This window comes from Streptococcus sp. ST14, from assembly GCF_046098195.1.
Lineage (GTDB): Bacteria > Bacillota > Bacilli > Lactobacillales > Streptococcaceae > Streptococcus.
The window spans coordinates 1-53,155 of record NZ_JBJUSF010000016.1; the positions used below are offsets into that span (position 1 = coordinate 1).

Sequence of the window (53,155 nt, forward strand, 5' to 3'; positions counted from 1 at the left end):
TATCATCATAACTCAATTTCATAATAAAACACCCCAAAAGTTAGATTTTTTCTGTCTAACTTTTGGGGTGCAGTACAATCTTGGGTATCTTTTTTCTTATATGCTTGTTTTATAACTCGGGTGAATTTCTTAGAAAATATCAAATAACAATTTCACATTGAGAATTGTTAAGATAATGGAAACGATATAGCCAAGGATGGTATTCCATTTGGCATTGGTAAATTCTCCCATCAGTGATTTCTTAGAAGTTAGATAAATCAGTGGGAAGATTGAAAATGGAAGAGCAATCGAAAGAAAGACTTGTGAATAAACCAATAACTGATCCAATGTTTTTTCCTGATGACCAAACAGAACCGCTACAATCATGACAGGCAACAAGGCAAAGAGACGAGTTGCCAAACGAATGAACCATTGAGGTAATCTCATATGCAAGAAACCTTCCATAACGATTTGTCCAGTCAAGGTACCCGTAATTGTCGAATTTTGACCACTGGCTAATAAAGCCAAGGCAAACAAGGTTGATAAGGTCGAGCTAGCTATAGCTCCTGCAATAGTAGAATCCTGCAAGGCATTATACATTTGAGAGAAGGCAGAAATCTCAGATGCATGGCCGAAAAAGAGAGCCGCCCCGAGAATTAATAGAAGGGAGTTAACCACAAAGGCCAAGGATAATTGGAGATTTGAATCCCAGGTCATAAAGCGCACGGCTTTTCGAACATCATTCTTGTCCTTGTGATTGATTTTCCGAGTTTGAGACAAGGAAGAATGCAAATAGAGGTTATGGGGCATAACCGTTGCTCCCACGATCCCTAGTGCCAAGGTTAATTGACTTTCATGCCCTGGCAAGGGACTTTCAAATAAGGTTGCATTCGGTAGATAACCCTCAACGATTCCTTGGAAGCTTGGATGTGACAAAGCTACCAGATAGGTAAAAATTGCTAGAATGGTTAAAATCAGTGTTGTCACAATAGCTTCAATCTTCTTAAAGCCAAATTTCATCAGAAGCAATAAGAGAAAAACATCCAACACGGTCAAGAGAATTGCTATCATAATCGGAATCTTAAAGAGAAGATTGAGAGCAATCGCTGAACCTAGAACTTCTGCCAGATCTGTCGCCATCAAGGCTAATTCTAAAATCACCCATAGACTATAACGAAGCCATTTAGGTGAATGATGAGCCGTTGCTTGAGCCAGGTCCATCTGGGTTACAATACCAAGCTTTCCTGCCATCTGCTGAAGTTGCATGGCAATGAGAGATGAAATCAAGATAACAAACAAGAGACTATACTTATAGGAAGCACCACCGACTACACTGGTAATCCAGTTTCCTGGATCCATATAACCAACTGCGACAAGAGCACCCGGACCTAAAAAGGCATTTAAATTTTGCCAGAAATGATTGTTATTTGGAGTATCGATAGATTGATTAATCTCAGAGAGTGACACTTTTTTATGAGAAGACATAGATACTTACCTCTTTCTAAACCTACTTTTTCATTATTTTCTATTAGAGAAAAATAAGATTGACTTTAAACTATTAAAACAATGAAAACTATATGAAAAACATTTAGTTTTTTCATTATTTTTCTTAAGGCACCTTAATTATAACAGAAAATATGATAAAAACTTAAGAAAATTCAGGACTTGATTTAATATTTAGGATACAACAAAATGTTGTATTCTTTTTTTGCAAAAGAATACCAAAGACAAAAATAAAAAACGTTGATTTAACAACGTTTTACCAAGGAATGCAAAATAATGCAAAGGAATAATGGAGCCGGTGGGAGTCGAACCCACGTCCAAACATCTGCTAACATATTTGTCTACAACCATAGGTTATGTATTCGTTTAACAGTCCCTCGACACATAACTCAAGCCTAGAAACCGCGAGTCTATCAATCTCTTATCAAGCCGCTAGACAAGGCTTGATCGTATCTCGCTAATAATAAGACCTGTCATTGAACACGAGCAATCCAAATCGGGTCACGCCTGCTGGTTTTTAGGCAGCTAGAGCGTAAGAAGTGTTATTTTTTGCAGTTATATTTAACTGAGCGTTTACGTCGCCACACGAGTCGCAAAATATGCCTCATAATGCCTGTCGAATCCGTAACGACCCCAAAAGACAATAAAACCATTATACCTTATCTAACTCAAAAATGCAAAAAGGAAAGCAATTAACTACAAAAGATAGTCTTTCAAAGATTTTGTCAAAACCTGATAACCGGGAACACTAAGGTGCAACCCATCAGTTGTATAATCTTTTTTGAGTTGGCCTGCCTGGTCTGTCAAACTATCAAAAACTGGCGCAAATTCTACCTGCATATAGGCAGAGGAAAGTTCTTTATAGGCTTGATTCCATTTCTGAATTTTTTCATTCGTGCGGATATAGACTGTCTGCTTGTACTCCTCGCCCTCATTGACTGGCAAAATGGAAAGCAATTTTATCTCTGTCAGTGGATAATCGCGAGCAATGGATTGTATGATAGATTCGAGATTATTGAGAGCCTCATTCACAGGCACATCTTTTCCGATATCGTTCGTCCCAATTAAAAGGACAATTTTATCTACCGCCCCACCGTACAGATGCGCATCCAGATTCTCTAATAACAGCCCTGTCTGATAACCTCGAATGCCTCGATTGACAATCGTCTTTGCAGTCCCAAATAGTTCCTGCAGAGGATAATATTCGACAATGGAATCCCCAATAAAAAGAATGTCTGGCTCTACAACAGAAACCTGATTTAAGTGACGATACTTGGTTTGGATTTTTTCTTGTTCCTTCAGTAACCAATTTTCTAATAACTGTACTGCCACTTCATTCTCCTTTTTCTAACCAATTTTCCAAGACTTGGTAAACTCCTCCTTGGCTGTTAGCTGGTGCTAGAGCAGTCGCCACAGCTTTGGCTTTCTCATCAGCATTTTCCATCGCATAGGCAATTCCAGCCATTTCAAGCATTTCAACATCATTTTCACTGTCACCAAAAGCCATGATTTGTTGGGAGTTCAAGTCCCAGCGCTTGAGTAATTCTTCCAAGCCCCATGCTTTATGAATTCCAGCTTGAAGGATATCAATGCAACCATAGCCACTCGATACAGCCCGAACACGGCCATCAAAGAGGTCATTGATTTCTTCCAAGACCGAACTCAAACGTTCCTCACCAACAACCATACTCATCTTGAGCACACCACCAAAGAGGTCAGAGGTTAATTCGTCCACAAATTGCATCCGTTGGTAGAATTTTTCAATCATTTCTGGAGTCATAAAACTTTCAAGGTCTGTAAAAATCGTACCTTCTTTGACGAAACCACCCTTCATAGACGTTACAACAAACTGATCCTGACACGCTCGACCCTTAAAATGAGCCAAAGCCTTATCGACAATGGCATCATCCCAAGTCTGAGCCTGAATCAGTTCATTGTTTTCAAAAATACGAGCACCGTTTGCAACAACCAGAACCACCCGATCGACCAAGTGCTCCAGTAGTTGCCTCATTCGATGAATTTCATTCCCAGTCGCAATGACAAAACGAATACCCCTTTGATCCAACTGATCTAAAATCTTTTCCAAGCGTGGAAGATCAAGCTGGCCTCTAGCATCCAGCAAGGTCCCATCCATATCTGTCGCAATTATTTTAATCGTCATTTACTTCCCTCTGGATTCAAACTAATCCCACTTCAATCCTACATGTTCGTTCATTTCTTTATAGGCTGTATCAATTCGCTCCTTAGTTGCTTCATCTAACTGGTCACGATGACTGCCACCCTCGATAAAATCTTCTAAGATATAGGTTTGATAATGATATAGGGGATATCCTTCTGGTGAAAAAGTTCCCTTTGGTGTTCTATTGACCCAAGTAGGATGAGCTTTAGCTGTTTCAATAGTTGTTTTTCCACTGTTTTTCTTGACAGTTACATCCATAAGAACACCACGCTCTGTCCACTTCGCATTGTCTACACCAGTCATTGTTTCAATACGTTGGTTAGAAATGAAGTTCCCCATTGAATAGATAATGAGTTTCTTGTCTCCATCTTTTTCAACAATCTCAGATGGTTCAACTACGTGTGGATGGCCTCCAAAGATAATATCCGCTCCCCATTCAATCATCTTGTGGTACAAAGCCTTTTGCTCTTCAGTCGGTTCTATGCGATACTCAACACCCATCTGAGGCATGATAACAGTAATATCCGCTTCCTTCTCTGCACGCTCAATTTCAGCCTTCATCTTATCTTCGTTTAGGTCTGAAAGATAGCGGTTATAATCTTCTTGAGAAATACTTTGCTCAATTCCATTAAATCCATAAGAATAAGCCAAAAGTGCAACCTTGATACCGTTCACTTCCTTGATAACGAGCGGAGCTTGATCACGTGACTCGTGCGTATAAACTCCAATAGGTGTCATTCCTGCCTTTTCAATTGCATCTGCCGTTGAAATAACTCCTTCAATTTGAGAATCTAAAACATGATTATGGGCTAAATCTAAAACATGATACCCAGCATCTTTAATAGCATCCATTACTTGACCAGGAGCATTAAATAAAGGATAGCCAGCTAGATAATGATCTTTATTAATGGTCCCTTCAAAATCACCTATTGCCAAATCTGCCTGCTTAAGCCAAGGAGTTACGTATTCAAAATTCTCATGAAAATCATAGCTGCCATCTTCCTTTTTAGCTGACATATAGATAATATCATGGTAAAGTAAATCTCCATGGGCCATAATACGAGCACTTGTTTCTTCTTCCTGATCTTTAGATTTTTGATTTGTCTTATTTGCTTCTTTAGAAATGGCATCCTTTTTTTGACTGGTCAAGGGGATTCCTTGGAAACTTTCAAACAGCAAGACCAAGCCCATTGATAAAGCAACTGCTAGCAAGAGTATCGCCACAAATCCCTTATTACTCCACTTGCGATAACTCCTAAAAAAGTTTACAAAGCCCCTCATAAAACGAAAAACTGGTCCACGTTTATGTCTATCTTGTCTTCTTTGCATCTTCATTCTCCCTACTTTCTAATGCAAGCCTTTTCTTTTTATTATATCACAGATAAGTAATTCTTTCACAATTGAATCGAACCTAGTAGGTATTTTCTATAAAAGCTAGATGCCGAAATGCTTTCATTCCTTATCATTTTGTGATATAATGTAGAGGTAATGAAAGGAGAGAAAATGTCTGCAATAGAACGTATTACAAAAGCTGCTCACTTAATTGATATGAACGATATTATCCGCGAAGGGAATCCTACTCTACGCGCAGTTGCTGAGGAAGTCACTTTCCCCCTATCTGATCAAGAAATCATTCTTGGCGAAAAGATGATGCAATTCCTCAAACATTCCCAAGATCCTGTCATGGCTGAAAAAATGGGGCTCCGAGGTGGTGTTGGACTTGCTGCTCCTCAATTAGATATCTCAAAACGTATTATCGCTGTTTTGGTACCAAACATTGTTGAAGAAGGTGAAACTCCGCAGGAAGCCTACGACTTACAAGCCATTATGTACAATCCAAAAATCGTCTCTCACTCTGTTCAAGACGCTGCTCTTGGCGAAGGAGAAGGTTGCCTGTCTGTTGACCGCAACGTGCCTGGCTATGTTGTTCGCCATGCTCGCGTTACTGTTGACTACTTTGACAAGGACGGCGAAAAACACCGTATCAAGCTCAAAGGCTACAACTCCATCGTTGTTCAGCATGAAATTGACCACATCAACGGAATCATGTTTTACGATCGTATCAATGAAAAAGACCCATTTGCAGTTAAAGATGGTTTACTGATTCTTGAATAAAGAAAATCCCGTTGCAAGACGGGGTTTTGTGTTATAATAGAGGCATGAAAACAAATGATATTGTCTATGGCGTCCACGCCGTTACCGAAGCCCTCCTTGCAAACACAGGGAACAAACTTTACCTCCAAGAAGATCTCCGAGGTAAGAATGTTGAGAAAGTCAAGGAACTGGCTACAGAAAAAAAAGTATCCATTTCTTGGACTTCAAAAAAATCCCTCTCTGAGATGACTGAAGGTGCTGTCCACCAAGGTTTCGTTCTACGAGTATCCGAATTTGCCTATAGCGAACTGGACCAAATCCTTGCCAAAACACGCCAAGAAGAAAATCCACTTCTATTGATTCTGGATGGGTTAACTGACCCTCATAATCTAGGTTCCATCTTGAGAACAGCTGATGCGACCAACGTTTCAGGTGTCATCATTCCCAAGCACCGTGCTGTCGGAGTTACTCCTGTCGTTGCCAAAACGGCCACAGGTGCTATTGAACACGTTCCAATTGCCCGTGTGACTAATCTGAGCCAAACTCTAGATAAACTCAAGGATGAAGGTTTCTGGACCTTTGGAACGGATATGAACGGTACTCCTTGCCACAAGTGGAATACAAAAGGGAAAATCGCCCTCATCATCGGAAATGAAGGAAAAGGCATCTCTAGCAACATTAAAAAACAAGTCGATGAAATGATTACCATTCCGATGAATGGACATGTTCAAAGTCTTAATGCCAGTGTTGCTGCAGCCATCCTCATGTACGAAGTTTTCCGAAATAGACTATAAAAAAGTTTCCAGTCATCTGATTGGAAACTTTTTTATGATTATACTCAATGAAAATCAAAGAGCAAACTAGGAAGCTAGCTTAAGACAGCTCAAAGCACTGCTTTGAGGTTGTGGATAGAACTGACGAAGTCAGTACCCATACCTACGGCAAGGCGAAGCTGACGTGGTTTGAAGAGATTTTCGAAGTGTATTAACTATGTTCTGTAATAAATTTGTAAGCTTCTTGACCAGCGATAGCCCCATCTCCAACTGCTGTTGTTACTTGGCGAAGGTCTTTCTGGCGAACATCTCCAACCGCAAAGATACCGTCAACGGCAGTTTTCATGTGGTTATCTGTCACAATCCAGCCAGCCTGATCTTGAATATTCAAATCTTTGACAAAATCGCTAACGGGATCCAAACCAACATAGATAAAGACACCACCAAAGGCTTGCTCTGTTATTTGACCTGTTTTTACATTTTCAAATACGACAGATTCTACTCGGTTTTCACCTTTGATTTCCTTGACGACAGAGTCCCAGATAAAGTTGACTTTCTCATTAGCAAAGGCACGGTCTTGCAACACCTTTTGGGCACGAAGTTGGTCGCGACGGTGAACAATGGTAACAGTCTTGGCAAAGCGAGTCAAGAAGAGGGCTTCTTCTACCGCTGAATCTCCACCACCGACTACGAGCAAGTCTTGGTCACGGAAGAAAGCTCCATCACAGACTGCACAGTAAGAAACACCACGACTGTTCAGTTCTTCTTCTCCGGGAACTCCCAAAAGACGGTGTTTTGACCCAGTTGCCACGATGACAGTACGGGTTTCGTAAACTTGATCATCAGTGATTACCTTCTTATAGTCACCCTTGTCTTCAATATTTTCAACATAGCCATAAAGATGCTCTACTCCAAGGTTTTCAAGTGGTTCAAACATCTTTTCAGCCAATTCAGGTCCACTGATATTGGCATAACCTGGATAGTTTTCGATATCAGATGTGTTATTCATTTGCCCGCCTGGCAGACCACCTTCAATCAAGCCTACTTTCAGATTGCTTCGAGCAGCATATAAGGCAGCGGTCATTCCCGCAGGTCCAGCACCGATAATAATCGTATCGTACATTTCGATTCCTTCTTTCTTGTTGTAACTATCTTTATTCTAACTTATTCTTGCTAGTCACGCAAGGATTATGCCTTGAAAACCAAGAGCAAACTCATGACGGCAAAGGATAACACCGGAACGACCAAAACTCCAATCATAATCATATCATAGAGATGAGCTTGACGAGCCTTGGCTGTCTTGTCCACACCAGACATGGCTCTCAATCCAATCCAAATCCCCAGAAAAATCACGACAAGGATGGTCGTTAAGATCAAACTCTCGAAATATAAAGAAAACAGTTGCAGCAGCATGATCTCTCTCGTTTCTATCTTTTTTAAAGAGTAAACTCAGCTAGTCCAACTAACTGAGTTTTCCTTTTTCTATTATATCAAATATAAGTCCGTTTGTAACTAGCGAAGAATTCTTTTGTCCGTTCTTCTTTCGGATGATTGATGATGTCATCCGGTGTGCCTGACTCGATGATTTTCCCTTTATCTAGGAACAAAATCTTATCTGCCACTTGGGCTACAAAAGACATATCGTGACTAACCAAGATCATGGTTTGACCAGACTTAGCGGCATCTGCAATAGATTTTTCCACTTCTCCGACCAATTCTGGATCAAGAGCTGATGTTGGTTCGTCCAAGAGCAAGACGTCTGGTTTCATAGCGAGGGCACGCGCTAGGGCAACCCGTTGCTTTTGCCCACCTGACAAATGGCGAGGGTAATGTTGCTCCTTATCAGAAAGACCAACCTTAGCCAACTCTTCCTTGGCGATTTTGGTTGCTTCCTCATCTGATAATTTCTTAACAACGACCAAGCCTTCCTTGACATTGTCAAGGGCTGTTCGGCGTTCAAATAAGTTGAACTGTTGGAAAACCATGGACAACTTGCGACGAAGGGTCAAAATCTCCTCTTGGCTAATCTGAGAAAAATCAACTGTAAAATTGTCAATCTGGATGGATCCGCTATCTGGTGTTTCAAGATAGTTGAGGCTACGCAAGAAAGTTGATTTCCCTGCTCCAGATGAACCAATCAAAGCTACAACTTCTCCCTTTTGGATATCCAAGTCCAGATGATGCAAGACAGTCTGACCTGAAAAGGATTTGCTTAAATTCGAAATCTTAATCATTAACGTAGGTCTCCTTTCACATCTGTAGTTACTGTATCCGGCGCTGAAATTTGCATTTTCTTCTCGATAAAGCGACCGAGGCTTTCGATTCCGATATTGACTACCCAGTAAACAAGGGCTACGGAGATGAATCGCTCAAAGTAACGATAATCGGCTCCACCCAAAATCTGAGCCTGGGCAAAAACTTCGACAACACCCGCACTAAAAGCTAGAGAAGTTCCCTTGGTCAAACCGATGAGGGAATTAATCAAGGTTGGAGTAGCTACCACCGCTGCATTAGGAATAATGACACGACGATAAACTTGCGCACGGGTCATACCCAGACTACGCGCCGCCTCAATCTCACCTGGATTAACAGAAAGGATAGCTGCACGAATCGTTTCACTTGCATAAGCCGCCTCATTAAAAGCAAAGGCCACAATCGCAAAAAATGCCGCTGGAATCGCATTGATATTGAGACCAGTTCCCCATTGTTGGTTGATAGCTTTCAGTGCCAAAGGAATTCCGTAGTAGGTCAACATAAGTTGAACTAGGATTGGGGTACCTTTTAAGAAGCTGATGAAAAAGGCTTGCAAGGGATATAAAATCCTAACACGATTGATCTTAACAATGGCAAAAATCAGGGCAAGCAGCAAACCAAAGAGTGCACCTCCAAGCGTCAACATCAAGGTTGTAGGCAATTGTTGGACAATCCTTGGAATTCCATCAAAGACCGAACGCAAACTAAAGAGCTTACCATCCGGAATGAGTTGCATCAAACTTTGGTACCAATCTGATGCTAAAAATGTTGTAACAGTCATAAAAACATCCTCTCCTGATAATGATTCATTCTACCATACTTCTGCTCGCAAGCAAATTATTTGCTACGGGCTACTCAGACTTTGTCTATCTTCTAGTTTATCACACTTTAAAACAGGGAGGCTATATATTTTACCTATCAAGGAGATAAATAAAAACTATCTCAAACCTAAGTCCTCATAGGGTTTTCTATAGCCGATTTGTTTAACAGCACCATTCTCCACCAAAATGGGACGTTTCAATAACATACCATCACTCGCTAGAAGCTTGGCTGCTTCTTGTTTTGACAAACTTCCCACCTTATCTTTCAAGCCCAGTTCACGGTATTTAATCCCGCTAGTATTGAAAAATTGTTTCACTTCAAAACCGGAAGTTTCCAACCAGTCCAAAATGACGTCTTCACTTGGTGTTTCTTCTACGATGTGGACAGCTTTATAGTTCACACCGAGTTGGTCTAGTTCATTTTTTGCTTTCTTACAAGTTGAACATTTTGGGTATTCGATAAATTCTAACATCTTCTTTTCTTTCTATTTTTTATTTTCTTGAAATGCTACACCTTCATGTTGCAAGAGCCAGGCTTTTTTTTCGACTCCAGATGCATAGCCTGTCAAGCGATTGCCTGATCCTAGCACCCGATGACAGGGTACGAGGATGGACCAAGGATTACGCCCCACTGCTCCGCCAATCGCTTGGGCAGAAGCCACTTGCAAGTCTTGAGCTATTTGTCCGTAAGTTACTGTTTGACCATAAGGAATGGCCTGTAAGTAAGCCCAGACCCGGTTTTCAAAATCCGTTCCAATGGGAGCCAAAGGTAAGTCAGATAGATCCTGAACACTGCCTTCGAAATAGGTATCTAAATAGGAAATAACTTGCTCTAATACAGGATGGCCAGCAACTTCTTCTATCGTTTCGTCTCCTAATCCCCTCTCAAAATGAGTTTGGTCCTGTACCCAAATTCCATACAGATATTGCTCGTCAGCAACTAAGGATAAGGTCCCAATTGGCGACGGGTAGAGCATTTTTGCGTACTTTTTCTGCTTCATTTTTTTAATTTCTGATAGGCCAAGCGTTCCCCATCAACTGGAACCTTACCGACCTGACTAAATCCAAGTTTTTCAAAGATATGCTGCATGGTCTTGTTTTCTGCATGTGTATCTGAACGAAAATCTAGGTAATCAAAACCTTCAATCAAGCCTTCTAGGAAAGTCTGCGCAACTCCTTGTCCTTGGACATCTGTTGCGACAGCGATACGGTGAAAGACCAGATATTCTGATTCTTCCCCCTGCCAACTTCCTTCATAAATGGCTTCATAGGCTTCCTCTGGGTTCTTGGTCACAGCAGCATAGGCTAACAGTTCTCCCTCTTCTAAGGCCACATAGGCTTGACCAGAGATGATATCATCAATAATGATTTCGGCATTTGGATAGCCATTTTGCCACTGGTCACTACCAGAATTGGCTAAACACTTTTTGGCATCCTCCATCACCTGCATAATCGCATCTACTTCGTTTGGAAAAGCTAAACGAATCTCCATCTCTTCCCCTCATTTCTAACTAGTTTCTCTCATCATAGCATAATTTAAAGCTTTCTACAAGCAGTTGAAACTTGACTTTTGTTTTTTATTATTTTATAATCTAGTTATTAAAACTAGATAAAAAGGAGTTGGAAATGAATTCTAACTTTTCCTACCCAAAATGGGAAGACATTCCAAACATTGACCTCTATCTGGATCAGGTTTTACTTTATGTCAATCAAGTCTGTGCTCCTATCTCTCCAGATAAAGACAAGGGGCTAACAGCATCCATGGTTAATAACTATGTCAAAAATGGTTACTTGACAAAGCCAGACAAGAAAAAATACCAACGCAAACAGATTGCTCGTTTGATTGCCATCACCACTCTCAAGTCTGTCTTTTCGATCCAAGAAATCGCTCAAACACTTAATACTTTACAAACTCAAGCGAACTCAGACCAGCTCTACGACGCTTTTGTAGACTACATGAACCATGGGATTGATCCAGAAAATCCTATTATCCAAACTAGCTGCCAAACGGTTAAACTCTATCATCAAACTCTAGACTTAATCCTTATCAAAGAAGAGGAGGAAATCCAATGAATACCAGTCTAAAACTCAGTAAAAAACTCAGTTTTGGAGAGGAAATTGCTAATAGCGTGACCCATGCTGTGGGTGCCGTTATCATGCTCATCTTGCTCCCTATTTCATCCACCTATAGTTATGAAGCACACGGATTTTTATCATCTTTTGGTGTTTCAATCTTTGTTATCAGTCTCTTTCTCATGTTCCTCTCGTCAACCATTTACCACTCTATGGCCTATGGTTCGACCCACAAATACGTCTTGCGAATCATCGACCATTCTATGATTTACGTGGCTATCGCAGGCTCATATACGCCGGTCGTATTGACTTTGATGAATAACTGGTTTGGCTATCTGATCATTGCCATTCAGTGGGGAACGACCATCTTTGGCATCCTCTATAAAATCTTTGCTAAAAAGGTCAATGAGAAATTCAGCCTTGCCCTTTACCTGATTATGGGCTGGTTGGTTCTGGCTATCATTCCTGCCATTATCAGTCAAACAACACCAATTTTCTGGAGTCTCATGGTAACTGGCGGACTCTGTTATACAGTTGGAGCTGGATTTTACGCTAAGAAAAAACCTTATTTCCACATGATTTGGCATCTCTTTATCCTAGCTGCGTCTGCACTCCAATATATTGCCATTGTTTATTACATGTAAAAAAGTTGAGAATCTTTTCTCAACTTTTTTCTTTACACATATTGATAAAGTACTGGTGCAAGCGAGCATCATCTGTCAATTCTGGATGAAAAGAGGTTACCAGCATATTCTGTTCTTGCGCAGCAACGATTTGATTATCAACTGTTGCTAGAATTTCTACACCCTCTCCAACACTACTGATAATCGGTCCACGGATAAAAGTCATGGGAATCTGACCGACTCCCTTACATTCTGCCTCTGTATAGAAGCTTCCTAGTTGGCGCCCATAAGCGTTGCGCTCAACCACTATATCCATGATTCCAAGATGACTTTCTTCCTGAGAAGTGATTTCCTTAGCCAGCAAAATCAAGCCCGCACAAGTACCAAAAACTGGAAGTCCAGATAAAATAGCTTCTCGGATTGGAATCAACATCTGCTGGTCACGCAAGAGTTTGCCCATGGTTGTAGATTCCCCACCAGGCAATATCAAACCGGACAAGTCACACTGATGCTGTTGAAAATCATCTAAATTTCTGATTTCAACACTAACAACACCTAAGTTTTCTAACACTTTTGCATGCTCTGCAAAGGCGCCTTGCAAGGCTAATATTCCGATTTTCATCTATTTTCCTCGCTCTGCCATGAGAATTTGAATTTCATTCTCATTGATACCAACCATGGCTTCCCCTAGGTCTTCAGAGATTTGAGCCAAAATTTGAGGATTTTGGTAGTTGGTTACGGCTTTGACAATAGCACTTGCTCGTTTAACAGGATCTCCTGACTTGAAAATACCTGAACCGACAAAGACGCCCTCTGCCCCCAATTGCATCATCAGCGCAGCATCTGCAGGTGTTGCCACACCTCCGGCTGCAAAGTTGACAACTGGTAATTTTCCGTGTTCATGGACGTATTGGACCAATTCTACAGGGACTTGCAAGTCCTTGGCAGCCACATAAAGTTCATCTTCGCGTAGATTTTGAATACGGCGTATTTCCTGATTCATCATGCGCATATGACGAACGGCTTGAACGATGTCTCCTGTACCCGGTTCTCCTTTTGTCCGAATCATGGAAGCTCCTTCAGCGATACGACGCAAGGCTTCACCCAAGTCCTTAGCTCCACAGACAAAAGGAACTTGGAATTCTTTCTTGTCCACATGAAAACGGTCGTCTGCTGGAGACAGCACTTCACTCTCATCGATATAGTCAATCTCAATAGCCTCTAAAATCTGAGCTTCAACAAAATGCCCGATTCTGACCTTGGCCATTACTGGAATGCTAACCGCTTCTTGGATTTCCTTAATCATCTTTGGATCACTCATGCGGGAAACCCCACCAGCCGCACGAATATCAGCCGGAATTCGTTCCAAGGCCATGACAGCAGCCGCACCAGCAGCCTCTGCAATACGAGCCTGTTCAGGGTTCTGAACGTCCATGATAACCCCACCTTTGAGCATCTGTGCCAAGTTTTTATTTAATTCATAACGATTTTCAGTCATTTGTTTTATCCTCATCATTTGTATTGGTAGCTACCATTTCATTTTAAGTTAGATTAGAATGAATCACAAGATAAAAAAAATGTAATTGTATGGGTACAGATCGATTAAAAAACTATCTGACCATAACTTAAGGCCAGATAGTTCATCAAATTTTATTTTTCAGCTGTAAGGGCAGCCATTGTGATGTAGTTGTATGGTTTGTTGAAGTGTGGCAAGAAGAAGAGATCTGTCAAGGCCAATTTATCAATTGTTACATGCTCTTGGATAGCAAGTGAGAACATGTGGATTCCCATGCTGATTGCAGAATCGCGTGAAACCATTTGGGCACCAAGAATTTCACGGCTATCTTTGTCAAAGACAATCTTGATGGCAACTTCATGGTTGTCATGTTTCATGAATTCTGGTTTTTGAAGATCGTTAAAGCCTGTTTCAGTTGCGTTGTAACCAGCAGCTTTAGCTTTTTCAAGAGTCAAACCAGTTGAAACCATGTGAAGACCATAGATTGAGATACCATTTGAACCTTGAACACCGATTCCTTTCAATTCATGTCCACAAGCGTTGTAAGCACCAACAATACCAGTACGAACAGCATTTGAAGCAAGGGCGATGTAGCTTGTGTCTTTACGAGCATTGTCATAAACAGTCGCACAGTCACCTACTGCATAAACTCCTGGAATTGATGTTTCTTGTTTCTTGTCTACAAGGAAGGCACCGTTGCGGAAGAGTTCAATCTTACCATCAGCAAGTGATGTGTTTGGACGGAAACCAACCGCAAGAACAACCATATCCACATCAAAGCTTTCTTTGTCAGTAATCAAGCGTTCAACTTTACCGTCACCTTCGATTGCTTTAACAGTTTGACCAAGCGCCAAGCGGATGTTGTGGTCTTCCAAGTTCTTCGCCATCATTTGAGTGAAGTCTTTGTCATAGTAACCGTTCAAAACAGTGTCTACAATATCAACAAGGACAACTTCTTTTCCAAGACGTTCAAAGGCTTCAGCAAGTTCAACACCGATGTAACCACCACCAACAACGGCGATACGGTCAAGGTGTTGGCTCTTATCAGCAAGTTTATTGATAACTTCTTCAGCATTTTGGTACAATTTCACGAATTGTACGTTTTCAAGAGTTGCTTTAAATTCGCGGTTTCCCTTAACAATTTCAACACCTTCGATTGGTGGCAAGATTGGTGTAGAACCTGTAGCGAAAATCAATTTCTCGTATGATTCTTTGTGCTCTTTTCCTTCAACTTCTGCTGTAACTACTTTGTTATCATAGTCGATTGAAAGAACTGGTGAGTTCATGTAAACTTTAGCACCTTTAGCTTCCAATTTTTCTTTATCAGAATAGAACAAGCCTTCAGCACCGTCAATTTGCTCACCAATCCATAGAGCCATTCCACATCCTAGGAAAGAGATGTTAGAGTTTTGGTCAAATACAACAATTTCGTTCTCATTTCCAAAATTATCCAACATGGTATTGATACATGCTGTACCAGCGTGGTTCGCACCGACTACAACGATTTTACTCATAAAAAATTTCCTGCCTTCATTCTAAATTTACCCTACTAGTATACCATTTACTGTTAGCGTTTACAAGTGGTTTACTATTATTTCAGCATTTTTTATCAAAAATAATTCCCCATTTGTCCTGTTTGCAAGCCTCATGAATTTTTGTGAGCATATTTCTTGACTTTTTCCAAATTTCATTTGTGAAAAGTCTAACTTTATGGTATTCTAATAACATGAAAATAAAATGTAAGGGCTTCAATTTAGATAATTATTTGATATTACAACTTATTTTCTATAAGAGAAAGGAGTTGGTAGCTTGCCTCTTCGTTCACATTCTGAACGCCTAATGGGAACCACTATCACTATTTCATTAGTAGATGAGCGAGCCGATAGCTTGCTCCAAAAATCCTTTGATTTACTCAGAGAGCTAGAATACCGCTTCAATGCCAATAGTCAGGAATCTGAGTTGATGGAAATCAATCATCAAGCTGGAATAGCTCCAGTCAAAGTTCATCCAGACCTGTTTGAACTGATTTCACTTGGGTTAGAGCATAGCCTAGCGCTCTCTAGCCACCTCAATATCAGCATTGGTCCCTTAATTCAAACCTGGCGTATCGGTTTTTCAGATGCCAAGGTCGCCCAGCCTCAAGAAATTGAATCGGTGCTGCCTCTAATCAATCCTCATGGTATCAAGTTAGATTCTTCTACTTCTACTGTGTTTTTAAAACAGAAAGGAATGAAGATCGATCTAGGTTGTTTAGCCAAAGGATACAGTGCGGATAAGGTTGCCCAATTTCTTAGGAAAGAGGGGGTGACTTCTGCCTTGATCAATCTGGGAGGGAATATCCTGACCATTGGAAAAAATCAGGCAAGAGGGGATAACCCATGGCAAATCGGGATTCAAGACCCAGCCAATCCTAGGGGAAATCATTTAATGACCATCCCTGTTGTCAATAAATCTGTCGTGACTTCAGGCATTTATGAACGTCACCTGACCGTCGATGGACAAGATTACCATCACATTTTTGACAGTCAAACAGGATATCCTGTTGAAACGGAACTAGCGAGTCTAACAATCATCTCTGATAAATCAGTCGATGGCGAAATCTGGACGACTCGACTCTTTGGAGAAAGACCTGCTTCTATCCTCTGGCAAGTCGAAAGTTTGGAGGGCATCGAAGTCATCCTCATCGATAAAGAAGGCCACCTAAGCTGTTCTTCAGGAATTCCTACTCTATAGAGACAACTGTTTCAATGGAATTTTAAAATTGTATTATGTAAAAAGAGAAAGGAAATCTCATGTTAAAACTTATTGCTATTGTTGGAACAAATTCAAAACGTTCTACAAACCGTCAATTGCTTCAATACATGCAAAAACACTTTACTGACAAAGCTGAAATTGAGCTTGTTGAAATCAAGGCCATTCCTGTCTTCAACAAACCAGCTGACAAGCAAGTACCTGCTGAAATATTGGAAATTGCTGCTAAAATCGAAGAGGCTGATGGCGTTATTATCGGTACTCCTGAGTATGATCACTCTATTCCAGCTGTTTTGATGAGCGCTCTTGCTTGGTTGTCTTATGGTATTTACCCACTTTTGAACAAACCAATCATGATTACAGGTGCTTCTTACGGTACGCTTGGTTCATCTCGTGCCCAATTGCAACTTCGTCAAATCTTGAATGCTCCTGAAATCAAGGCAAATGTTCTTCCAGATGAATTCTTGCTCTCACACTCTCTTCAAGCATTTAACCCAAGTGGTGACTTGGTTGACCTTGATGTCATCAAGAAATTGGATGCCATCTTTGATGACTTCCGTATCTTCGTGAAGATTACTGAGAAATTGCGCAATGCACAAGAATTGCTTCGCAAAGATGCAGAAGAATTTGACTGGGAAAATTTGTAAGATAGGAGACCGAAAGAATGAAATTTGTTGGACTTGTTGGATCAAACTACGATCAATCATATAACCGCAAACTCTTGGAATTTATCCGTCGCAATTTCAAATTCAAATTTGAATTAGAAGTCCTTGAAATCGACGAAGTTCCAATGTTTAACCAAGACGAAAAATGGGACGAAAGCTTCCAATTGCGTTTCTTGTATAACAAGATTACACGTGCTGATGGTGTCATTATCGCTACTCCTGAGCACAATCACACTATCTCAGCTTCTCTCAAATCTGTACTTGAATGGCTTTCATACGAAGTTCATCCATTTGAAAACAAGCCTGTTATGATTGTGGGTGCATCATACTATGACCAAGGAACATCACGTGCCCAAGTTCATCTTCGTAAAATCCTTGATGCTCCAGGTGTCAATGCCTACACGCTTCCAGGTAACGAATTCCTTCTTGGTAAAGCTAAGGAAGCTTTTGATAACAATGGAAACATCACCAACGAAGGAACTGTTAAATTCCTTGAAACTTGCTTAGATAACTTTGTAAAATACGTAGGAGTCGTTTCGAAATTGAAAAAACCAAAACCAATCGAACCAGAAGACTTGGATTGTGGAAAACCAATTGCTACAACCATTACAGAAGTTGATCCTGACGATCCAGAATGGGTAGAAAAAGTTGCAGCAATCACTGGTGCTGTTTCTGGTGATACCTATGTCAAATTGGACCACGGTATCTTGACAGTTAATCAAATTGATATGTTCTTGAAAGCTATGCCATTTGAATTGACATACGCTGACGACAACAACCAATTCCTCTACTACAACAACGCTCACCAAGATCCAGACACCATGTTTGCTAAACGTGTACCACCTCAATCAGGTAGCCGTATGTCGACTGTTCATGGTTCTCTTCCACCAGCACGTATGAAGAACGTAGAGTGGGTTATCGGAACACTTCGCAACGGAAACCAAGAATACGTTCGTACGATCGTTCCAGGTTCTCCTGCAGGTGTCATCAACACCCACAACTACCAAGCAATGTACTATCCTGATGGATCATACGCTGGTATCAATGAAATCGTCTTTAACTTCCAACCATGGCTTGACTGGTACCTAAAAGAGACTGGTCAACGTTTGGTGGGAGGTAGCGGACCATTTGCTCCTACTGCCGGAGGTCATGGAGACGCCGATGCTACTTCTGGCGCTTCTGATTCAGGGGATGCTGGAGGCCACGGTGGTGACGCAGACGCTACTTCTGGTGCAAGCAATTAAGAAACCAAAAAGGAGCCAAATGGCTCCTTTTTTTATTACAACAGAAAAGGGGCTTGTAAATCATCTACAAGCCCCTTTCATTTTATGAGTTAGGATCATCTATACTACGGCCGTGCAAACCTTTTTCACGTTGTACCTGACGTAGTTTTTCTGGTGTGACGTCATTGCCTTCCTCGTCCACAATTTTAATTCCCTCGATGTGGTGACGAACAGAACGACGATAGCCTTCGATGTACTCCTCACGAAGTTTAGCTTGTTCCACTTTTTCAGCAGAAGTTAAGCCTTCTGTTTTTTTCTTTTTGGCAAGCTCGTTGATACGAGCGATTTTTTTCGGATCCATTTCTTCTCCTTTGTGATAAGATACAGTCCGTTTGACTGAGTTTATTTAGTATTAATTTGGTTGAAACGTGCAAGTTTAGCTGCTTTTTTGGTTAATTGCGACAAGATAGCCAAGCGATTTTGTCGGACAGTCTGATCTTCAGCCATTACCATGGTATTTTCAAAGAAAGCATCAATAACTGGACTAAGCGCAAAGAGTTGTTCTAATTGCTGACTTGCTGTCCCTGTCAAAACGAGTGATTCTACTGCTTCCGCCAAGGCTTTCTCTTCTTCATTCTCAAAGAGAACAGGATCAACAGTATCAGTTCCTTCGGCTTTTTCAGCCAAGTTGAAAGCACGTGATAGGGATTCGACAGATGGTTTGAAGTCTTCTTTCTTGCTTGCTTCGACAAGAGCACTTGCTGCTTCTAGCATATCTGCCACAACAAAGTTTGAACTTGCAAGGACTGCTTCCTTAATGTCTTTTGGAGTTGAACCCATCATCTTATCAACACGAGCCTTAATAAAGTCCATAACCTCTGCTTTATTTTCATAAGTCAAGTTGTCGAATTTCAAAGCATAAAGGCTATCGATCAGCTCATCCATAGGAATGTGCCAACCAAAAGCATCCAAGATACGAACTACACCTTGCGTCGCACGACGAAGGGCATACGGGTCATTAGAACCTGATGGAATCAAGCCTACTGAGAAGAAACTCAAAATCGTATCCAATTTGTCTGCAATGGCTAGAATGGCTCCCACCTTGCTCTCTGGAAGTTCTCCTTCGGCTGATGTAGGCATGTAGTGTTCACGAATAGCAGCCGCAACTGCTGGAGTTTCCCCAGCAAGAAGGGCATATTTCTCACCCATAATTCCTTGAAGTTCATCAAACTCACCAACCATACCCGTCAACAAGTCAAACTTGTAAATAGCTGCTGCACGAGCTAGGTCAACTGTTTCATCCACTGACAAACCAGCTTTTTCTGCCAAGAGAATGGCAATCTGCCCCGTGCGAATCATGTGTTCACGAAGGGAACCAATCTTTTCGTGGAAGGTCACATGGTTCAATTTTTCGACAAGGTCAGAAATGACCAATTTTTGGTCTTCACGCCAGAAGAATTCACCGTCTTCCAAACGAGCAACTAAGACTTTTTCATTACCCTTGATAACATTTTCCAAATGCTCTGCGTTTCCGTTACGGACTGAAATGAAGTTTGGTAAGAGTTTACCGTCTTGATCACGAACAACAAAGTAACGTTGGTGCTCTTTCATCGAAGTTACCAAGACTTCTTCAGGCACTTCAAGGTATTTGGCATCAAAACTTCCCATAAAGGCAGTTGGGTATTCAACCAAGTTCAAGACTTCATTGAGCAAATCAGCATCAATTTCGATACGTACACCATGTTCAGCCTCGATTGCCTTGATTTGGTCAACAATCATTTGCTCACGTTCACGAGGATCCGCGATTACAAACTGCTTACGAAGGTCTTCTTCATAGCTCAATGCTGACTGAATCTTAGTTTCTTGTCCCAAGAAACGATGGCCACGGCTTACACGACCGCCCTTGATATCAAGGAAATCCGAATCAAATTCTTCTTCATCTAAAAGAACAGTTAAAGTGTGTACAGGGCGGATGTATTCAAAGGTGTTGTTAGCCCAGTGCATGCTGACAGGGAATGTCAGTGACTTCAAGACGTCTACTACACCTGGAACAATGGCTTCAACTGGTTGCCCCACTTCTTCCTTGATAACATAGACATATTCTTCACCCTTGATTTCACGGAATTCAATATCTTCAACTGTCAATCCTTTTCCACGGACAAATCCTTGAGCTGCTTTGGTGAAGTTTCCATCACTATCCAAGGCAATTTTCTTTGCTGGACCCTTGAAATCTTCTGTCAAATCAGACTGTTTGTCTGCAAGACCAGTCACACGAACAGCCAAACGACGTGGTGTTGAGAAGGTTTGAATGGCTTCAAAAGACAGGCGGTTTTCCTTGAGGAAGGCTGCCATTTTTTCACCTAGTTGTTTTTCGCTTGGAGTTACTACGTAGGCTGGTAACTCTTCAAGACCGAGTTCTACTAATAAGTTTTTTGTCATATTTTTTCTCCGAAAAGTATCTTTTTTGATATGCCCCTTAGGTACTGGGGACGTCGCTAACTAACTTTTGTGAGTCTGTAAGGAAATCTTATACCAAATAAACTAAGATTTCCAACAGTCTCATCAAAGTGGATTTAGCTGACTGATTTTTGAACCCAAGGTTTCAAAAATCCCCACATAACAGTACGGCGGTGCATATCCCTCTAGCAAGTCTTCGACTTGCCTTTAACGATTTTAGAGCACAGTATTACTTACTATTCTGCGTCTTCTGCTAGGAGTTTAGCTCGTGTTGCTTCATCCAAAAGTGGGTAGCCTAGGCGTTTGCGTTCTGCAACAAAGGTTTTGGCTACGACACGGGCTAAGTTACGGATACGGGCGATATAGCCTGCGCGCTCTGTTACAGATACGGCACCACGCGCATCAAGCAGATTAAAGGTGTGTGAACATTTGAGAACATAGTCATAGGCAGGGTGAACCAAGCCTTCTTCTAATGCACGACCAGCTTCCTTTTCAAACTTATCAAAGTTTTCCAGCAACATTTCTTGGTCCGAAATTTCAAATGAATATTTTGAATGCTCATACTCAGGCTGGATGAAGATTTCTCCGTATTTAACACCATCAGCCCACTCGATATCATAGACAGAATCAACTTCTTGAATGTAAGAAGCCAAGCGTTCTAAACCATAAGTAACTTCCGCAGTAACAGGACCAGTTGCCAATCCACCAACTTGTTGGAAATAAGTGAATTGAGTGATTTCCATCCCATCAAGCCAAACTTCCCATCCAAGACCAGCTGAACCAGTAGAAGGATTTTCCCAGTTATCTTCAACGAAGCGGATATCGTGTTCCAAAGGATTGATACCCAATTTTTCCAAAGACTCAAGGTAAAGCTCTTGGATATTTGATGGAGAAGGCTTCATAACCACTTGGAATTGGTGGTGTTGGTAGAGACGGTTAGGATTTTCTCCATAACGACCGTCAGCAGGACGACGTGATGGTTCTACATAAGCCGCATTCCATGGTTCAGGTCCGATAGCACGAAGGAAAGTGTAAGGGCTCATCGTCCCTGCACCTTTTTCATTGTCATAAGCCTGCATAAGCATACAACCTTGGTCATTCCAAAATTGTTGCAAAGTCAAAATAATTTCTTGAAATGTTAATTTCTTAGACATTGTTTACTCCTTTAATTTATATTATCTTTTTAGCTTTATTCATCAAGCAACCAAGAAAAAGCTGGGTCCTGAAAAATATGACGTTTGGGAACAGTTTGTAAATTCTGATCGCATTCGTCTATTGTACCTAATTTCAAAGCACAGACTTCCGGTATATTTTCTTGAGCAGTGAAAATTTGACTATGACAGTTCTGACAGTAATAGCGTTGTTTTCCTGGAGATGAACTATAGATAACCAACTGTTCTTTTCCATGCAATACTAGGTTTTTACTGCTAACTTTGGCATTCACTGTATAGGCAGACGCAGTTGCTTTCCGACAGAATGAGCAGTGGCAAAAAACTAATTCCGACAATTCCTCATCTAAAGTGTAGGTCACTGCTTTGCATAAACAAGATCCTTTAAGCATTATGCTCCTTTCTACTTAGGCATTAGACGAAATTCAAAAAGAACCGAATTTCAACACCCAAGCCTTGCGACTAGGGGCGTCTGAAACGCGGTTCCACCCTAATTTATTACTTCATTGTTTTTAAAAATACGACAGAAAGCGCCAGTTTCTTACCTTGTCCTACTTGGCTCCCACTATCCCAAGCTCGCTTGAAGAACGCCATAAGACTTTCTTTCCTAGCTAGTATTATAGCAGATTTTCTAGCTAGTGTAAACCAAAAATGAGTCTGAAAACAAAGTTCCAGACTCATTTAATAGTAAAGCTTCAGAAAGTCCTGTTTAAGGATGTCTTTTCGCTTTTGGTTTTTTGCCATGCAGATTTCTCTTGGCTTGTTTCAATGCTGTAATGGCATCTTTAACATCTTCTTGGCTCGCTCCTGGATCTTTAAGGAGTTCCTGTGCCTCTTTAAAAGTTAAAAGATAAGCTGCTTTTTCTTTCTTGTCTGCATAGATAAATCTCGCGTTCTTTTCTTGGAAAAGGCGTTCATCTTTGACCAGTTTCTTCAGACTAGAGAAGTCAGTAGCTTTGCCATTTAATTTGCTTTTAGCCGTCGCTAGGGCAATGAGAGATTGGTCAATTTGATCCTGTTTGACTTTAGGATCTACAGCTAGTAAGGCGATTTCTTGGAAGGCACGATCATAAGCTCGACGTACTTTTTCCTTGGCATTAGCATATCGTCCAGTTTTAGTCGTTGCATAGTAAGCTTTCATAGCTTCTTTCAAGGCTGTAACGTTCGAATCTTTTCCATCCAAAGCTTTACCAGCAGCCTCAAGACTAGAGAGAACGCCATCAATCAATTCTTGTTTCAACTTGCTTGACAAGGCTGACTGCGCAACTTGGAAAGCTTGGTCATAAGTTTTTCTCTTATCTGCACTACTATTAAAGTAGCGAGACGTTTCTACCAGTTCTTTTTGTTGATTTACCGCAGCAATCAAGGCCAACTTAGACACAACAGATAGACGCAAAGCATTATTTCGACCTGGCTTCACGAGCAAGGAAACGAGATCTTCAAGGAGTTCATATCCAGTTGGCAAGGTGACTTCTACAGTATAACGACCTGTAGCAACTTTCTTACCAAAGGCGTATTGACCGTATTTTTCAGCAGGAAGAGTGATACTTGTCCCATCTTCTCCTTTCAAAACTACTGTAGTCGTCTTTGGAACTGCTTGGTTGAAGGAAACAGACACTGGTGCATATTCTAGGAGATTTGCTAGGAAGGTAATGGTTTGGAAACTATTTTCTTCCGTCAAGTCGAACTCTTGGGACAAGGCACTGATAAATTTCAATTCTGTTCGGTCATAACTGAAAATTTCTGCTGTATAATGACCAAATTGTAAGAAATGAATCGCTTTTGTCTTGTCAACATCAACATATTGTCCCTTGCTATTTTTGATTCGATAGACGTAGAGGGTATCAATATCCTGATTTGTTTTTGCATCCTTCAAGTCAATTTTAACTCGACCACTATTTTGATCGCGGACAAGTTCAGCAAGTGAGATATAATCTACATTTCCTGCATAATCCTCTACAAGATAGTAAATATTAGCCTTGTCAACATTCTTAGGAAGTGTATAACTACCGTCAGCATTGGCCTTAATCAGATGGGTGTTCTCAAGCGCACGAGTTCCAGACTGGTCTTTCCCAGTTAAAACCATGGTCCCTTTCTGGTCAAATGGTGTGATATAGAAGACTTTTTCTGAAAGGATACCACCTTGACCCACATCTTTTGGTTTGCGAGCTACAAATTCTTGATTTCCATCTTTAAAGCGAATATAACCACTTGTGATGACAGGTTTTTGAGTATCAATCTGAATTTTAAAGGTCGTGTATTGTTCTTTAGCTCCTGGAACGTCTGGTGTATAACTGATAACATAGTCATATAAACCATCTGCAACAGTATTCCCATCAAAATCCTGGCCTCTCCAAGCAGTATTATCTAGAATATAGCTTTTCAGATTTCTACTGTCTCCATCAAAATAATTCTTACGAAGATCCTTTGCATCGCCCTCCCAAATAGGATGTTCATGCTTAGTATCCGTAGCCGCATAAACTGTTGCCCGAAGATTTACCAGATTTCTCAAAGCAACCGTTTTGTATTCAACTAGGTCTTTGTTTCCGTCATCATTTGGAGAAATGGCAATACGGACATTCCCTTTTTCGTCCAACTGAAGAACATGCTTACCTTCAGCATTTTGTTCGATTCCAAGAACGGTAATTCGGCGTCCTTGGCGTTGACCTTTAGACACTAGAAGGTCATTTTGCAAGGTAGCTAGATAGGTAGCATCATTAGAGTAGTTAACTGCAGGATTTTCCTTGTCTACTTCCGTGTAAAATCCATTTTTCCCTTCTCGGACAAGATTGTAAATTGGTTTTTCAACAGCAGGGAGATTTTGGAATTCTCCTCGGAAGCCCATAAATGCAAGACTCACAACATCCCCATCATCTGCTGGATCTACAAATCGAACAAACCCTTCAAGGAAATAGCCATTTGGCATTTGTTTGCTGAGTTCAGCAGCAAATTTTCGAGCATCCACTTTAACAGTGACTGTTTGACTGCTGTGGGCTTTGACCGTCACTTCAGGCCAGACTGTCTCCGTTAGTTTTCGAGGTCGAAGGGTGAATTTTCCATCTTGGACCTCGTCTGTATTGGTATTCACTACCATCTTGAGAGTACGGTCAGTATCTGAAATATTGTGTACAGTGACCTTAAAAGTAAATTGGTCTCCAACATTTCCTAAAGTCACGCTTGGATAACCATTTTCACCCGTTACATAGAGGTCTGTTGACACTGCAGCAGCTGTATCCACAATACCAGAACCTTGCTGACGAGGAGAGGTATAAGTGCCTGTGTCCTTATTAACATGTGGTTTTGCAGTTGACATGATCAAGGCCTTGACAGTCTCTGATACTTGCTCAGGAGTCAATTCTGGATGGTGTTTTTGAAGGTATTCCTTAACCAGAACTGCAACACCCGTAACGTGAGGAGCCGCCATACTGGTTCCGCTAATACTACCGTAGGTATTGTCATTAAAGGATGAGTAGATATTGCCGCCAGGAGCTGTCACATCTGGTTTCAATTGTCCATCGGTAGTCACTCCCCAACTTGAAAAGTCAGATAGCTGATTGGCTACATCGGAAGGGCGATTATCCATCTTACCATTAAAAACAATCTTGTAGTTTCCTGATTTTAAGGCTTCACCATACTGTTTAGAAATAAATACAGAAGGAATTTTCTTTGCTTCATCATCAATAGCCATATTGATGTTTGCACCTTCTACATTATTGTAGATCAATGCACCAACTGCACCGTGTTTTCGTGCATTTTTGATCTTCTCTGAAAAATTCATAGCTCCACGCTGAATGAGGGCAAGTTTCCCAGTTAAATCCAACTTCGCAAAGTCTTCTTCACGACCTAACCCTGCTTCGACGTATTCATACTCTTTTCCCTTTTCAAAATCCTTATCTGACTCAGGTTGATTATAATCAAATTTTCCGTTATGAAGGCCGGCATTTTCCTCTAGACCTTTGACTTCAAAAACCGCTGTTGTCAATGTTTTGTTGTTGACAGAAGCAACTGAAATTGAGTCTTCAACAGTGGATGGATTTCCAACCAAGCCATAGTCTGGGTTTTCGGCTAGCGGTTTTGAATAGCCATTTCCGAATGTATTGCTATTTCCTGCTGAGATAAGAACAGAAACTCCCTTGGCACGAGCCCGTTTGATGGCATCCACAATATCAGAACCAGCATCGACCATAGAACCAGTGCTAGATCCCAAACTCATATTAATAGCATCTGCTCCCAAGGCAACTGCATCATCAATCGCCTTTACATAAAGAGCCGAACTTGTCGTCTTTTGGCGATCTGAAAAGACACGCATAAACATGACTTGGGCTTCTGGCGCCACACCATAAACTTTTTCGCCATTCGGTGCTTCTTTATCAGGGTTTCCAGCAGCAATCCCTGTTACGTGCATCCCATGAGAAGTTCTTTCTGCTTCTTTGATCTTATCTGTTCCGTCAAAGTAGTCATAGGCATAGACAACCTTATCGCTATACCATTTACCGTAGTCGATTCCAGCAGCCTTTTTAGCTGCTTCGATGGCTTCCTTGTTTTTAAATTTTGCTTTTGACGGATCCGAAATTCGAAGTACCTCATGATTCAAATCAAGTCCAGAGTCAATAATGGCAACAACGGTCCCCGTCCCCTTGTAACCAGCCTTCCAAGTTTTTGGTACTGTGATGATATCATTACTTGAAAGACTATTGGGTTTTGCAGACTCAGCTTTTTCTTGTTCTTTTTCAGTAGTTGCCGTTTCTCCAGTAGTTTTAGGAGCTGTCGTTGCTTGAGTCTCTTTTTTCTCTATTGTAGAAGCCTTCTCAGTAGCAGGCGCTGGACTGGTAGCGACTGTTGTTTCTTTTTGGACGACACCTTGGTCTACTTCTTTTGCAACTGCGCTATCTTTTCCTGATTCTTGGGCTTCAGCAGTTTTATCAACCGGAGCATCTACCTTAGCATCTTGTTTACTAGCATCCTCTTTAGAAGTTTCAACTTCTTGTTTCTCTCCAACTACTGGTGCTATCCCATTAGTATTGGTTTGGTCAGTCGCAGAGTTTGAGTGTTTATCGTCTTTTAGCTCTGTCTTAATTTCCTGAGTTTGAGCTTGATTTTCACCTGTACTCTGCTCATTGGCACTGACTTGACTTGCTCCAAAAACCAATGCAGTTCCCAATAAAACTGAAGCAAGACCAAATTTGTATTTCCGTAATGAAAAACGTTGTCGTCTATTCATAAATAATCTCCTTTTTCTTTAAAGTATACCTATTATAACGCAAATAATCATAAATTTTCATAAAAATCTGAATTGTCACAAAAATGTAATATTTACGTATATATTTCGCTTATTTAATTTTATCATTCGTGTTATTTGCTCCATCAAACCAATGCTTTCTAAATTCGTTCCTCTATTTCAATCCATAAAATTATTTCATTATACAAATAATTTAGATTTTTTATACACAAAAAGACTAGGATTTAAAATTCCTAGTCTTTGTTATTTTGGTATAAATAGATTTCACAAACTAAAAATCCATCTCATCCACACGAGGTGCGCCCGAAGTCACTAAAATTGTCTTTAAGACTTCTCGATCGTCTTTGCTGAGTTCAATTCCAAAACAATCAAGATTGCTCTGGATGCGAGAGGCTGTCACTGACTTAGGTAGGGGTAAAAATCCTTCTGCCAAACTCCAAGCCAAGGCGATTTGAGCCACTGATTTCCCATGCTTAGCAGCAATTTCTTGGACTTCTTTCTGTTCAAACAACTCTCCTTGGCCAAAAGGTCCCCATGCCTCTAGAAGAATGCCTTTCTCTCTACAGTAGTCAACCACTTCCTCTTGATAAACTCCTGGTGCCAAGCGTACCTGATTGACCGCCGGGATGATTCTGGCTGTCTCAAGCAAGGCATCCAAATGATGGGGAAGGAAATTACTAACGCCGATAGCATGGATTTTTCCTTCTTGGTAAAGGTCCTCCATCGCTCTCCAGACTTCAGCATTGCGAGTTTTCCATGCCTCATTTTCTCTTAAAGGTTTTGGATTTGGCCAATGGATAAGGTACAAATCTAGATAATCCAATCCCAGTTTTTCCATTGATTCTTCAAATGCTTGGCGAGCTTCATCATAGCTGTGACTGGTATTCCAGAGTTTGGTCGTTACAAAGATTTCTTGTCGTGGAAAACCGCTATCTCGAATAGCACGACCAACACTTTCCTCATTTTTATAGATAGCTGCAGTATCGATATGACGATATCCAGCCTTTAAGGCTCCTAAAACGGCTTGGTAGGCTACCTCTCCATTTTCAGCTTTCCATGTTCCAAATCCTAGTACAGGAATTGAAACTCCATTATTAAGGGTGTAAGATTTCATCGTTTTTCCTTTCTATGTGAAGAAAATCTAAAGAAACAAAATCCTGATTATCAGAACACTTGCCCCTTTAGATTTTAACAATTATTGATCACGATCATAATAGATCTCGTGAGCCTTCAAGCGAGAATTGAGCAATTCAGGAACGGTCACAAATGTATACCCTTCACCCTTTAAATACTCAATAACACTTGGTAGAGAATTAACAGAAGGACCATGAATATCATGCATGAGGATGATAGAACCATTGCGAACCTGACGTTGAATCTCTGTCAAAATGGCTGTCTCATTTTTACTCTTCCAGTCCAAACTATCCACATCCCACATAATGAAGCTTAAATCAAGGCCATTTCGAATATCATCAGTGATAGCCCCATAAGGTGGGCGCATGAGTTTAGAACTCGAACCTAGAACTTGGGTTAACAAATCTTCTGTATCAGTGATTTGCTTTTTAGCATCTTCGAGCGAAAGTTGTGAAAGAACGGGATGACTCCAGCTGTGGTTTCCTACAACATGACCTTCTGATTTCATTCGTTTTAGAAGATTTTCATTACCTGCAATGTTTTTACCAAGTACAAAGAAGGTTGCTTTTACACCATATTTAGCTAAAGTATCCAAAGCCTGCGTGGTTGTAGTTGGATTTGGACCATCGTCAAAGGTCAGGGCTACAACTTTTTTATTTTTCTTAGAAAAGTATGCTTGGTAGAGTTCAGCATCCTTTTCTAATAGATAAGAAGACTCAATGACATCAAAGAAACTAGATATTGGCAAAGCAATTTCCTCAACAGTCTCTCCAGCATTAGCAGGATAAAGGATGATTTGACTATCCTTATAATCAAAGCTCCAAGATGTCAATTCTTGGTCTGTGAAGCTCTTTATTACTTGATCAATTTTTGCCTGGTCAAGTTTCTTATCTTCTAGGGTTGATTTGATTTGAGTCAGTAAGAGTTCCTTAGCCTTGCTTGCATCTTTGAAGAGTTTGCCGAGGTCAAAATCTTTCCCATCTTCAGTCAAGAAAATTTTCCCTAAAGAAGTCTTTTCTTTTTCTTCAACCTTTGATGCAGACAAATCGTAGACTTGCTTACTGATACTACGAGCAACAACTCCCTTTAAGACTGGGTCCAACTGCTCACTATAATAAAAGACCAAATCCTCTTTATCTTCCAGCTTTTCTTTGATATCCTGGTTGATTTTTTCTCTACCCTCTGCAATGACTTCCTCTCCTTGCAGAGGGTAGTAGGCAATCACCTCAGCTTGACCTTTTCGGAAATGGTCCTTCTGACTACCTGAGTTGAATTGCTGGTTCTTTTCGCTTTTTAGCGCTTCAATTTTTTGTTCGTAAGATTGCTTTTGTAGTAGCTTATAACCAATAGCACTCCCTAATAGAATCGTAGCAATTCCTAAGATTCCAACAAAGGAAAGCAATAGCCTTCTCGTTTTATCGTGAGAAACACGTTTCGCTCTATTTTTTTTCATATTTCCATCATATCAAATCGAGGCTATTATTTCAATGATAAACAGGGATTCTGTCTTTTTTTAGGAAAAGAAAAAAGCTTAGAAATCTTCTAAGCTTCTATTTTTAAAAACGAATCGCTTCACGTGTTTTCTCATATGAAGTTACAAAACGGTTTGTAACTCCTGGTTCAGCAACTTCCAAGGCTTGTGAAATTTTTTCAAATGATGCCTGATAGTCAAACTCTTTTTCAAAAATTTCAAGCGCTTCGTTGAAGGCCTCTTGGATACGCTCATCAAATGAACGGTAACGATTTGAGTATTGCAAGAGTTGCTCTGTCAAGGTTGCATATTGAACGATATCATAGGTTTCTGTTTCAAGTGCTTCCATATCATTTGTTGCAATTTCAAGAACGCGTTTAACCGATTCAATATTCACTTGCAGTTGTTCTAACTCTGCCATCAAATCTTCTGTGTTATGACTTGCAGTAAAGAAAAGTTTCAAGAAACTTTGAGGAATACCTGGCAAGTTTCTCTTCTCCATGTAACGTTTGATAGTATGCAAACGGTTCACATAGACATTTGCTTTTTGGCGAGCATTGAGGTCGTCTTTTTCAATTTGCGCAAGTCGTTCGCTAACAGAGATTTGCTCATCCTCTATATCCTTGAGGTTGCTTTGAAGCATTTCCAACTGTTCTTCAAGAGCAGAGTAGGCTTGTGTTGACTCACCTTGATCCTCTGTCACTTCCATGATTGCTGTATCAAGTGCAGCCAATTCTGCTTGAAGACGACGAACATGATTGCCATCGCTTTCAGGAAGAAGGTAGGTTTTAGTCAAGCGTTCAAGATCTTGAACAAGCACCTGATTATTTTCTTTTAAGTGGTTGAGATAAGTTGGTAATGTCGAAAGAAGACTTTCAACCACTTTTTGAGCTGCAATTTCACGAGTGAAGATATCATAAAGTGCGTTGATTTCTTCTTGGATGCGATTATTTTCATACTCTGCATTGTCCAATTCCAACTGACGGATGTTTTCTTGATTATTTTTCAGAGATTCATGCAAAAGTTGGAAACGAGACTCAATATCTGTTTCTGTAAAGTGGTAGTTGGCATCCAACAGCTTGCGATAGCCTTCTTCCAAATCTGCCAATTGTTCTGGCAGTTCTTTTGTCAAGATTTCAACAAGAGCTGGAATTCGCTCAACGATGTGTGTCAAAGCGAGAATATGATTTTCAGTTGAATCAAGAATTGCTGCGGCTTCAACCGGGTCACCTGATGAATTTAGGGTAACAAATTGAGAGAATTCAGATTGGATGTTTTCCAATTGTTTCTCAATCTCAGGAAGGGCCTTCCCATATTTCTCCGAGTCTTCTGCAACGGTATGTTGAAGGGATTCAAACAAGTCCAAGGCATGAAGGACACGGCCACTATTCTTAGATTCTTGCTTTTCAAGTTCAGAAAGGGCATTGCGAATAGCTGCAATATCTTCTTCAATCAAGCCGATTTGGCTTTCAATTTGATCAATCTTGTGAGCAGCTTTGAAAAAACGGAAAGAATTATTGTAGCTTTCAGCTTCAAAGAGGTGATTTTCGATATCAGCAAATGAGTTCAGAGATAAATCAACCCATTTTTGGTTCCATTCACGGAAGGTCACCTGACTTTGACCAATCAAGTGCATGTTTTTAACGGCTTCAACCTCATCATTTACAGGAAGGTTGTAGAGTTCTTCTTTTCTTTCTTCAAGGGCCGTTAATCTGCTTACATTACGCTTACGTAAAAAAATGGCTGTTACATAAGCTAAGATCAGAATGACTGCAATCGCAACCATTAGATAAATTAGTTGTCCATTAGACATATCAAACTCCTTTTATACTAGAAACAATCGTAATGATTATATCATATTTTTTAAACCAAGGGAACTATTTCCCACATTTTTTAGACGTCAAGTGTACTGTAAACAGCGTTTTCTTCGATAAATTCGCGACGAGGTTCTACTCGATCCCCCATCAACATATCAAAGATTTTATCTGCTTCGGCAGCATCATCTACCGAAACACGCGCCATCAAGCGATGTTCAGGATCCATGGTTGTTTCCCACAATTGGTGGTCATCCATTTCTCCCAAGCCTTTATAACGTTGGATGGTTGGTTTTGAACGCCCTTCACTATGACGTGCTAAGGCTTCTTGGAGTTTAATTTCTTGATCTGCACCAGGTTGAATGTATTCTTTGATTTCACTTCCAACTTTAACCCCATAAATCGGTGGTTGGGCAATGTAGACATAACCAGCCTCTAAGATTGGTTTCATATAGCGATAAATCAAGGTTAGCAAGAGAGTTCGAATGTGGGCTCCATCAACATCGGCATCGGTCATCAAAACGAGTTTTTGGTAACGAGCCTTAGTGACATCAAATTCTGCGCCAAATCCTGTTCCCATGGCTGTAAAAAGACTTCGAATTTCTTTGTTGGCAAGGATTTTATCCATGCTAGCTTTTTCAACGTTCAAGATCTTACCACGAATTGGAAGGATAGCCTGGAACTCACGGTTACGACCAGATTTGGCTGATCCACCAGCTGAGTCTCCTTCGACGATGAAGAGTTCGGTTTCAGCAGGGTTGTTAGAAGAACAGTCTGCTAGTTTTCCTGGCAAATTGGAAATTTCCAAGCCAGATTTCTTGCGTGTGACTTCACGCGCACGCTTGGCAGCTACACGAGCCTTGGCAGCCAAGATTCCTTTTTCCACGATACGCTTGGCGATCTGTGGATTTTCCATAAGGAAATCAGAGAAGGCATCGCTGAAGAGGCGATTGGTAATCTTGACTACTTCACTATTCCCCAGTTTGGTCTTGGTTTGTCCTTCAAACTGCGGGTTTGGATGCTTAACTGAGATAACTGCAGTCAAGCCTTCACGGACATCTTCCCCTGTTAGGTTATCTTCATTGTCTTTTAGTAATTTATTTTTGCGAGCATAATCATTGATAACACGTGTCAGCGCTGTACGGAAACCTTGCTCATGCGTACCACCTTCATGGGTGTGAATGTTATTGGCGAAACTCATGACGTTTTCGTGGTAACCGGTTGTGTACTGCATGGCTACTTCAACTGTGATATCATCCATCTCACCGTCTGTGTAGATTGGTGTATCAAAGATAACATCCTTGTTCTCGTTGATATATTCAACGTAGCTAGCAATCCCACCCTCATAGTGGTATTGTTTAGTCTGTTCGAGACCTTCACGCTTATCTGTGATGGAGATTCGAAGGCCTCGGTTCAAAAAGGCTAGTTCTTGAATACGTTTGTTTAATTTTTCAAAGTCAAAAGTTGTTGTTTCTGTAAAAATCTCTGGATCTGGTGTGAAGTGAACTGTTGTTCCCGTTTTATCCGTATCTCCAACCACCTCAAGATCAGCAACAACATGACCACGACGGTATTCTTGGTAATGAATCTTACCGTTTTTATGGACATGAACATCTAGTTGAGTTGAAAGAGCGTTTACTACTGATGAACCTACACCGTGCAATCCACCTGAAACCTTGTATCCGCCACCGCCGAATTTTCCTCCAGCGTGAAGAACTGTAAAGACGGTCTCAACAGCGGGACGTCCTGTTTTTTCCTGAATATCAACAGGAATTCCACGCCCATCATCTACAACGGTGATGGAGTTATCTGGCTCTATAAAGACTTGGATGTGACTGGCAAATCCTGCCAGGGCTTCGTCAATTGAGTTATCAACGATTTCCCATACTAGATGGTGAAGACCTTCTTTTGAAGTCGATCCAATATACATACCTGGACGCATACGAACAGCTTCAAGTCCCTCCAAAACTTGAATTTGACTGGCATCATAATCCTGTGCCTGTTGATTTTTGATTTCTTCTGTCATTTTTTCCCTTTTCTTACATGTCTATTGCTTGTCTCAATGTCGCAACGTTATTAAAAAGATAGGCATCTAAGCCAGCAGCTTTACCTGCTTCTACATCAATATTTCTGTCACCAATGACCAAACCAGATGTAATATGATATTTATCACGTAAATAAATCATGGACTCAGGATCTGGTTTCCGTTTAAAGCCAGAACTGGCAGTAACCACCTCGGTGAAGTAGTTCGCTATCTGGGTCTTAGCAAGAAGTTCTAGCACTTGGTCATTTCGATGAGAAACTAAGAAATGGCGACCACCCTTGTCCGAAATGTCTTTGAGTAATTCTGGAATTCCCTCAAACAAAACTGGATGCTCTAGCTCACGCGCTTCATTTTCTTTATAGTTCTCTAAAAACCCCTCGATATCTGGTGCAAACTTCTCGATGGCAAAAGCTGTCGAAACCTTCAAGGCTTCGTAGACGCGGTCGTGTTCTTGCTCTATTCCGTATTGGGCTAAGGTTTCTACAAAGGCTGCTGTAGAAGTCTCATAATTATCCAATAGGGTACCACCTAAATCCCATATATAGTCGTGATATTTCATACCCTTCATTATACCATTTTTTTATGAAAAAGGCGATGATTTCCTAGATTTTTCCAAGTAAAAAACGAGAGCCGAACTCTCGTCTTACTGTTGATTTCCAAAGACATCTCGATAGAGCATGCCGTCTCGTAAACTTTCAGCATCTCCTCCCAATTGCTCTACCAACTCATAGGCAAAGGCAAGTGCGGTTGACGGTCCTCGACTAGTTGTTAGATTGCCATCCACAACTACCGTTTCCTTTCGGTAAATTCCATCACTGATGTTCTCCTGAACACCGTCATAACAGGTGAAGTGCTTGTCTTTCAGGATACCTGCTTGATGGAGGGCGATTGGGGCTGCACAGATGGCAGCAATTTTCTTTCCTGCTTGGTCAAAGGCTTTAATCTGTGAAATGAGGGCTTGATTATCTCGTAGGTGAGCTGAGCCTGGCATACCTCCTGGAAGAACGACCAAGTCATAGTCAGACAAATCGCCATCAAAGATATGGTCGGCTTTTACCTGAATGCCATGTGACCCTGTCACCTGCTCTTCAAATCCTACCATATCACATGAAATGTTTGCTCGACGCAAGACATCGACTACTGTCAAGGCTTCGATTTCTTCAAAACCCTGGGCTAAAATAACTGCTACTTTTGCCATAGTGGCCTCCTTATTTGATTTGTTTTAGGACGACTTTCTTTCGTTTGAATGGAACTTTTCCACTTTTCTCCTCCGCTAGGTTTGTCTGGTAACTCATAGACAAAAGGAGACCAACACCAATGAGGTTACTAATAATTGCGGAGCCCCCTTGAGAAATGAAAGGCAGAGGAATCCCTGTCAAAGGAAGCAAGCCTGTCACGGCACCGATATTTTCAAAGATATGGAAGAGCAACATCATGATAAAACCAGTCGAAATGTAGGTGTAGAACTGGTTATTTGACCTGAGAGTAATCTTCAACATCCGATAGATGAGAAGTAAGTACAAGGCAACGACAAAAACCGAACCAATGAAGCCAAAATCCTCAGCAATCACCGTGAAAATCATATCACTCTCACGTACTGGAATGAGGAGATTGGACACATTGAAACCTTGCCCAAACAAGCCACCACTTCCAATCGCAATTTGTCCCTGCGCCTGTTGGTAAGTCGTTGTTTGCGCGAAGTCAAAGGGATTGAGCCAAGCCAAGATGCGGTTGATCTGGTAGGTTGGCATTCCAATCTGATGCAAGAAGGCACGTCCATCCTTGCTTATAAAGATGGCCATAAAACCTGCAACTGCAGTCACTCCTGTCGCAAAAACAGGAATGATAATCTTCCACGAAACACCTGAAAGGAGAACCATGCCTGCAAAAATAGCTACAAAGACCAAGGCAGTCCCTAAGTCACTTTGTAGGGCTAAGAGGATCAAGACTGGGATGGTAAAGGCAATCATCCAACCAATCAATAGGAAATCCAAGGGAATAGTCCGTCGCCATTCCTTGTGTTTTTGCGTGAATTGTACGATGACTCGAGCCAACATCAAGATATAGGAAATCTTCATGAACTCCGATGGCTGGAAAAGTGTCGTTCCACCAATTGATACCCAGTTTTTGGCACCTGTAGAAGCTACCAAACTCGGATTGTAGAAAACAAGAGGTAGGACCATCAAAGCTAGCCCTAGACCATAAAGATAGGGAGTCACCTTCCATAAAAACTCCGTATTGAAGAACATGACCACAAAACCAATGACAAGGCCCAAGGAAATCCAAGCGATTTGCTGGCCTAGTATTGGTAACACATTATTTGGATAGTCATGACTAACTGCTATATAAATGGCTACTACTCCAATCACCAGTAAACAAAACACTGGCAGGAGAAGGCTATAATCGACTCGAGAGTCGAAGGAACGTTTCATATTTTTTACCTTTTTTCTTTCATTCTATTGCGACGGGATTGGAGAAAATCAGCTACAGCAGGCTCTATCCGTTCTCTAGAAAGAACCTGAACAGCCCTTTCTTTTGACAAGGTCTGAGCGATTTGTTTGCCGTAACGCTTGCTGACAACACGACTGTCTAAGATTACAGCAACCGAACCTTGGTTGGGCCGTCTAACAGTACGACCCAGGGCTTGTTTTAGCCGAATGATAGTCATCGGCAACTGATAATCATAGAAAGGATTTTTTCCTTCTTGACGCAGTTCTTGGTTTAATTTTTTGGTTAAGGGTTCTTGGGGGTTTTGGAAAGGCAATCTCGGAATCACTTGAATCACGCAAGGATGGGTTGAAAAATCAACCCCTTCCCAGAAACTACCTGTTCCAAGCAAGATCTGACGTTCGCCTTTTTCAAAACGTTTTTTCAGTTGGCTTGGTTCCCCATTTTTATACTGAGCTAGATGCGGTTGGTCGAGCAGGTCTGAAACTGCCAGCAACATCTCTTTTGAGGTAAACAAGACCAGTATGGGTTTTTGAAAGGCTTGTAACCTTCGGATAACAGAAGCCACTTCACTAGCATAGTCAGCAGGCGAAACTTCTGTCACAAGAGGAAAATCATTGACTAGAAAGACTTCTTGTTGCTCCTGTTTTGCTACATCAAGCCTAACAAGTGGAGCATCCGGAAATCCCAATAAATCTGCTAAGGAAACCCGATTGCTGATTTCAAGAGTAGCCGATACTCCTAGGAGCCTGCAATCTTCTGGCAATAAGTCTGCTAGTATAAAGCGGCCTTTTTTACTTGAACAAATCAAGACATCCTTGCTCGATTTCTCTGCTGTAGCAAGCCAAAATTCACGGTCCGACATGAAAAAGTTTGCAATTTCTCGATACTCTGGTAGAGCTAACTCCGAGAAATGCTGGCGCAACTGTTCAAGAGAATCCAACCACTTTCCATTCTTAAGGCCTGACTGATAGTGCTCTATCAAGTATCGACATTCAAAGCCGATACTCTCAAGCAAGCGCTTCTGAACCAAATCTTCCTCTGTCTCCAAGGACTTATCAAGCTGGGTTACAAGTTCCTCAAGGCGATAAGCCTGCTGGGCTAGATTTTCAAGAGCTAGCAGCATTTTTTGAGCTTCATCCAAAATCACCAAACGGTTGTCAACAAACTCGGGATTGTCTTCCAAACGAGTGACCAGATAGGCATGATTGGTCAGAAGAACACGACTTGTCTTGGCCTTTTCCTGCCCTCGTTTCCAAAAATCCTCTGTAGCAAATAAACTTTTCTTTGAAAGCTTGCCATCGTGGAATAGTTCTGGCAGAAAATGCTGATAGCGATAAAGTTGCCCGATTTCGTCCAAGTCACCTGTCTCTGTCTCTGTTAGCCAGATAAGCAGTTGCATTTTAAATCGTGTGAAAAGGCGATTGGACTCTGATCGATAGAGAATTTGGTGAAAGGCATCCAATTTCAAGTAATTTTGAGGCCCCTTGAGACTATGAATTTCCAGATGGAAGACCTCTTTTAAGTGCTGACCTTCTTCTTGCATGATTTGATTTTGAAGAATTTTGGTCGGAACACTCACTAAGATACCTGCTTGACTCTCCAAGTTCAAAGCTGGGAGGAGATAACCATAAGTCTTGCCCAGTCCCGTTTGGGCTTGGATAAAGGAAGTCTGGTGTTCTTCCAATAATTGCTCAATCTTCTCCGCAAATTCCATCTGTTGCGGTCGCTCCTCCAGCCCCAATAAAGAAATGTTTTTAGCAAAGTCTTTGGATAACTTTCGTGGGACTAAGGCTTTGCTTTTCTTTCTGAGGAAAAGCCCATGAAGCTCCATCAAGTCTGGCGAAGATAAGAGAGATTGTTGCTGGTAAACCTCCTCAATCAACAGATAACTTTCATAGAGAAGGTTGTCTGCAAGGTCTAACAAGCTTTCTAAGAGCCCTTTAGGTAGCTCAAAAAGTTTTTGACGCATGTAAAGCAAGAGTTCAGCTGTTGCCTGAGCATCTGACAGGGCAGTGTGGGCATGTTCCAGCTCAATTCCCAACTCTTGACAAAGGATACCTAAGTTATACTTTTCAAACTGAGGATACAGAACCTGGGCAAGCTCAACTGTATCCACCCGCGGTGTGCGCAATTCATATCCTTCAAAAAAGAGAAATTCTGCAAGAAGGTTGGCATCAAACTGTACATTGTGCGCAACAAAAATACCGTCCTTAACCAATTCAAAAATTTTTCCAGCCACCTGAGAAAATTCTGGTGCCACAGCCAAACGTTGATCGGTCAGACCCGTTAATTCTTTGATATGAGAATCCAAGGGTTCGTGAGGATTGACATCAGTCGCATACTGATCAATAATTTCACCATTCTCAATCACCACAATGCCTACTTGAATAATTTTTGCCTTGCTTCCGGTGCTGGTCGCCTCTAAATCAACGACCACATACCGATCATTTCTCGCATTCATCATTAAAAATTATATCAAAAAAAGCATGATTTGACAACCCTCAACTTTGATAACAATCTAGCTTTACTTGCGAGCTTGATTAAAAATCAAGACCTTAAAAGTGAGAATTTCTTGTAAGTTCAGCAGTTGATTGCTGGTTCTGAGGTATTTGAAAACCTTATTAACAAAGCTACATCAACATAAAAAGACAACCAGGGTATTAGCTGCCTTTTTGAGATATTTTTTTCATTGCTTTCGGAAGTAGCTTGCTAATTTCTGTTGGCAAGACAAGATAGTTTTCTTGAGCTAGTTCTTGCGCGATAGCTGAATGAAGGTAAGCCGCTACCACCACTCTCTCATAGAGACTGACTTGATGAAACTGACCTGTAAATCCTGCAATCATCCCAGCAAGAGTATCTCCCATTCCACCAGTTGCTTGATAGGGGCCTCCAACCTGTAACCGATAATATTCGGACTGACCAGCTTGCCAGATACGAGTTGCTGGACCCTTCTCGACTAGAATCGTCCCTTGAGGAAAAGCTGAAAGAGCACTAGCAGTCGTCTCTGTATTTTGATGGTCAAGAACTATACCAGACAATCTTTCCCATTCCTTTTGGTGGGGAGTTAGGATGACCTGACTAGAAGGAAATGGTAACTGTCCTTTTGCTAAGATGCCCAAAGCACCGCCGTCTGCAATCAAAATCTGGTCTTTTCTAAGGCTCTCACAGACCCGTTTTACGAGTTCTTCTCCGAATGCATCCTCTCGCAAACCCGGACCTAACAAGATAACTTCAGCCTTTTCCAACTGTTCTTTTAACAATTGCTGGTCTTGAAGAGAAAAAGCCATGGCCTCAGGTAAGTGGCTGTGCAGGGCTGGAATATTCTCCTTATCCGTGCCAACAGTCACCAAACCTGCCCCACTTTTAACTGCTGCAATGGCGGACATGATGATAGCTCCCCCATAGGGATAGGTTCCTCCCAGCAAGAGCAGGCGACCGTAATCTCCCTTATGGCTGTGACGACAACGTTCAATAATAACTTTTTCTAATAAAGCTTGATCAATCACTTTCATCGTTTTTTCCCTCTCACTCTATTATACTACAAAAGGAGGGGCAAACCTCCTTCTATCTATTTTCCCTTAAATTCCGCAAAGGTCTGTAAGATTTTAGCTGCTACTGCTGGAGAAGGAGCTCCTTTTAGCTCTAACGTGTCATCTGCATATGGACTAAGACCAGCAAAATCTCCTATCTGGACAGAATAGAGAGACGTTTTAAATAGTTCAATATCGTTTTGGTCATTTCCAAAAGCGATGAAGTTCTCCCCACATAATTTTTCAACAGTTGTCGCCTTATGAGTATCCAAGGGGTTGACATAAAGGCACTTTTCATGGGCATGATAGGAGAGATGAGCCTGTCCTAGTCTTTCTAGCTGACCAAGCGCTGACTGAGTTCAGAACCTAATAAACCCAAACAATCCCGATAAGAGCGAGCTGAGGCAAACACAACCTCATGCCCGTAGTCTTCAGCCTTTAAAAGAACCTGCTGAATCTCCTCATCTATGGTCATGTAGTCAAAAGATAGTGTCCCATCCAGATCAAATACGAATTTCATCTTCCTAGTCCTTGTTTAGTGTTCGAAGCGCTGCCTGATAGGTTTGCTCCATCAGCATAGTAATGGTCATAGGACCAACTCCACCCGGTACAGGTGTGATGTGACTGGCAAGTGGTGCAACGGCATCATAATCAACATCTCCACAAAGCTTGCCGTTTTCATCTCGGTTCATCCCAACGTCAATGACAACCGCGCCAGGTTTGACAAAGTCTGGAGTCACAAACTTAGCGCGACCGATTGCAACCACAAGAATATCCGCCTTTGCAGCCACCTTGGCAAGATGATGGGTCCGTGAGTGGGTCAAGGTCACAGTCGCATTCTTGGCTAAAAGAAGCTGAGCCATCGGTTTTCCAACGATATTTGAACGACCGATAACAACCGCATTTTTACCTTCCAACTCAATCCCATACTCATGAAACATCTCCATAATTCCTGCTGGTGTTGAAGGAATCATAACTGGATGACCAGACCAGAGGCGACCCATGTTTAGAGGATGAAAACCATCCACGTCTTTTTCGGGGTCAATGGCTAATAAAACTGCCTCTTCATCAATATGTTTTGGCAAAGGTAACTGGACCAAAATCCCATGCCAAGCTGGATCTTGATTGTATTTGGAAATCAAGTTTAACAATTCCGCTTGGGTAATGGTCTCTGGAACTCGCACTACTTCACTACGGAAGCCAGCAGCAAGAGCTGACCGTTCCTTATTGCGAACGTAGACTTGGCTGGCAGGATTGTCCCCCACCAAAATCACTACCAACCCTGGAACTAGACCTGTTTCTTCTTTTAGTTTGGCCGTCTTTTCAGCCAACTGTCCTTGTAACTTAGCTGCAAGAGCCTTCCCATCAATAATCTGTGCCATATCTCTTCCCTTTTCTATCAGATATCTTCTATTATAGCAAAAAATACCTTGTCATTCTAACATTTCTTGACTAATAGACCTTATAGTCTGAAACTATAAGAAAAAGCCCTTATCGAGCTTTTATGCTTATTTATACTAAGTAAACTTGTCAGGCTTTCTTTTTGACTTTTGGAGCCGGTAAGACTTCATACATCTCCTTGATTAATCTCGTTAGACATGACTTATCTTCAATGTCTTCTATCAAAATCATCTCCTTAGCTCCTTCATAAGGACGTTCAAGCCTAGTCTGTCCCAGCTGATCCAAGACCAGCTTCACAGGCTTCAGTAACAGACGATTATCGTAGATTCCTCCAATAATCTTTCCACGATAATAAAGAATATACTCTCCCATCATTTGACGATAACTCATCTCCTCTAGCTCTGATAGCTGTTCGAGAATAAAATCTAAATATTCTTTACTGGAAGACATGATGCCTACTCCATTTCTTCTAAAAATGAGGTATTACAAAACCTTACTCAAAAATTCCTTGGTCCGTTGTTCTTTTGTTTGATCGAAAATCTCTTCTGGCGTACCATCTTCGACAACAACTCCATCCGCCATAAAGATGACACGGTCTGCTACCTCACGCGCAAAGCCCATTTCATGAGTCACAATCACCATGGTCATCCCTGATTTAGCGAGGTCTTGCATAACAGCTAGAACTTCTCCAACCATCTCAGGGTCTAGAGCTGAAGTTGGCTCATCAAAGAGCAAAACGTCTGGTTCCATAGCCAGTCCACGTGCAATAGCAATCCGTTGCTGCTGACCACCTGACAAACTCTGTGGATAGGCCGTTGCCTTATCTGGCAAGCCAACTTTTTCTAACAGTTCCTGTGCTCTTTTCTCCACAACTTCCTTGCTTTCACCTTTGGTTTTAATTGGTGACAAAGTGATATTTTCCATCACTGTCATATTGGGAAAGAGGTTGAATTGTTGGAATACCATGCCCATCTTTTCACGCATGGCAAAAAGGTCATTTTTCTTATCAGTGATATCAACTCCTTCAAAGATAACCTTACCTTTACTTGCTTCTTCAAGGAGATTCATCGAACGAAGGAGAGTTGACTTCCCACTCCCTGACGGACCGATAATGACCACAACTTCTCCTCGTTTAATCTCAAGGTTGATCCCTTTTAAAACTTCATTTTTCCCAAAAGACTTATGTAGTTCTTCAATTTTAATCAAGGTTTCTGTCATTATTTCTTGTCTCCTTGTCCAATATGTTTTTCAAATGCTTTCAACGCCACTGTCAAAACAGAGGTCATAATCAAATAGTAAAAGGCTGCAAATAAAAGGGGAGTCAACGGTAAATAAGTTGTTGTTGCTACTGTCGTTGCACCATTCCACAACTCCATCACCCCAATTGCAGACAAGAGGGAACTATCCTTGATAATGGTGATAAATTCATTTCCCAGAGCTGGAAGAATATTTTTGATAGCTTGTGGCAAAATAACATAACGCATGGCATTTTTCGGACGAATACCAAGAGAGTAAGCAGCCTCTAACTGACCTTTAGGAACCGCATTGATCCCTGCACGAACAGTTTCTGAAACGTAAGCTCCACTATTCATAGAAATAATCAGAATACCAGGAATCAAACGAGAAAGATCAACTCCTAAAATTCCCACTTGGATAGTCGGAGCATTGATATGCATAAGAGCAAAGGCAATCATAATCTGAACCATCATTGGCGTCCCACGGAAAATCCAAACATACACATTTGCAAACCAAACGAGCGGTTTGAAGCGTGAACGTTGGGCAAAGGCCAGTAACACACCTATAATAGTTCCTAAGCAGACAACAAGGATGGAAATCAATACGGTAATCAGAGCACCATAGTTAAAATATGGTAAATACTTTGGTAAAAAAGAAAAATTCATATTCAATCAACTTTCTATGTATTAGATTGTATGATTATAACATAAATTGAATTAAAATGCAATTCTTTTTCACCAATTTTAACAATTAACTTGATAGAATAGAGAAATAGAGAGAAATCACAGTTTTTTTCTAGTCAACTACCTCTTGTTTATGGTAAAATAGAAACGATAAGAAATGGAGGAGAATCATAATGGAATCACATTTGGTTAGAATCATCAACCGCCTAGAAGCAATGACAAAAGATGGTGGGAATCTAAAACGTAATTTTGAACGTGAAGGTGTTGTTGTCGCAGAAGTTGCATACAGCCACGACGAAGAAAACGGATCACTCTTCACCCTTCGCGATGTAGAAGCTCGTGAAACTTATACCTTTGATAGCATTGATTTGATTGCAATGGAGATCTACGAACTCCTTTACTAATATAAAAACAACGGGCAGTAAGGCCCGATGAATGAGAATCCTTTTTGTCACCACAAATGGGATTTTTTCTTACCTTCAATGTCGCTGGATTCTCCATAAATCCTTCTTTTAAAAACGACCACTTCCCAATCTTTTTACTTGCTTTACACCTTAATCATGCTATAATGAGAGTATAAAACTTTGACTATTCTTGACCTTTTTCTTAGGCCAAGTATACGAATGAAATGAGGTAGAGGTATGCTCTGTCAAAACTGTAAAATAAACGACTCAACAATTCATCTGTATACCAATATCAATGGACAGCAAAAGCAAATTGATCTTTGTCAAAACTGCTATAAAATTATCAAAACAGATCCAAATAATACCCTCTTTAAAGGAATGACTGACTTAAACAATCATGACTTTGATCCATTCGGCGACTTTTTCAATGACTTGAACAATTTCAAACCTTCTTCTAATAACGTCCCTCCAACTCAATCTGGTGGGGGATATGGAGGAAACGGTGGTTATGGACCTCAAAACCGCGGACCTGTTCAAACACCTCCTCCTAGCCAAGAAAGAGGACTCCTAGAGGAGTATGGTATCAACGTGACTGAAATAGCCCGTCGAGGAGATATTGACCCTGTTATCGGTCGAGATGAGGAGATTATCCGAGTTATCGAAATCCTCAACCGAAGAACCAAGAACAACCCTGTTCTTATCGGAGAACCTGGTGTCGGTAAAACAGCTGTTGTAGAAGGTCTAGCTCAGAAGATTGTCGATGGTGATGTTCCCCATAAACTCCAAGGCAAGCAGGTCATCCGTCTGGATGTGGTTAGCCTAGTTCAAGGAACAGGGATCCGAGGCCAATTTGAGGAACGTATGCAAAAACTCATGGAAGAAATTCGCAAACGCGAGGACATCATCCTCTTTATCGATGAAATCCATGAAATTGTTGGTGCAGGATCTGCTGGCGATGGCAATATGGATGCAGGAAATATCCTCAAACCTGCCCTTGCCCGTGGTGAATTGCAACTGGTCGGTGCCACTACTCTCAATGAATACCGTATCATTGAAAAAGACGCTGCCCTAGAGCGCCGTATGCAACCTGTCAAGGTAGATGAACCAACTGTCGAAGAAACCATTATCATCCTTAAAGGGGTTCAAAAGAAATACGAAGACTACCATCACGTAAAGTATACTGATGCTGCTATCGAAGCTGCTGCAAATCTTTCCAACCGCTATATCCAAGACCGTTTCTTGCCAGACAAGGCTATTGACCTATTGGACGAAGCTGGTTCTAAGATGAATCTGACACTGAACTTTGTTGATCCTAAAGTGATTGATCAGCGTTTAATTGAAGCTGAGAATCTCAAGGCTCAAGCTACTCGAGAGGAAGACTTTGAAAAGGCTGCCTATTTCCGCGATCAGATTGCCAAGTACAAGGAAATGCAGAAAAACAAGGTTACTGACCAAGATACTCCTATCATTAGCGAGAAAACCATTGAACATATCATTGAGCAGAAAACCAATATTCCTGTTGGAGAACTCAAAGAAAAAGAACAGTCTCAGCTTATCCATCTAGCAGACGACCTCAAAGCTCATGTCATTGGTCAAGATGAAGCTGTCGATAAGATTGCCAAAGCCATCCGTCGTAATCGTGTTGGACTTGGAACTCCTAACCGACCAATCGGAAGCTTCCTCTTTGTCGGACCAACTGGTGTCGGTAAAACAGAACTTTCCAAACAACTAGCCATTGAGCTCTTTGGTTCTGCTGACAGCATGATTCGCTTTGATATGAGTGAATACATGGAAAAACACAGTGTGGCTAAATTGGTCGGAGCCCCTCCAGGATATGTAGGCTATGATGAAGCTGGTCAACTGACTGAAAAGGTTCGTCGCAATCCTTACTCACTCATCCTTCTCGATGAAGTTGAAAAAGCCCACCCAGATGTGATGCACATGTTCCTTCAAGTCTTGGATGATGGTCGTTTGACAGATGGGCAAGGACGTACAGTTAGCTTTAAGGATGCCATCATTATCATGACCTCAAATGCGGGTACTGGTAAGGCCGAAGCCAGCGTTGGTTTTGGAGCTGCTCGTGAAGGACGTACCAACTCTGTTCTCGGTGAACTCGGTAACTTCTTTAGTCCAGAGTTTATGAACCGTTTTGACGGCATCATCGAATTTAAACCTCTCAGCAAGGACAATCTTCTCCAAATCGTCGAACTCATGCTAGCGGATGTCAACAAACGCCTCTCTAGCAACAATATCCACCTCGATGTGACAGACAAGGTCAAGGAAAAGTTGGTTGACTTAGGTTATGATCCAAAAATGGGGGCACGGCCACTCCGTCGCACCATTCAAGACCATATTGAGGATGCCATCACTGACTATTACCTTGAAAATCCTAGTGAAAAAGACCTCAAGGCAGTTATGACAAGCAATGGCAAGATTCAAATCAAATCTGCCAAAAAAACTGAAAAAACAGAAGAGATTGCTTCTGAAAAAGAAGAATAAATCTATCTAACAAGTGCAGAAAGTCTATCATTTTCTGCACCTTTTTTACTAAAATAAATGTAAAACCTTGACAGCTTGCCCCTCGTCCATTATGATAATAATAAAGATACTAGAGAATGAGGAAAATGCAATGGCAAACCCAACTTTTGGTGAAAAAAAAGAGAATGTGACCTACCAGCCCCGCTATGGTGTGTACGCAGTTATTCCGGATGCGGAGAAAAAACAAATTGTCCTAGTTCAAGCCCCCAATGGTGCTTGGTTCTTGCCAGGTGGAGAAATTGAAGCTGGCGAAGATCATCAAGAAGCACTGAAGAGAGAACTAATCGAAGAACTTGGCTTTACAGCTGAGATTGGAACCTATTATGGGCAAGCTGATGAGTATTTCTACTCTCGCCACCGTGATACCTACTACTACAATCCAGCTTATCTCTATGAAGCTACTTCTTTCCAAAAAGTACAAAAACCATTGGAAGATTTTAATCATATTGCTTGGTTCCCTATTGACGAGGCTATTGAAAACCTCAAACGTGGTAGCCATAAATGGGGAATTGAAGCTTGGAAAATCCAGCATGGAATTGGCTAAAATACACGATTTTATCCAAAAAGTGCTATAATAGAGTTAGAAAATCGGAGGAACTGTTATGAAGCTTATCAATACGACAAACTCACACTCGCAACTTGTTAAAAGCCAATTAGAAAGCACAGACGCAACTCTTGTCGAGGTCTATTCTGCTGGAAACACAGATGTAGTTTTCACACAAGCCCCGCTTCACTATGAAATCCTCATTTCCAACAAACACCGTGCTATTCGTGAACCTGAAATCGAAACCATCCAAGACTTCTTCTTGAAACGTAAAATCGACAAAGGAAGCATTGATGAAGCCAATATCAAGACGCTTTATTCAGATAAATTGATTGAGATTTCAATCCCTATAAAATAAGAAGACCAGCCAAAAGCTGGTTTTCTTTTGCAAAAAAGATTGGTAGTGCACAACTACCAATCTTTTAATTTTATTTCACTGCTTCTTTTAAAGCATCTACCTTGTCTAATCGTTCCCATGGAAGGTCAATATCTGTACGTCCCATGTGTCCATAAGCCGCTGTTTGACGGTAAATTGGGCGTTTGAGATCCAGCATTTGAATAATTCCTGCAGGGCGAAGGTCAAAGATTTGACGCGCTGCTTTTTCAAGCTTGCTTTCAGCTACTGTTCCTGTACCAAAAGTATCGATACGAACAGAAACAGGTTGCGCCACCCCGATAGCATAGGCCAATTGCACTTCTGCCTTCTTAGCAAGGCCTGCTGCAACGATGTTCTTGGCAATGTAGCGAGCTGCATAAGAGGCTGAACGGTCCACCTTAGTCGCATCCTTACCAGAGAAGGCACCACCACCATGGCGAGAGTAGCCACCATAGGTATCCACGATAATCTTACGACCAGTCAAACCTGAGTCTCCTTGAGGTCCACCGATTACAAAACGACCAGTTGGATTGATGAAGAATTTGGTTTGCTCATCCAAGTAAGATGCTGGAATAACTTCCTTGATAACCTTGCTAATCACATCATTGTGAATTTGTTCATTGCTAACTTCTGGGTCGTGCTGAGTTGAAATCACGACTGTATCCACACGTACTGGACGATCATTTTCATCATACTCAACCGTAACTTGTGATTTAGCATCTGGACGAAGATAGCTGATTTCACCAGACTTACGAAGTTCTGCCAAACGACGAACCAACTTGTGGCTAAGTGAGATTGGTAAAGGCATGAGTTCTTCTGTCTCATCCACTGCAAATCCAAACATAAGACCTTGGTCACCAGCACCAATCAAGTCCAGTGGATCTTGATCTGCATTTCCACGGACTTCCAAGGCTTCGTTAACACCTTGAGCGATATCCGGTGACTGCTCAACAAGTGACGGATGAACTCCCACCGTCTCCGCAGAAAAACCATACTCTGTATTGGTATAACCAATCTCTGCAATGGTATCACGAACCACACGGTTGATATCCACATAAGCATTTGTAGAAATTTCACCAAAAACATGGACCGAACCTGTGTATACAGCTGTCTCGGCAGCAACGTGCGCATCTGGATCCTTTGCTAAAATAGCATCCAAAATCGCATCTGAAATTTGGTCTGCAATCTTATCCGGATGCCCCTCAGATACAGATTCAGACGTGAATAATTTACGTTCTGACATAAAAATGTCCCCCCTTAAAAAATATTGTTATAGAGTTACAAAGTACTGATAGGAAAACTACTAGTAATGAATACCTACCACCTTATCGGGACTATATAACCTTATCATTATACCACTTTTTACTTTTTTTTGCAGTATTTTCTCTAAATAAAAACTCAGTAGAATCACCTGATTCTACTGAGTTTTTAAAATGTTTGGCGTTTTGCTTTACGCTCTGCACGCCCACGAGCACGATTTTCAGCACGCTTGGTTTTGCGACGTTTTTCATCCACTGCCCATTGAATCTTCTTCTTATAGCCTGGTTTGACTTTTTTCTTTTTCTTTTTGACCAAGCCAATCATTTCAATATCAAGCTTATCCTGCTTCTTTTCACGGTTGGCACGTCGATCACGATCATAGGTATCTTGAAACTCTCCGTCTTTGACCATCTTAGGAGTAAACTTGATCCCTAATTTCTCCAACTCACGGATATCCGAGTCATCACTAGGCTGGTAAAGGGTAATCGCTGTACCAGGCAGTCCGTTACGCCCAGTTCGTCCAACACGGTGAACAAAGAAAGACAAGTCTTGCGGAATGGCATCATTGATAACATGGCTGACACCTTCAATGTCAATTCCACGCGCTGCCAAGTCCGTTGCGACAATGTACTCAAAATCCAGATTTTTTACCTGATTCATGATCCGCTTGCGTTCACGAGGAGCAATATCTCCATGAATCTTAGCTACCTTCAATCCTTGAGCAGTCAAGTAGGCATGTAACTCATCAGCACGCGTTTTTGTGTTAACAAAAATCATTGCTAAATAAGGCTGCATCAACTGAGTCAGCTGGTAAATTTGAGCATTCTTGTCACAGCCCTTGGTCGAAATCAACCAATTATCGATCGTATCTGAGATAACTGTTTTAGTCTTGATTTTTTCCATGACAGGATTTGACAAGTATTTTTTCAAGAACGGTTGCAATTTTTGTGGAATAGTCGCTGAAAAAACCATGAATTGCAAGTCTTTTGGAAGGCTTCCTGCAATCTTATCAACGGTTTCCAAAAATCCCATATCCAAGGTCATATCGGCTTCATCAATTACAAAGGTCTTGGCCTTGTGAATAGCCAAATCACCAGATTTGACCAAGTCATAGATGCGACCTGGCGTTCCGATAACGATATGAGGCTGGTTGCTGGCAAGTTTTTCAATCTGACGCACCTTATCCGTACCACCCACATAATTAACCACACGAACTTCGACATCTGAGTGAGCTGCAATCTGACGAGCTGCTTGGTATATTTGAGTGGCCAACTCACGACTTGGTGCAGTAATGACCGCTTGCACACTATCGCTAGTTTCATCTAATTGCTGGAAAATGGGTAATAAGAAAGTATGAGTCTTTCCTGAACCAGTTTTCGACTCGCCCACCAAATCACGACCTGCCAGTACAATAGGGATTAATTTTTCTTGTACCTCTGTCGGAGTTGTAAATTTTAACTCCTCCAAGGCTTCTGCTATATAATTTTTAAATTGAAATTTCTTAAATGACATACTATCCTCGATTCTATCTTTTCAATTATACCATATTTTGTCCTATTGCAGTAGCCCCATTTGAGTCTCAGTCCTGTAGTAAAGATTCGAATAGATTAAAAGGTTGGAACTCTCTGGTTCCAACCTCTTTCATTATTTCCAGGTCAATACGGCATTCAAACCATAATGATCACTGACTTGTGGACTATTTTGGCCTTCAAAAACTACTTGTAAACTCTCTACTTCTAACTCTTTGGTCGTAAAGACGTAGTCGATTCGTAGTGGTTCAGTATTGCCTTTCCAACCATCAATTTCTGGTGGAACGGTATAGCTACCACTTCTTTCTTTCGCAACTTCAAACGCGTCTTGTAATCCTAATGGGCTAGCTAAAATCGCTTGATAGCCTTCCTGACCAGCTGGATTATTAAAATCACCTGCTAAAATCAGAGGTTTGTTCAACTCTTTTAGTACAGCCTCAAATCGTGCCCATTCTTCTTGGAAACCTTTATCCCACCAAGAGAGATGAACGCTTGCAAGAGCAAGTTCCTTACCTTCAACCTCTGTCTCAGCCAAGGCAACGCGACGAGTATGGTAGTCCGTTGGATCATCTACATCTGATACTAAAATCTCACGCGCCTTAATAGGTGTTTTGGATAAGATGGCTACGCCTTCATGGTAGCGGTCATAGCCAACATGATTGTAAGCCCAAGTCCAGTAGTAGTTTTTCCCTTTCTCAGCCAATTTTTCAACCAGAAGTCGGACATAGTGGTCCTGATGAATGGGTTCTGCTGATGGTAAAGCTTGATAGTGATTGTTAACCTCTCCCTCAGGCGAAGTTATTTCTTGATTGATTTCTTGGAAACAAATCAAATCATAATCCTTATCAAGAATGTCTTGGAGTAAGATTTGGAATTTTTCCTCTGCTTCCTTCTCCATCCAACTGTGGGTATTGAGTGTTAGAAATTTCATGCTTTTCTCCTAAAACAAGAGGTTGGAAAACAGCTTCCAACCCCAAGTATATTACAATTCTACTTTAGCAACTGCTGTTTTAGCTGCAAGAGAACCTGTTTGTTCTAATTTAACTGATTTGAGGACATCACCATTTGTGAAGACAACCACTGTTGATGTTTTACGTCCTGCTTCTCGAATAGCATCCAAGTCAGCTGTGACAAGAAGGTCACCAGCGGCCACTTTTTGTCCTTCAGAAACATGAACAGTAAATGGTTTTCCTTCAAGACTTACTGTATCCAAACCAATATGAACAAGCACTTCAAGACCTGAGTCAGTGACAAGACCAAGAGCGTGTTTTGTTGGGAAGATACTTGATACAGTACCAGTAACTGGTGATACAATGTTACCATTTGCTGGCTCTACTGCAAATCCATCACCCATCATTTTTTGAGCAAAAACTGGATCTTCCACTTGTTCCAAGGCAACAACTTGACCGTCAGCTACTGAGTAAACTTCCTCAGTTACACCTTTGAAATGGACAGTATTTTGTTGAGTTTCTGTCATTTGACTTGGAAGAGTTTCAGGAATTACTTCACCTGAGTCAAGGATATCTTGGATATCAGATTTCAATACGTCAGCTTTTGGCCCGTAGATAGCTTGGACACCTTGTCCTTTCATGACAAGACCCATAGCTCCTTCAGCCTTCCATTGCTCCTCAGTACCAACGCGATCTGCGTCTTTAACAGTTACACGAAGACGAGTCATACATGCATCCACATCTACGATATTTGCACGACCACCAAGAAGGTTAATGATGTTTACGGCTTGAGAAGCTGCTGCAACTTTTGGAGTTCCAGGAGTTGCTTCTTCTGATGCTCCTTCAGCTGTTTCGTAGTTTCCGTTACGTCCTGGAGTTGCGTAGTTGAATTTCTTGATCATGAAGTTGGCAATGAAGTACATGATAACCGCAAAGAGAACAGTTACCCAGATAAAGTTAACGATATCCATACCAATACCAGCATTAATTGCCAATGGTGTACGAGTCAAGAATTCAATTGAACCGAATGAGTGGACACGAAGGTGAACAATATCTGCCATAGCAAAGGCAGCACCTTGAACTACTGAATAAACAAGGTAAAGCGGTGTTGCGATGAACATGAACATATACTCGATAGGTTCAGTAACCCCTGTCAAGAATGTTGCAAGGGCTGTCGCAATCATCATACCCTTGTATTGGTGTTTCTTGTCAGCATCAACATTGCGGTAGATAGCAACGATGACACCCATCAAGATACCAAATGAACCGATCATTTGTCCAACTTTGAAACGAGCTGGAGTGACTGTTGTAAGAAGGTGTTGGTATTGGTCAGCACTTGAACCTTTAAGGTTAACAAGGTCAGTTACCCAAGCAAGCCAAAGTGGATCTTGACCAAATACTTGTGTTCCTTTTGCTGCACCAGTTAACACTTCGTATGTTCCACCAAGAGCTGTATAGTTCATTGGGATTGTCAACATGTGGTGAAGACCGAATGGCAAGAGCAAACGTTCCAAAGTACCATACAAGAATGGTGCAAGGACTGGAGCAGTTTCTTGTGAGTTGGCAATCCAAATACCAAAGTTGTTGATACCTGTTTGAACTACTGGCCAAAAGGCAGCAAGTACAATTGCAGCAATAGTTGAACGAAGAATAACGACGAATGGTACGAAACGTTTACCATTGAAGAATGAAAGGGCATCAGGAAGTTTACGGAAGTTGTAGTATTTGTTATAAGCTGTTGCCCCAACAAAACCAGAGATAATCCCTACGAAAACCCCCATGTTAAGCGCTGGTGCCTCAAGAACGCTGATAAAGTAGTCAGCAACCTTGATTGAACCACCAAAGAAGGTAGTAACCATTGCTTCAGGGTTTTTCAACATATCACCTGTAACACCGAAGATAGTACCTGTGATACGGTTAATCAAGATAAAGGCAAGTCCGGCTGCAAATGCACCACCTGCACGTTCTTTTGCCCAGCTTCCCCCAATAGCAAGGGCAAACAAGATGTGAAGGTTACCGATAACCCCCCAACCAATTTGCTCAAGGATTCCACCTGTAATCACTAGAGGAGCAAGGTTTGGGTCGATCATCACGATTGATTTACCGATTGAGATCATCAATCCCGCCGCTGGCATAACGGCGATAACCACCATTAAAGCCTTACCGAATTTTTGCCAAAATTCGAAAGACAAGACATTTTTGAATGTAGCTTTCATCATTCAAATCTCCTTTATTTTATTTAGGCAAACGTTTTACGAAAACGTTTGCATTTGGTTATGTATTAATTATACCACTTTTATTTTTTTTGTAAAGGCTTTTATAAAAAAATTGTCTATTTTTTTTTTAATTTTTAAAAAGGAAAAAGAGAAGTTTACGAAAACTTCTCTTTTAAATAGGCTCTATAATATTTGTAGTGGGTAAATCCTCTATAGATATTATGGAGCCTATTTTTGTATAGAAAAAAAGTCCCAT

Annotated in this window: 48 protein-coding genes, 1 other RNA gene and 1 pseudogene; 12 read left to right on the forward strand and 38 right to left on the reverse strand. The window is 41.2% G+C overall.

Annotated features, from left to right (window positions below; genetic code table 11):
* Positions 1 to 129: 129 nt before the first annotated feature.
* The 5 genes from ACIY19_RS06375 to ACIY19_RS06395 all read right to left on the reverse strand — a co-directional run bounded on the left by ACIY19_RS06375 (position 130) and on the right by ACIY19_RS06395 (position 4,990).
* On the reverse strand, positions 130 to 1,464 hold the full coding sequence (locus ACIY19_RS06375) for an Nramp family divalent metal transporter (protein ID WP_000094601.1): 1,335 nt from the start codon (positions 1,462 to 1,464) through the stop codon (positions 130 to 132).
* A 305-nt stretch (positions 1,465 to 1,769) separates the two neighbouring features.
* Positions 1,770 to 2,117, reverse strand: a transfer-messenger RNA (tmRNA) gene (ssrA, locus tag ACIY19_RS06380).
* 61 nt (positions 2,118 to 2,178) lie between these two features.
* On the reverse strand, positions 2,179 to 2,814 hold the full coding sequence (locus ACIY19_RS06385; protein ID WP_000290664.1) for an SGNH/GDSL hydrolase family protein: 636 nt from the start codon (positions 2,812 to 2,814) through the stop codon (positions 2,179 to 2,181).
* Between the two features lies 1 nt (position 2,815).
* Positions 2,816 to 3,643, reverse strand: a complete 828-nt coding sequence (locus ACIY19_RS06390; protein ID WP_049500101.1) for an HAD family hydrolase — start codon at positions 3,641 to 3,643, stop codon at positions 2,816 to 2,818.
* Positions 3,644 to 3,664: 21 nt separating this feature from the next.
* Positions 3,665 to 4,990, reverse strand: a complete 1,326-nt coding sequence (locus ACIY19_RS06395; RefSeq protein WP_409002984.1) for a CapA family protein — start codon at positions 4,988 to 4,990, stop codon at positions 3,665 to 3,667.
* 174 nt (positions 4,991 to 5,164) lie between these two features.
* On the opposite strand from ACIY19_RS06395, the gene def reads away from it, so the two are divergent.
* Both def and rlmB read left to right on the forward strand, forming a co-directional pair.
* Positions 5,165 to 5,776 carry a peptide deformylase gene (def, locus tag ACIY19_RS06400; protein ID WP_001272956.1) on the forward strand — a complete coding sequence of 204 codons (612 nt, stop codon included), beginning with the start codon at positions 5,165 to 5,167 and terminating at the stop codon, positions 5,774 to 5,776.
* Positions 5,777 to 5,820: 44 nt separating this feature from the next.
* Positions 5,821 to 6,549, forward strand: coding sequence for a 23S rRNA (guanosine(2251)-2'-O)-methyltransferase RlmB (gene rlmB / locus ACIY19_RS06405; RefSeq protein WP_045611907.1), 729 nt, complete (start codon positions 5,821 to 5,823; stop codon positions 6,547 to 6,549).
* 190 nt (positions 6,550 to 6,739) lie between these two features.
* Here the strand turns inward: rlmB and trxB are convergent, their stop codons facing one another.
* The 7 genes from trxB to ACIY19_RS06440 all read right to left on the reverse strand — a co-directional run bounded on the left by trxB (position 6,740) and on the right by ACIY19_RS06440 (position 11,094).
* Positions 6,740 to 7,651: a thioredoxin-disulfide reductase gene (trxB, locus tag ACIY19_RS06410; protein WP_000272337.1), complete on the reverse strand. Its 912-nt coding sequence runs from the start codon at positions 7,649 to 7,651 to the stop codon at positions 6,740 to 6,742.
* Positions 7,652 to 7,716: 65 nt separating this feature from the next.
* Positions 7,717 to 7,941, reverse strand: a complete 225-nt coding sequence (locus tag ACIY19_RS06415; protein ID WP_000926603.1) for a DUF4059 family protein — start codon at positions 7,939 to 7,941, stop codon at positions 7,717 to 7,719.
* A gap of 77 nt (positions 7,942 to 8,018) precedes the next feature.
* Positions 8,019 to 8,762 carry an amino acid ABC transporter ATP-binding protein gene (locus ACIY19_RS06420; protein ID WP_409002985.1) on the reverse strand — a complete coding sequence of 248 codons (744 nt, stop codon included), beginning with the start codon at positions 8,760 to 8,762 and terminating at the stop codon, positions 8,019 to 8,021.
* Entirely contained in the window at positions 8,762 to 9,562 is an 801-nt protein-coding gene (locus ACIY19_RS06425) for an amino acid ABC transporter permease (RefSeq protein WP_409002986.1), read from the reverse strand. The genes ACIY19_RS06420 and ACIY19_RS06425 overlap by 1 nt, the downstream gene beginning before the upstream one ends.
* A gap of 156 nt (positions 9,563 to 9,718) precedes the next feature.
* Positions 9,719 to 10,075: an arsenate reductase family protein gene (locus tag ACIY19_RS06430; protein ID WP_049506081.1), complete on the reverse strand. Its 357-nt coding sequence runs from the start codon at positions 10,073 to 10,075 to the stop codon at positions 9,719 to 9,721.
* Positions 10,076 to 10,087: 12 nt separating this feature from the next.
* Positions 10,088 to 10,603 carry a methylated-DNA--[protein]-cysteine S-methyltransferase gene (locus ACIY19_RS06435; RefSeq protein ID WP_049506082.1) on the reverse strand — a complete coding sequence of 172 codons (516 nt, stop codon included), beginning with the start codon at positions 10,601 to 10,603 and terminating at the stop codon, positions 10,088 to 10,090.
* Positions 10,600 to 11,094, reverse strand: a complete 495-nt coding sequence (locus ACIY19_RS06440; RefSeq protein WP_049506084.1) for a GNAT family N-acetyltransferase — start codon at positions 11,092 to 11,094, stop codon at positions 10,600 to 10,602. Before ACIY19_RS06440 ends, ACIY19_RS06435 begins: the two co-directional genes overlap by 4 nt.
* A gap of 134 nt (positions 11,095 to 11,228) precedes the next feature.
* Here ACIY19_RS06440 and ACIY19_RS06445 point away from each other — a divergent pair, with 134 nt between their 5' ends.
* Positions 11,229 to 11,675: a DUF1836 domain-containing protein gene (locus ACIY19_RS06445; protein WP_049506086.1), complete on the forward strand. Its 447-nt coding sequence runs from the start codon at positions 11,229 to 11,231 to the stop codon at positions 11,673 to 11,675.
* Positions 11,672 to 12,319 (forward strand): PAQR family membrane homeostasis protein TrhA, encoded by a 648-nt coding sequence (gene trhA / locus ACIY19_RS06450; RefSeq protein WP_001097972.1) that lies wholly within the window; start codon positions 11,672 to 11,674, stop codon positions 12,317 to 12,319. Before ACIY19_RS06445 ends, trhA begins: the two co-directional genes overlap by 4 nt.
* Positions 12,320 to 12,338: 19 nt before the next feature.
* Here trhA and pdxT read toward each other — a convergent pair whose 3' ends face one another.
* The 3 genes from pdxT to nox form a co-directional block, all read right to left on the reverse strand.
* The gene (pdxT, locus tag ACIY19_RS06455) at positions 12,339 to 12,920 is read right to left on the reverse strand and encodes a pyridoxal 5'-phosphate synthase glutaminase subunit PdxT (protein ID WP_409002987.1); all 582 of its coding nucleotides are present in this window, start codon (positions 12,918 to 12,920) and stop codon (positions 12,339 to 12,341) included.
* Positions 12,921 to 13,796, reverse strand: coding sequence for a pyridoxal 5'-phosphate synthase lyase subunit PdxS (gene pdxS, locus ACIY19_RS06460; protein ID WP_000138520.1), 876 nt, complete (start codon positions 13,794 to 13,796; stop codon positions 12,921 to 12,923).
* Between the two features lie 152 nt (positions 13,797 to 13,948).
* Entirely contained in the window at positions 13,949 to 15,328 is a 1,380-nt protein-coding gene (gene nox / locus ACIY19_RS06465) for a H2O-forming NADH oxidase (protein WP_409002988.1), read from the reverse strand.
* 143 nt (positions 15,329 to 15,471) lie between these two features.
* Here nox and ACIY19_RS06470 point away from each other — a divergent pair, with 143 nt between their 5' ends.
* Genes ACIY19_RS06470 through ACIY19_RS06485 form a run of 4 tightly spaced genes read left to right on the forward strand, consistent with a single transcriptional unit; the run spans position 15,472 to position 18,474 of the window.
* Positions 15,472 to 15,654, forward strand: a complete 183-nt coding sequence (locus ACIY19_RS06470) for a hypothetical protein (RefSeq protein WP_409002989.1) — start codon at positions 15,472 to 15,474, stop codon at positions 15,652 to 15,654.
* On the forward strand, positions 15,624 to 16,547 hold the full coding sequence (locus ACIY19_RS06475; protein WP_409002990.1) for an FAD:protein FMN transferase: 924 nt from the start codon (positions 15,624 to 15,626) through the stop codon (positions 16,545 to 16,547). The genes ACIY19_RS06470 and ACIY19_RS06475 overlap by 31 nt, the downstream gene beginning before the upstream one ends.
* Before the next feature lie 59 nt (positions 16,548 to 16,606).
* Entirely contained in the window at positions 16,607 to 17,212 is a 606-nt protein-coding gene (locus ACIY19_RS06480; RefSeq protein WP_000915959.1) for an NADPH-dependent FMN reductase, read from the forward strand.
* 17 nt (positions 17,213 to 17,229) lie between these two features.
* A complete protein-coding gene (locus ACIY19_RS06485; protein ID WP_000673674.1) occupies positions 17,230 to 18,474 on the forward strand; it encodes an NAD(P)H-dependent oxidoreductase in 1,245 nt (414 codons plus the stop codon).
* A gap of 82 nt (positions 18,475 to 18,556) precedes the next feature.
* Here the strand turns inward: ACIY19_RS06485 and ACIY19_RS06490 are convergent, their stop codons facing one another.
* The 19 genes and pseudogenes from ACIY19_RS06490 to ACIY19_RS06580 form a co-directional block, all read right to left on the reverse strand.
* Positions 18,557 to 18,814 (reverse strand): DUF896 family protein, encoded by a 258-nt coding sequence (locus ACIY19_RS06490; protein ID WP_000371290.1) that lies wholly within the window; start codon positions 18,812 to 18,814, stop codon positions 18,557 to 18,559.
* 41 nt (positions 18,815 to 18,855) lie between these two features.
* The gene (gene glyS, locus ACIY19_RS06495) at positions 18,856 to 20,892 is read right to left on the reverse strand and encodes a glycine--tRNA ligase subunit beta (protein WP_409002991.1); all 2,037 of its coding nucleotides are present in this window, start codon (positions 20,890 to 20,892) and stop codon (positions 18,856 to 18,858) included.
* Positions 20,893 to 21,146: 254 nt separating this feature from the next.
* A complete protein-coding gene (gene glyQ, locus ACIY19_RS06500) occupies positions 21,147 to 22,064 on the reverse strand; it encodes a glycine--tRNA ligase subunit alpha (RefSeq protein ID WP_000038733.1) in 918 nt (305 codons plus the stop codon).
* 35 nt (positions 22,065 to 22,099) lie between these two features.
* On the reverse strand, positions 22,100 to 22,471 hold the full coding sequence (locus tag ACIY19_RS06505; protein ID WP_371606864.1) for a GFA family protein: 372 nt from the start codon (positions 22,469 to 22,471) through the stop codon (positions 22,100 to 22,102).
* 317 nt (positions 22,472 to 22,788) lie between these two features.
* Positions 22,789 to 27,300 (reverse strand): S8 family serine peptidase, encoded by a 4,512-nt coding sequence (locus tag ACIY19_RS06510; protein ID WP_409002992.1) that lies wholly within the window; start codon positions 27,298 to 27,300, stop codon positions 22,789 to 22,791.
* A gap of 289 nt (positions 27,301 to 27,589) precedes the next feature.
* The gene (locus ACIY19_RS06515) at positions 27,590 to 28,432 is read right to left on the reverse strand and encodes an aldo/keto reductase (RefSeq protein WP_409002993.1); all 843 of its coding nucleotides are present in this window, start codon (positions 28,430 to 28,432) and stop codon (positions 27,590 to 27,592) included.
* 81 nt (positions 28,433 to 28,513) lie between these two features.
* A complete protein-coding gene (gene pgdA / locus ACIY19_RS06520) occupies positions 28,514 to 29,905 on the reverse strand; it encodes a peptidoglycan-N-acetylglucosamine deacetylase PgdA (RefSeq protein WP_409002994.1) in 1,392 nt (463 codons plus the stop codon).
* A 103-nt stretch (positions 29,906 to 30,008) separates the two neighbouring features.
* Positions 30,009 to 31,736 carry a septation ring formation regulator EzrA gene (gene ezrA / locus ACIY19_RS06525; protein ID WP_409002995.1) on the reverse strand — a complete coding sequence of 576 codons (1,728 nt, stop codon included), beginning with the start codon at positions 31,734 to 31,736 and terminating at the stop codon, positions 30,009 to 30,011.
* Positions 31,737 to 31,816: 80 nt separating this feature from the next.
* Positions 31,817 to 33,763: a DNA topoisomerase (ATP-hydrolyzing) subunit B gene (gene gyrB, locus ACIY19_RS06530; RefSeq protein ID WP_409002996.1), complete on the reverse strand. Its 1,947-nt coding sequence runs from the start codon at positions 33,761 to 33,763 to the stop codon at positions 31,817 to 31,819.
* Positions 33,764 to 33,776: 13 nt separating this feature from the next.
* Positions 33,777 to 34,340, reverse strand: a complete 564-nt coding sequence (locus ACIY19_RS06535; RefSeq protein WP_013670254.1) for an HAD-IA family hydrolase — start codon at positions 34,338 to 34,340, stop codon at positions 33,777 to 33,779.
* Positions 34,341 to 34,424: 84 nt separating this feature from the next.
* On the reverse strand, positions 34,425 to 34,979 hold the full coding sequence (locus ACIY19_RS06540; RefSeq protein ID WP_409002997.1) for a DJ-1 family glyoxalase III: 555 nt from the start codon (positions 34,977 to 34,979) through the stop codon (positions 34,425 to 34,427).
* Positions 34,980 to 34,989: 10 nt separating this feature from the next.
* Positions 34,990 to 36,213 (reverse strand): FtsW/RodA/SpoVE family cell cycle protein, encoded by a 1,224-nt coding sequence (locus tag ACIY19_RS06545; RefSeq protein WP_007517506.1) that lies wholly within the window; start codon positions 36,211 to 36,213, stop codon positions 34,990 to 34,992.
* A gap of 5 nt (positions 36,214 to 36,218) precedes the next feature.
* Positions 36,219 to 38,693: a bifunctional DnaQ family exonuclease/ATP-dependent helicase gene (locus ACIY19_RS06550; RefSeq protein WP_409003003.1), complete on the reverse strand. Its 2,475-nt coding sequence runs from the start codon at positions 38,691 to 38,693 to the stop codon at positions 36,219 to 36,221.
* Positions 38,694 to 38,892: 199 nt separating this feature from the next.
* Positions 38,893 to 39,744: an NAD(P)H-hydrate dehydratase gene (locus ACIY19_RS06555; RefSeq protein WP_248023942.1), complete on the reverse strand. Its 852-nt coding sequence runs from the start codon at positions 39,742 to 39,744 to the stop codon at positions 38,893 to 38,895.
* Between the two features lie 56 nt (positions 39,745 to 39,800).
* Positions 39,801 to 40,282, reverse strand: a pseudogene (locus ACIY19_RS06560) (HAD family hydrolase).
* Between the two features lie 4 nt (positions 40,283 to 40,286).
* The gene (locus tag ACIY19_RS06565; RefSeq protein ID WP_248023947.1) at positions 40,287 to 41,144 is read right to left on the reverse strand and encodes a bifunctional methylenetetrahydrofolate dehydrogenase/methenyltetrahydrofolate cyclohydrolase; all 858 of its coding nucleotides are present in this window, start codon (positions 41,142 to 41,144) and stop codon (positions 40,287 to 40,289) included.
* A 148-nt stretch (positions 41,145 to 41,292) separates the two neighbouring features.
* On the reverse strand, positions 41,293 to 41,613 hold the full coding sequence (locus tag ACIY19_RS06570) for a TfoX/Sxy family protein (RefSeq protein WP_409002998.1): 321 nt from the start codon (positions 41,611 to 41,613) through the stop codon (positions 41,293 to 41,295).
* 33 nt (positions 41,614 to 41,646) lie between these two features.
* Positions 41,647 to 42,381 carry an amino acid ABC transporter ATP-binding protein gene (locus ACIY19_RS06575; protein WP_045617436.1) on the reverse strand — a complete coding sequence of 245 codons (735 nt, stop codon included), beginning with the start codon at positions 42,379 to 42,381 and terminating at the stop codon, positions 41,647 to 41,649.
* The gene (locus ACIY19_RS06580; RefSeq protein WP_001011622.1) at positions 42,381 to 43,064 is read right to left on the reverse strand and encodes an amino acid ABC transporter permease; all 684 of its coding nucleotides are present in this window, start codon (positions 43,062 to 43,064) and stop codon (positions 42,381 to 42,383) included. Before ACIY19_RS06580 ends, ACIY19_RS06575 begins: the two co-directional genes overlap by 1 nt.
* 191 nt (positions 43,065 to 43,255) lie before the next feature.
* On the opposite strand from ACIY19_RS06580, the gene ACIY19_RS06585 reads away from it, so the two are divergent.
* From ACIY19_RS06585 to ACIY19_RS06600, 4 genes are all read left to right on the forward strand, one after another.
* A complete protein-coding gene (locus tag ACIY19_RS06585; protein ID WP_000443577.1) occupies positions 43,256 to 43,486 on the forward strand; it encodes a DUF1797 family protein in 231 nt (76 codons plus the stop codon).
* Positions 43,487 to 43,723: 237 nt separating this feature from the next.
* Positions 43,724 to 45,985, forward strand: a complete 2,262-nt coding sequence (locus tag ACIY19_RS06590) for an AAA family ATPase (protein ID WP_409002999.1) — start codon at positions 43,724 to 43,726, stop codon at positions 45,983 to 45,985.
* A gap of 130 nt (positions 45,986 to 46,115) precedes the next feature.
* Positions 46,116 to 46,568: an NUDIX hydrolase gene (locus ACIY19_RS06595; RefSeq protein WP_049478315.1), complete on the forward strand. Its 453-nt coding sequence runs from the start codon at positions 46,116 to 46,118 to the stop codon at positions 46,566 to 46,568.
* A 58-nt stretch (positions 46,569 to 46,626) separates the two neighbouring features.
* Complete coding sequence (locus tag ACIY19_RS06600) at positions 46,627 to 46,926, forward strand: DUF1827 family protein (protein ID WP_000767205.1); 300 nt, start codon at positions 46,627 to 46,629, stop codon at positions 46,924 to 46,926.
* 70 nt (positions 46,927 to 46,996) lie between these two features.
* Here the strand turns inward: ACIY19_RS06600 and metK are convergent, their stop codons facing one another.
* The 4 genes from metK to ACIY19_RS06620 all read right to left on the reverse strand — a co-directional run bounded on the left by metK (position 46,997) and on the right by ACIY19_RS06620 (position 52,902).
* Complete coding sequence (gene metK, locus ACIY19_RS06605; protein ID WP_049478314.1) at positions 46,997 to 48,187, reverse strand: methionine adenosyltransferase; 1,191 nt, start codon at positions 48,185 to 48,187, stop codon at positions 46,997 to 46,999.
* Positions 48,188 to 48,372: 185 nt separating this feature from the next.
* Positions 48,373 to 49,716: a DEAD/DEAH box helicase gene (locus ACIY19_RS06610; protein WP_409003000.1), complete on the reverse strand. Its 1,344-nt coding sequence runs from the start codon at positions 49,714 to 49,716 to the stop codon at positions 48,373 to 48,375.
* 132 nt (positions 49,717 to 49,848) lie between these two features.
* Complete coding sequence (locus tag ACIY19_RS06615) at positions 49,849 to 50,664, reverse strand: endonuclease/exonuclease/phosphatase family protein (RefSeq protein WP_409003001.1); 816 nt, start codon at positions 50,662 to 50,664, stop codon at positions 49,849 to 49,851.
* Positions 50,665 to 50,715: 51 nt separating this feature from the next.
* Positions 50,716 to 52,902 carry a PTS transporter subunit IIBC gene (locus ACIY19_RS06620; RefSeq protein ID WP_409003002.1) on the reverse strand — a complete coding sequence of 729 codons (2,187 nt, stop codon included), beginning with the start codon at positions 52,900 to 52,902 and terminating at the stop codon, positions 50,716 to 50,718.
* Positions 52,903 to 53,155: the final 253 nt, after the last annotated feature.

Coding starts and splice junctions, on each gene's coding strand:
- ACIY19_RS06375 (WP_000094601.1), bottom strand. CDS start 1,464: ATGTCTTCTCATAAAAAAGTGTCACTCTCTGAGATTAATCAATCTATC.
- ACIY19_RS06390 (WP_049500101.1), bottom strand. CDS start 3,643: ATGACGATTAAAATAATTGCGACAGATATGGATGGGACCTTGCTGGAT.
- ACIY19_RS06395 (WP_409002984.1), bottom strand. CDS start 4,990: ATGCAAAGAAGACAAGATAGACATAAACGTGGACCAGTTTTTCGTTTT.
- def (WP_001272956.1), top strand. CDS start 5,165: ATGTCTGCAATAGAACGTATTACAAAAGCTGCTCACTTAATTGATATG.
- rlmB (WP_045611907.1), top strand. CDS start 5,821: ATGAAAACAAATGATATTGTCTATGGCGTCCACGCCGTTACCGAAGCC.
- trxB (WP_000272337.1), bottom strand. CDS start 7,651: ATGTACGATACGATTATTATCGGTGCTGGACCTGCGGGAATGACCGCT.
- ACIY19_RS06415 (WP_000926603.1), bottom strand. CDS start 7,941: ATGCTGCTGCAACTGTTTTCTTTATATTTCGAGAGTTTGATCTTAACG.
- ACIY19_RS06420 (WP_409002985.1), bottom strand. CDS start 8,762: ATGATTAAGATTTCGAATTTAAGCAAATCCTTTTCAGGTCAGACTGTC.
- ACIY19_RS06425 (WP_409002986.1), bottom strand. CDS start 9,562: ATGACTGTTACAACATTTTTAGCATCAGATTGGTACCAAAGTTTGATG.
- ACIY19_RS06430 (WP_049506081.1), bottom strand. CDS start 10,075: ATGTTAGAATTTATCGAATACCCAAAATGTTCAACTTGTAAGAAAGCA.
- ACIY19_RS06435 (WP_049506082.1), bottom strand. CDS start 10,603: ATGAAGCAGAAAAAGTACGCAAAAATGCTCTACCCGTCGCCAATTGGG.
- ACIY19_RS06440 (WP_049506084.1), bottom strand. CDS start 11,094: ATGGAGATTCGTTTAGCTTTTCCAAACGAAGTAGATGCGATTATGCAG.
- ACIY19_RS06445 (WP_049506086.1), top strand. CDS start 11,229: ATGAATTCTAACTTTTCCTACCCAAAATGGGAAGACATTCCAAACATT.
- trhA (WP_001097972.1), top strand. CDS start 11,672: ATGAATACCAGTCTAAAACTCAGTAAAAAACTCAGTTTTGGAGAGGAA.
- pdxT (WP_409002987.1), bottom strand. CDS start 12,920: ATGAAAATCGGAATATTAGCCTTGCAAGGCGCCTTTGCAGAGCATGCA.
- pdxS (WP_000138520.1), bottom strand. CDS start 13,796: ATGACTGAAAATCGTTATGAATTAAATAAAAACTTGGCACAGATGCTC.
- nox (WP_409002988.1), bottom strand. CDS start 15,328: ATGAGTAAAATCGTTGTAGTCGGTGCGAACCACGCTGGTACAGCATGT.
- ACIY19_RS06480 (WP_000915959.1), top strand. CDS start 16,607: ATGTTAAAACTTATTGCTATTGTTGGAACAAATTCAAAACGTTCTACA.
- ACIY19_RS06485 (WP_000673674.1), top strand. CDS start 17,230: ATGAAATTTGTTGGACTTGTTGGATCAAACTACGATCAATCATATAAC.
- ACIY19_RS06490 (WP_000371290.1), bottom strand. CDS start 18,814: ATGGATCCGAAAAAAATCGCTCGTATCAACGAGCTTGCCAAAAAGAAA.
- glyS (WP_409002991.1), bottom strand. CDS start 20,892: ATGACAAAAAACTTATTAGTAGAACTCGGTCTTGAAGAGTTACCAGCC.
- glyQ (WP_000038733.1), bottom strand. CDS start 22,064: ATGTCTAAGAAATTAACATTTCAAGAAATTATTTTGACTTTGCAACAA.
- ACIY19_RS06505 (WP_371606864.1), bottom strand. CDS start 22,471: ATGCTTAAAGGATCTTGTTTATGCAAAGCAGTGACCTACACTTTAGAT.
- ACIY19_RS06510 (WP_409002992.1), bottom strand. CDS start 27,300: ATGAATAGACGACAACGTTTTTCATTACGGAAATACAAATTTGGTCTT.
- ACIY19_RS06515 (WP_409002993.1), bottom strand. CDS start 28,432: ATGAAATCTTACACCCTTAATAATGGAGTTTCAATTCCTGTACTAGGA.
- pgdA (WP_409002994.1), bottom strand. CDS start 29,905: ATGAAAAAAAATAGAGCGAAACGTGTTTCTCACGATAAAACGAGAAGG.
- ezrA (WP_409002995.1), bottom strand. CDS start 31,736: ATGTCTAATGGACAACTAATTTATCTAATGGTTGCGATTGCAGTCATT.
- gyrB (WP_409002996.1), bottom strand. CDS start 33,763: ATGACAGAAGAAATCAAAAATCAACAGGCACAGGATTATGATGCCAGT.
- ACIY19_RS06535 (WP_013670254.1), bottom strand. CDS start 34,340: ATGAAATATCACGACTATATATGGGATTTAGGTGGTACCCTATTGGAT.
- ACIY19_RS06540 (WP_409002997.1), bottom strand. CDS start 34,979: ATGGCAAAAGTAGCAGTTATTTTAGCCCAGGGTTTTGAAGAAATCGAA.
- ACIY19_RS06545 (WP_007517506.1), bottom strand. CDS start 36,213: ATGAAACGTTCCTTCGACTCTCGAGTCGATTATAGCCTTCTCCTGCCA.
- ACIY19_RS06550 (WP_409003003.1), bottom strand. CDS start 38,693: ATGAATGCGAGAAATGATCGGTATGTGGTCGTTGATTTAGAGGCGACC.
- ACIY19_RS06555 (WP_248023942.1), bottom strand. CDS start 39,744: ATGAAAGTGATTGATCAAGCTTTATTAGAAAAAGTTATTATTGAACGT.
- ACIY19_RS06565 (WP_248023947.1), bottom strand. CDS start 41,144: ATGGCACAGATTATTGATGGGAAGGCTCTTGCAGCTAAGTTACAAGGA.
- ACIY19_RS06570 (WP_409002998.1), bottom strand. CDS start 41,613: ATGTCTTCCAGTAAAGAATATTTAGATTTTATTCTCGAACAGCTATCA.
- ACIY19_RS06575 (WP_045617436.1), bottom strand. CDS start 42,381: ATGACAGAAACCTTGATTAAAATTGAAGAACTACATAAGTCTTTTGGG.
- ACIY19_RS06580 (WP_001011622.1), bottom strand. CDS start 43,064: ATGAATTTTTCTTTTTTACCAAAGTATTTACCATATTTTAACTATGGT.
- ACIY19_RS06585 (WP_000443577.1), top strand. CDS start 43,256: ATGGAATCACATTTGGTTAGAATCATCAACCGCCTAGAAGCAATGACA.
- ACIY19_RS06590 (WP_409002999.1), top strand. CDS start 43,724: ATGCTCTGTCAAAACTGTAAAATAAACGACTCAACAATTCATCTGTAT.
- ACIY19_RS06595 (WP_049478315.1), top strand. CDS start 46,116: ATGGCAAACCCAACTTTTGGTGAAAAAAAAGAGAATGTGACCTACCAG.
- ACIY19_RS06600 (WP_000767205.1), top strand. CDS start 46,627: ATGAAGCTTATCAATACGACAAACTCACACTCGCAACTTGTTAAAAGC.
- metK (WP_049478314.1), bottom strand. CDS start 48,187: ATGTCAGAACGTAAATTATTCACGTCTGAATCTGTATCTGAGGGGCAT.
- ACIY19_RS06610 (WP_409003000.1), bottom strand. CDS start 49,716: ATGTCATTTAAGAAATTTCAATTTAAAAATTATATAGCAGAAGCCTTG.
- ACIY19_RS06615 (WP_409003001.1), bottom strand. CDS start 50,664: ATGAAATTTCTAACACTCAATACCCACAGTTGGATGGAGAAGGAAGCA.
- ACIY19_RS06620 (WP_409003002.1), bottom strand. CDS start 52,902: ATGATGAAAGCTACATTCAAAAATGTCTTGTCTTTCGAATTTTGGCAA.